Below are 57,390 nucleotides of genomic sequence, written 5' to 3'. Positions count from 1 at the left end.
GCAGCTACGAGGGCGGCACCCTGCTGACCGAGGGCGAGCTGGCCGAGGCGGTCGGGGTGTCCCGCACTCCGGTGCGCGAGGCGCTGCTGCGCCTGGAGGTCGAGGGGCTGCTCAAGCTGTACCCGAAGAAGGGAGCGCTGGTCCTGCCGGTGTCCGCCCAGGAGATCGCGGACGTCGTCGAGACCCGGCAGCTGGTCGAGGAGCACGCCGCGCGCAAGGCCGTCCCGGCCCCGCCCGCCCTCATCGCCCGGCTGGAGGAACTGCTGGAGCAGCAGAAGGAGCAGGCGGCGGCGGGCGACCTCGCGGCGGCCTCCGTCACCGACCGCTGCTTCCACGCGGAGATCGTCCGCAGCGGCGGCAACGAGATCCTCTCCCGCCTCTACGACCAGCTCCGCGACCGGCAGTTGCGCATGGGCGTGGCCGTCCTGCACTCGCACCCCGACCGGATCGCCAAGACGCTCGCCGAGCACGAGGAGATCCTGCGGGCGCTGCGCGACGGCGACGCCGAGGCGGCCGTCGGGGTCGTCCACCGGCACGTCAGCTGGTTCTCGCACCTGGCGCGGGGTGAGGTCCGATGAGCTCCACGGCCGGTACGACGGCCTCCGTCGCCCTCCCCGGCGATCCGCCGGGCGGCCGGCGGGCCGTCGCCGTGTGGTGCATAGGTGTCGCCGTCTACTTCGTCGCGGTCATCTTCCGCACCTCGCTGGGCGTCGCCGGACTCGACGCCGCCGACCGCTTCCACGTGGGCGCCTCCGCGCTGTCCACCTTCTCCATCCTCCAGCTGCTGGTCTACGCGGGCATGCAGATACCCGTCGGCCTGCTCGTCGACCGGCTCGGCACCAAGAAGGTGCTGGGCATCGGCGTGGTGCTGTTCACGGCCGGTCAGCTCGGCTTCGCCTTCTCGGCGTCGTACGGCACCGCGCTCGCCTCCCGGGCGCTGCTCGGCTGCGGCGACGCCATGACCTTCATCAGCGTGCTGCGGCTGGGCACCCGGTGGTTCCCGGCGCGGCGCGGGCCGATGGTCGCGCAGCTCGCCGGGCTCGTCGGCATGGCGGGCAACCTCGTCTCCACCCTGGTGCTGGCCCGGCTGCTGCATGGGGTGGGCTGGACGGCGGCCTTCGCGGGCAGCTCGCTGGCCGGTGCGGTGGTGCTGGTGCTGCTGGTCCTCTTCCTGAAGGACCACCCCGAGGGCCACGAGCCGGAGCCGGTGCCGCATCAGGGTGCCGCCTATGTGCGCCGGCAGATCGCCGCGTCCTGGCGCGAGCCGGGGACCCGGCTGGGCATGTGGGTGCACTTCACCACGCAGTTCCCGGCGATGGTGTTCCTGCTGCTGTGGGGCCTGCCCTTCCTGGTGGAGGCGCAGGGCCTGTCGCGCGGCACGGCCGGTGAACTGCTCACGCTCGTCGTCCTGTCGAACATGGCCGTCGGCCTGGTCTACGGCCAGATCGTCGCCCGGCACCACGCGGCCCGGCTGCCGCTGGCGCTCGGCACGGTCGCGGTGACCGCCGCGATGTGGGCGGCGACCCTGCTCTACCCGGGCGAACGCGCGCCGATGTGGCTGCTGGTGACGCTGTGCGCGGTGCTCGGGGCGTGCGGCCCGGCCTCGATGATCGGGTTCGACTTCGCCCGGCCCGCCAACCCGGCGGAGCGGCAGGGCACCGCCTCCGGCATCACCAACATGGGCGGTTTCATCGCCTCGATGACGACGCTGTTCGCGATCGGTGTGCTGCTGGACGCGACGGACGACGACTACACGGTCGCCTTCTGCGCCGTGTTCGTCCTCCAGGCGCTCGGGGTCAGCCAGATCCTCCGGCTGCGCGGGCGGGCGGCGCGCCGGGAGCGGGAGCGGCTGGTGGCGAGCCGGGTGGAGTCGGTGCACGTCCCCGCCTGAGCCCGCCCACCGGACGCCGGTCCGGTCCGGTCCGCGGCGGGGACCGGCGTCACGCCGTGGGCCCGAGCGCCGGTTCCTGCTGCTCCTACTGCGTGACCGTGAAGTTCCGCAGGATCGCCGCCGTCAGCTCCGGGTCGCCCTCCGTCTTCACCCGGTCCGCCACCGCCTCCGGGGTGGTCCGGCCGCAGGCCAGCCGGACGTACGTCTCCCAGTCCAGGGAGAGGGCCGCCGCCGGGCCCAGCGCGGGCGCCGTCTCCAGGGTGCCGCGGCCCTGGATGTCGACGCGGATCGTGCGCAGGAACTCCACCGGGCCGTGCACGTCGAAGACGATCGCCGAACTGCGCGGCGCGTCCGCCCGCACCGCCACGACCTCCGGCAGCGCGTCGAGCAGATGGTCCCGGGCGACGTACGCGCCGGGCGAGTCGAGGTCGCCGGGGCGGCCGAGGGCGGCGCGCAGGTCCTGTTCGTGCACCCAGATGTCGAAGGCGCGGTAGCGCATCGACTCCTCCAGGGTGATGTCCGCGCCGAGCGGGCCGCGCACCTTGGTGCCCGGGTCGCGGGACTCGTTGCGCAGCTGCCGGTTGCGGCGGATGACCGTGTACTCCAGCTCGGAGGTCATCTCCGGCGCCGTGTGGTGACGGCGGACGTCGACCTGCATCTCCATGTAGCGCTGGTGCTCGTTGGTGACGTGGAACAGGTCGCGCGGCAGCGCGTGGATGGGGCGCGGGTCGCCCAGCGCCTCGCAGTCCATGCCGATGACATGCGAGACGATGTCGCGGACGGACCATCCCGGGCAGGGGGTCCGCCGGTTCCACTCGCCCTCCACGAGCGGCTGCACCAGCTCGGATATCGCCTCGACGGAGTGGGTCCAGGCATCGGCGTAGGGCTGGAGGGTGGGATGCAGACTCACGGAACGGGACCCCTCGGCGGTCGGTACACGGTCAGGTTGTGGCGGCATTGCCAGTGGGGAGTGGTGGCGGTCGGCGGGCGGCTTGGGCATCCCCCGGGCTCTCGCTCCGCTTCGAGACAGGGGGGATCCCCAAGTTACGCTGCTGTGAGGCACCCCGGCAGTGCTTTCGTGTGACGATCGTAGGCCCGTCGGGACAACTCGATTGCCAGGACGGTGGTAGTGTGCGCGCCTCTCTGATCCAGATCGCCGTGGACGAGGGCGAATCGGTCGCCGTACGACGGCGGCGCGCGGCCTCGCTGGTACGCGCGGAGTCCGCGGCCGACCTGGTCGTGCTGCCGGAGCTGTGGACCACGGGGGCCTTCGCCTTCGACGAGTTCGACGGCGCGGCGGAGCCGCTGCGGGGGCCGACGTACGAGGCGATGGGCGCGGCCGCGGCCGACGCGGGCGTGTGGCTGCACGCCGGCTCGGTGCCGGAACGGGACATCGACGGCACCCTCTACAACACCTCCCTCGTCTTCACTCCGTCCGGAGACCTGGCCGCCTCCTACCGCAAGATCCACCGCTTCGGCTTCGACCAGGGCGAGGCGGTGCTGATGGGGGCCGGCCGGGACCTGGTCGCGGTCCGGCTGCCGGAGACGGTCGTCGGTGTGGCGACCTGCTACGACCTCCGTTTCCCCGAGCTGTTCCGCGGCCTCGTCGACGCGGGCGCCGAGACCCTGGTCGTCCCGGCGGGCTGGCCGGAGCGCCGCCGGGCGCACTGGACGCTGCTGGCCCGCGCGCGGGCGGTGGAGAACCAGGCGTTCGTGCTCGCCTGCGGAACGGCCGGGACCCACGCCGGGGTTCCCCAGGCCGGTCACTCGATCGTGGTGGATCCCTGGGGCGAGGTGCTGGCGGAGGCCGGAGCGGACGAGGAGGTCCTGCGCGCCGAGTTCGACCCCGCGAAGGTGGCACGCACCCGCGAGCAGTTCCCGGCCCTCAAGGACCGGGTCCTCTGACCCGGCGACCGAGCGGTCGTCCCGGTCCGGCGCCCCGCGCCTGGCGCCCGGCCCGGCGCCCCGGCCCTGCACCCGGGCCGGGGCCAGGGCCCGCGTGCTCCCGGCACCCCCGCGCGCCCCGCGTACCCGGGACCGCCCTGCGCGGGCAGCCGGTGGGCGAGCCGCGCCCCACGCACCCGGCCCGCCCCATGCACCCGGCCCGCCCCATGCACCCGGCCCGCCCGTCCGGCCGCCGGATCAGCCCTCGTCCCGTTCCTTCTCCGCCAGGTGGATCACGCACACCGCCACCGAGATCAGCAGCGCCGGGTCCGCGTCGTCGCGCACGATGTCGACGCCGTAGGTCTCGACGACGCTCAGCCACCGCCGGGAGATCACGGCCAGCAGCTCCCCGTCGTACTCGACGGCGAACTCCCGGTCGAGGATCTTGCCGCTGACGTCCAGCTCGGTGCCGTCGGCCAGGGACACCCGGTAGTGGTTGCGCAGCAGCGACAGCCGCTTGCGGCGGATCTTCGCCAGCGCCTCCCCGTCCCGCTCGATCACCATCGTGTCCCGCAGCGCGAACATCTTCTGGTGGATGTCGATCAGGACCCGGCCGCGGGCGTCCTTCAGCTCGAAGGTGTCCCGCAGCCGCATCGCCTTGCCGTCGACGAGGAAGACCTTGTCTCCGTGCTCGTCCTCGATCCAGTAGTCGTCACCGATGCCGAGGATCCGGTCGCGTACGAGGAATCTCATGCCTCACGGCTTCCCCGGCCGGGCCCGCCCGACGCCGCCGGTAGGCCGACGGGCTGAGCGCGGCCGGCCGGTGGCACCCTTGACACATGAGCGAACCGGCCCCGACCCCGACCCCGCGACGCGCCCGTGTCCGCGCCCCCGAGCTGACCGGCGAGGGCGGCTGGCTGAACACCGGCGGACGGCAGTACAGCCTCGCCGACCTGCGCGGACGCATCGTCCTGCTGGACTTCTGGACCTTCTGCTGCATCAACTGCCTGCACGTCCTGGACGAGCTGCGCGAGCTGGAGGAGAAACACCGCGACACGGTGGTCGTGGTCGGCGTGCACTCCCCGAAGTTCGCGCACGAGGCCGAGCACCGGGCCGTCGTCGACGCCGTGGAGCGGTACGGCGTGGAGCACCCCGTGCTCGACGACCCGCAGCTGGCCACCTGGAAGCAGTACGCGGTACGGGCCTGGCCGACGCTGGTCGTGATCGACCCGGAGGGCTATGTCGTCGCCCAGCACGCGGGCGAGGGCCATGCGCACGCCATCGAACGGCTGGTCGAGGAGCTGGAGGCCGAGCACACCGCCAAGGGCACCCTGCGGCGCGGCGACGGGCCCTACGTACCGCCGGAGCCCGAGCCCACCACCCTGCGCTTCCCCGGCAAGGCGCTGCGCCTGCCCGCCGGGACCTTCCTGGTCAGCGACACCACCCGGCACCAGATCGTGGAGCTGGCCGGGGACGGGGAGAGCGAGCTGCGCCGGATCGGCTCCGGGACGCGCGGATTCACCGACGGCGACGCCGCCACGGCCTGCTTCAGCGAGCCGCAGGGGCTGGCCCTGCTCGACGACGGCTCGGTCGTCGTCGCCGACACCGTCAACCACGCGCTGCGCCGCCTGGACCCGGCCACCGGCGAGGTCACCACCCTCGCCGGGACCGGCCGCCAGTGGTGGCAGGGCTCACCGACCGCCGGGCCGGCCCGCGAGACCGACCTCTCCTCGCCCTGGGACGTGGCCTGGTGGCAGGGCCGGGTGTGGATCGCCATGTCGGGCGTGCACCAGCTGTGGACGTACGACCCGGCCGGGCACACCGTGTCCGTCGCCGCCGGCACGACCAACGAGGGCCTGGTCGACGGCCCCGCCGACCAGGCGTGGTTCGCGCAGCCGTCGGGTCTCGCGGCCACGCCCGAGCGGCTGTGGCTGGCCGACTCCGAGACCTCCGCGCTGCGCTGGGTGGAGGCGGACGGCTCGGTGCACACGGCCGTGGGCACCGGCCTGTTCGACTTCGGCCACCGCGACGGCGCCGCCGGACAGGCCCTGTTCCAGCACCCGCTCGGGGTCACCGCCCTGCCGGACGGCTCGGTGGCCGTCGCCGACACCTACAACCACGCCCTGCGCCGCTACGACCCCGCCACCGGCGAGGTCACCACGCTCGCCACGGATCTGCGCGAGCCCAGCGACGCGGTGCTCGACGGCGACGACATCGTGGTGGTGGAGTCGGCCCGGCACCGGCTGACCCGGCTGCGTCTGCCCGAGGAGGCGGTACGGGTGCAGGCCGTCGCCCACCGCACCCGCCGCGCCGCCACCGAGGTCGCCCCCGGCCGGCTCCGGCTGGACGTGATCTTCCAGGCGCCGAAGGGCCAGAAGCTGGACACCCGTTACGGTCCCTCCACCCGCCTGCTGGTCTCCGCCACCCCGCCCGAGCTGCTGCTCGACGGCGAGGGCGCGGGCACCGACCTGGCCCGCGCCCTGGAGCTGAACCCCGCTGTCGGGGAAGGCGTCCTGCACGTCTCCGCGATGGCCGCCTCCTGCGACGACGATCCGGACAACCCGTACCCGGCCTGCCATGTGCACCAGCAGGACTGGGGCGTCCCGGTCCGGCTGGCCGGGGACGGCGCCGACCGGCTGCCGCTCGTGCTGGCCGGTCTGGACGCCTGACGGGCCGGGCCCCCGCCCGGCCCGGACACCGGCCGGAGCCCGTGTGGGCTCCGGCCCGCGGCGGCGCGGTCAGAGACCGTAGCCGTCGCTGTAACCGTCACGTGTGGTGTGGTGCCGCTCCTCCTCGACGACGGTCGTCGCGGGCGGCACCATGACGCGGCGGCGCCGCGCGATGCTGCTGAACGTCGTGACGCCGATCAGTCCGACGATCATCAGGATGACGCCGACCAGGTGCAGGTTGACCCCCTGCATGTGCCAGTCGGTCGCGAACGTGAGGATGGCTCCCACGGCGATGAGGATGATGCACCCGCCGAGGCCCATGAGTGTCGCCTCCTAGCCCGGTTCCAGGTCCGGTTCGGATCCGGTGGTTCCGGCCGTTCCGGTCCCCTCCGGTCAACTCCGGGTACCCCGGGGCCGGATGGACATGCGGGGGGCGGCGCCCATGGGCCGCGCCCTCAGCCCTCCAGGAACGCCACCAGCGCGTTGGCCAGCAGGAACGGGTCGTCGGCCGCGCACAGTTCGCGGGCGCTGTGCATGGAGAGGATCGCGACACCGATGTCGACGGTCCTGATGCCGTGCCGGGCCGCGGTGATCGGGCCGATCGTGGTGCCGCACGGCATGGAGTTGTTGGAGACGAACGACTGGAACGGCACGCCCGCCTTCTCGCAGGCCGCCGCGAACAGCGCCCGGCCCGAACCGTCGGTGGCGTAGCGGTTGTTGACGTTCACCTTGAGGATGGGGCCGCCGCCCGCGCGCGGGTGGTGCGTCGGGTCGTGCCGCTCGGCGTAGTTGGGGTGCACCGCGTGGCCGGTGTCGGAGGACAGGCAGACGGTGCCCGCGAAGGCGCGCGCCCGGTCCTCGTACGCACCGCCGCGCGCGAACACCGAACGCTCCAGGACGCCGCCGAGCAGCGGGCCGTCCGCGCCGGTGTCGGACTGGGAGCCGTTCTCCTCGTGGTCGAAGGCGGCCAGGACCGGGATGTACGGCAGGTCCGCCGCGCCGGACCCGGTCGCCACGGCGGCCAGCGCGGCCGTCCCGGCGTGCACGGAGAGCAGGTTGTCCATGCGCGGGCCCGCCACCAGCTCGCGGTCGCGGCCCAGGTAGGCGGGCGCCTCCACGGAGTGCGTCATCAGGTCCCAGCCGGTGACCTCGCCGGCCGCCAGGCCCGCCTCCTGCTCCAGGAAGGCGACGAGGTCGCCGTCGCGGACGTCGTCGCCGAGGCCCCACACCGGCTGGAGGTGGCGCTGCTTGTCCAGCTTCAGTCCCTCGGTGGAGACCGTGCGGTCCAGGTGGATGGCGAGCTGCGGGACGCGCAGCAGCGGACGGGCGACGTTCACCAGGCGGGTGGAGCCGTCGCGCAGCGTCAGCCGCCCGGCCAGGCCCAGGTCGCGGTCGAGCCAGGAGTTCATCAGCGGGCCGCCGTAGATCTCCACGGCGATCTGGCGCCAGCCGTGCGCCCCGGAGTCGGGCAGCGGCTTGACGCGCAGGTTCGGCGAGTCGGTGTGCGCGCCGACGATGCGGAAGGGGGTGTGCGCGGCGGCGCCCTCGGGGACGTACCAGGCGACGATCGCGCCGCCGCGCAGCACGAACTTCCCGCCGCTGGTGCCGTCCCACTCGTCCGTCTCGGCGACCTGCCGGAAGCCGGCCTTCTCCAGCCGCTGCGCGGCGCTCGCCACGGCGTGGTACGGCGACGGGGCGGCCGCCAGGAAGGACATCAGGTCGTCGGTGTGGCCACGGTCGAAGGGCCGGTTCGTGCGCATGACCTCACCTTAACGACGACGGGGTCCGCTCCCTCCTCCGGGAGCGGACCCCGTACGGCCCGGTCGGGACCCCGCGCGGTCCGCGCGGGGCGGACGACGGGAATCTGACGACAGGCCCTAGAACGCGGCCTCGTCCAGCTCCATCAGGTCCAGGTCGACGTTCTGGGCCAGCTTGCGGGCCAGCGTGACGCCGGGCAGGACGTTGGCCGCGAAGAACTTCGCCGCCGCGATCTTGCCGGTGTAGAAGGCGCGGTCCTTGGCGGAGGCGGTCTGGAGCTTCTCCGCCGCGATCGCCGCGCCCTTGAGCAGCAGATAGCCGACGACCACGTCACCGCAGGCCAGCAGCAGGCGGGTGGTGTTCAGGCCCACCTTGTAGATGTTCTTGACGTCCTGCTCGGTGGCGGCCAGGTCGGTCAGCAGCAGACCGACGACGGCCTCCAGCTCGACGGCGGCCTTGGCCAGGTGCTCGCGGGCCCCGGACAGCTCCTCGCCGCCGGTGGCCAGCGCCAGGAACTTCTTGATGTCCTCGGCGAGCGAGTTCAGCGCGGCGCCCTGGTTGCGGACGATCTTCCGGAAGAAGAAGTCCTGGCCCTGGATCGCGGTCGTGCCCTCGTAGAGGGTGTCGATCTTCGCGTCGCGGATGTACTGCTCGATCGGGTACTCCTGGAGGAAGCCCGAGCCGCCGAAGGTCTGGAGGGACTGGGCGAGCTGCTCGTAGCCCTTCTCGGAGCCGTAGCCCTTGACGATGGGCAGCAGCAGGTCGTTCAGCGCGTGCTCGGCCTTGGCGTCCTCGCCGTTCGCCTCCTTGACCGCGATGGTGTCCTGGACGGAGGCGGTGTACAGCACCAGGGCGCGCATGCCTTCCGCGTACGCCTTCTGCGTCATCAGCGAGCGGCGCACGTCGGGGTGGTGCGTGATGGTGACCTTGGGCGCGGTCTTGTCCATGAAGTTCGCCAGGTCGGGACCCTGGACGCGCTCCTTGGCGTACTCCAGCGCGTTGAGGTAGCCGGTGGAGAGGGTGGAGATCGCCTTCGTGCCGACCATCATGCGGGCGAACTCGATGATGCGGAACATCTGGCGGATGCCGTCGTGCTTGTCGCCGATCAGCCAGCCCTTGGCGGGGTGGCGGTCGCCGAAGGTCATCTCGCAGGTGTTGGACGCCTTGAGGCCCATCTTGTGCTCGACGTTGGTGGCGTAGACGCCGTTGCGCTCGCCCAGCTCGCCGGTCTCGAAGTCGAACAGGTACTTCGGCACCAGGAAGAGGGACAGGCCCTTGGTGCCCGGACCGGCGCCCTCGGGGCGGGCGAGGACGTAGTGGAGGATGTTCTCCTCCATGTCGTGCTCACCGGAGGTGATGAAGCGCTTCACGCCCTCGATGTGCCAGGAGCCGTCCTCCTGCTGGACGGCCCTGGTGCGGCCGGCGCCCACGTCGGAGCCCGCGTCGGGCTCGGTGAGGACCATGGTGGAGCCCCAGGTCTTCTCGACCGCGATCCGGGCCCACTTCTTCTGCTCCTCGGTGCCCTCCTCGAAGAGGATGCGGGCGAACGCCGGGCCGGAGGAGTACATCCAGATGGCCGGGTTGGCGCCGAGGATCAGCTCCGCGTACGCCCAGATCAGGGACGGCGGGGCGGTGGTGCCGCCGATCTCCTCGGGCAGGCCGAGCCGCCAGTACTCCGAGTCCATGAAGGCCCGGTAGCTCTTCTTGAAGCTCGCCGGAACCGGCGCGGTGCTGGTCTCGGGGTCGAACACCGGCGGGTTGCGGTCGGCGTCCGCGAAGGACTCCGCCAGATCGTTCTCGGCCAGGCGGGTCAGCTCCTCCAGGACGCTGCGCGCGGTCTCGGTGTCCATCTCCTCGAACGGCCCGGTGCCGTAGAGCTTGTCGCGCCCGAGCACTTCGAAGAGGTTGAACTCGATGTCACGGAGATTCGACTTGTAGTGCCCCATGGCGACGGCTCCCGTTGAGGACTCGGCGAGGCACTGACTCCTCGCATTCACGTACCAACTAGTAACTCCGATGATGCTACCCGTCGGTAATAAGAAGCAACCCCGAGCGGGCCATCTGTGACTCAGTAGTCTTTGGTCCATGTACGGCTACGACCAGAGCGCGGGCGCGGGCGCACAGCAGGGTTACGTTCCGCCGCAGCAGCAGATGCCCGGGGGCGGATACGGGCAGCAGCCGCCGCTGTACCCGGAGCCGTCGCCGCCGTCGCTGGCCGACGCGGTGCGCGCCTTCACCACCGGACAGCTGGCCGCCGAGGACTTCCAGCAGGTCTTCGCCACCTCCAAGGTGTACTGCCCGCGCGGCGACACCCCGGGCTTCCTGGCGCTGCACAACACGCAGCAGCCGGTGATCCCGATGTTCACCTCCCTCAAGGAACTGCGCCGGTACGCGGGCAAGGAGTCGAAGTACTTCGTGATCACCGGTGCCGAGGTCATCGACCTCCTGCCCACGGGGTACGGCTTCGTCCTCGACATGGAGGGCGAGCACCGGATGGTCTTCGACGCCAAGGCGGTCGAACAGATGGTCGACTTCGCCATGCGCCGCATGTACGGCTGAGCACGCTTCTTCCGGTACACGGCCCGGGAGTGCGCCAGGGGCGCCCCCGGGCCTCGTCGTGTCCGCTCCCGCGCCCCCGTCGCTCCATCGCCCCGGCCTCCTCGGACCCCTCCGCGGGGAATGCCTCCCGGCCCGTCTCCGTTGTGGCTGGCAGAAAGTTGAATGCTCAACTAGAGTGAGCGCACAAGGAGGTACCGACATGCCTGCAGTGACCGTCGAGAACCCGTTGACGCTGCCCCGCGTGACCGCTCCCGCCGACGCCGTGGCACGGCCCGTGCTCGCCGTCACGACCGCGCCCAGCGGTTTCGAGGGCGAGGGCTTCCCGGTGCGCCGGGCGTTCGCCGGGATCAACTACCGCCATCTCGACCCGTTCATCATGATGGACCAGATGGGCGAGGTGGAGTACGCGCCCGGTGAGCCCAAGGGCACCCCCTGGCACCCGCACCGCGGCTTCGAGACCGTCACCTACATCATCGACGGGACCTTCGACCACCAGGACTCCCACGGCGGTGGCGGCACCATCACCAACGGCGACACCCAGTGGATGACCGCGGGCAGCGGCCTGCTGCACATCGAGGCGCCCCCGGAGTCCCTCGTCCTGTCCGGCGGCCTCTTCCACGGCCTCCAGCTGTGGGTGAACCTGCCCGCCGAGGACAAGATGATGGCCCCGCGCTACCAGGACATCCGCGGCGGCCAGGTCCAGCTGCTCACCTCTCCCGACGGCGGCGCGCTGCTGCGGGTCATCGCCGGTGAGCTGGACGGGCACGCCGGGCCCGGCATCACCCACACCCCGATCACCATGATCCACGCGACGCTCGCCCCGGGCGCCGAGGTCACGCTCCCCTGGCGCGAGGACTTCAACGGCCTCGCCTACGTCCTCGCGGGCCAGGGCTTCGCCGGCACCGACCGGCGCCCGGTCCGCACCGGGCAGACGGCGGTCTTCGGCGCGGGCTCCTCGCTGACCGTCCGCGCGGACGAGCAGCAGGACTCCCGCACCCCGGACCTGGAGGTCGTCCTGCTGGGCGGCCGGCCGATCCGGGAGCCCATGGTCCACTACGGCCCGTTCGTCATGAACACCCAGGACGAGCTGAAGCAGGCCTTCGAGGACTTCCAGAAGGGCCGCCTCGGCACGGTCCCGGCCGTGCACGGCATGACCGCGGACGGTCCGCGGGACTGACGCGGGCGGTCCGCGGTACGGGCACGGGCGGTCCGCGGTACGGGCGGGGTGTCCCCGGGGCGCGCTGCGCGCCCCGCGTACGCCCCGCCGCACCGGTCACCCGGGCGGGCCGTCCGTGCAGGACAGCGCGCCCGGCGCGTGGTCCGCTGGTGGGGTGCGACTGCTGCCCGAACCCGTGAGGCGCCTTGCCGCCTGGTGCGCCGTCGCGCTGCTCGTCTCCGGCGTGGTGTGGGTCGTGGTGCGGCTGTGCGTGACCTTCCGTACGACGGTCACGCCGGTACTCCTCGCGCTGCTCGGGACCGCGCTGCTGCGGCCCTTGTTCCGGCGGCTGGTGCGGGCCGGGCTGAACCGCTCGCTCGCGGCCGGGATCACCTGCGCCGCCGTGCTGGTGGTCGTCGGCGGCGTCGGCTACATCGTGGCCCTCGCCCTGATCGACAGCGGACCGCAGATCGCCTCCTCGCTGGAGAACGCGGCCCGGTCGCTCGCCGACCACTTCGGGGCGGCCGGCACCTCCCTCAAGGACCTCGCCGCACACGGCCGCGACCTGTTGTCGAAGTTCGGCGGGACGGCCGTCTCCAACGTCATCAGCGGGGTCAGCATGATCGCCGAGTATCTGGCGATGGCGGTGCTGGCGCTGCTGCTCGTCTTCTTCTTCCTGCGCGACTCGGGCCGGGCGCTGCGCGCGCTGCGCTCGCTGTCCCCCGGGCAGAGCGCCGACACGGCGGAGGCCATGGCGCGCCGCGCCTTCGCCGCCGTCGAGGGCTTCATGCGCGGGACCACCCTGATCGCGTTCATCGACGCCGTGTGCATCACCCTCGGCCTGGTCCTGCTGGACGTGCCGGGCGCGCTGGGGCTGGGCGCGCTGGTCTTCGTGGGCGCGTACATCCCCTATCTGGGGGCCTTCATCTCCGGGGCGGTGTCCGTGCTGGTGGCGCTCGCCGACCGGGGGTTCGTCGTCGCGCTCTGGGCGCTCGGCGTGGTGCTCGCCGTACAGGTCCTGGAGGGGCATGTGCTCCAGCCGGTGATCCAGAGCCGGACCGTGCAGCTGCATCCCGCGGCCGTGCTGCTGGCGATCACCGCGGGGGCGGCGGTCGCCGGGATCGTCGGCATGCTGCTGGCGGTGCCGCTGACGGCGGCGGCCTCCGGGATCGTCCACGAACTGCGGCAGCGGTACGCGTAGCCTCCCCCTGCCCGGTCGTCCGCCGGGCTGCTCAGGGCTTGTCGCGCGGCGGCTCGTACAGCTCGTACCAGATGCTCTTGCCCTCGCCGCGCGGCTCGACCCCCCAGGCGTCCGCCAGCAGCTCGGTCAGCACCAGGCCGCGCCCCGAGGAGGCCAGCTCGCCCGGCCGGCGCTTGTGCGGCAGGTCGTCGCCCGCGTCGCTGACCTCCACCCGCATCCGCCGCTCGCCGCGCTCCCCGCTCACCTCGGCCAGCACCAGAGCGTCGGTGTCGGTGTGCACGAGCACGTTGGTCAGCATCTCGGACAGCAGCAGGACGGCCGAGTCCACCTGGTCGGCGGACGACCAGTCGTGCAGCAGCTCCCGCAGCTGCTGCCGGGCCACCGCGACCCGCTCCGGCTCGGCCTGCGCGACGGTCAGCAGGGTGCGCCGGACCTCCGGGCGGACGGCGGCCGCGTCCCGGCCGTCCGGGTGCCGGCTCAGCAGCAGTACGGCGATGTCGTCCTCGCGGCGGTCGGCCAGCGGACCCGTGGTGTGGTGCGAGGAGGGTCCGTGCACCGCCTGCACGAGCGCGTCGGCCAGTTCCTCGGCGTCGCCCTCGTGCTGCTCCAGGATGGTGCGGATCCGCTGCCAGCCGGTGTCCAGGTCATGGCCGCCGGTCTCGATCAGACCGTCCGTGCAGATCATCATGGTCTCGCCGGGCTCCAGCACGAACCGGGTGGTGGGGTAGTCGGCGTCCGGGTCGACACCCAGGGGCAGCCCGCCGGCCGTCGGCCGCTGCAGGACGGTGCCGTCCGCCATGCGGATCACCGGGTCCGGGTGCCCGGCGCGGGCGACCTCCAGGACCCCGGTGCGCGGGTCGACCTCGGCGTACAGGCAGGTCGCGAAGCGCAGGTCGTTGATGGCGATGTCGGCGTCGTCGGCACTGCCGGCGCTGTCGGCGCTTTCATCGATGATGCCGTGCAGGAACCGCGAGGCGCGCGTGAGCACCGCGTCCGGGCGGTGGCCCTCGGAGGCGTAGGCGCGCAGGGCGATGCGCAGCTGCCCCATCAGACCGGCGGCGCGCACGTCATGGCCCTGGACATCGCCGATGACCAGGGCGAACCTGCCCGCGCCGTCCTTCGCGCGGTTCCGGGCGGGCCCGCCGGGCAGCGGGATCACGTCGTACCAGTCGCCGCCGACCTGGAGGCCGCCGCCGGTGGGGACGTAGCGGGCCGCCACCTCCATGCCGGGGACGGCGGGGCCCGTCGTGGGCATCATCGAGCGCTGGAGGCCCTCGCTCAGCTCCCGCTCGGTCTCGGCGGTCCCGGCCCGCGAGAGCGCCTGGGCGAGCATGCGGGCGACCGTGGTCAGCACCGAGCGCTCGTCGGGGGTGAAGGCGACCGGATAGGTGAAGGCCGCCATCCAGGCGCCCATGGTGTGGCCCGAGGCGGTCAGCGGCAGGAACGCCCAGGAGCGGCGGCCGAAGCGCTGGGCCAGCTTCCAGGTGAGCGGATAGCGGGCCCGGTACTCCTCGGGGGAGGACAGATAGACGGCCCGGCCGGTGCGGATCACTTCGGCGGCCGGATAGTCCGTGTCCAGGGTCATGTGCACGAAGGGGACCTCGTCGCCCTGCTGCTGCCCGTGGTGGCCGATGATCGTCAGATGGTCGGCCTCGACGCCGAAGACGGCCAGCCCGTCGGGGGAGAAGCCGGGCATCGCCAGCCCCGCCGCGACCCGCAGCACCTCGGCGGTGGAGCGCGCCTCGGCCAGCGCGCGGCCGGCGTCCAGCAGGAACGCCTCCCGGGAGCGCCGCCAGTCCCCGGTGACCGCGCTGCGCCCCGCGGGGGAACCGGGGGTCGGCTCGGTGACCTCCTGGAGGGTGCCGATCAGCTCGTACGCCTTCTTGCGGGAGTCGTAGGCGGGGCGGGAGCGGCTGCGGACCACCCGGATGATCCGGCCCCGCTCGTCCATGATCCGGACGCGCACCTCGGCGAGGGTGCCCTCGGCGGCGGCGAGCTGCACCACACCGGTGATCTCGTTCCAGTCGACGGGGTGCAGGCGGGCGCGCACCTGGGCCTCGGTGAGGGTGACGTCCTCGGCGGGCAGCCCGAGCAGCCGTGCCGCCTCGGCGTCGACCGCGACCAGCCCGGTGGAGGTGTCCCAGTGCCACGTCCCGGTGGCGAGGGCGGCCAGGACGTCCCCCACGGCGGGCAGGGGCTCACCAGTGCGCATTGCCCCACTGTAAGAAGAGCCTCTCGCACACTGCCACCGAAGACGTACGGACGTACGGGCGCCCGTACGGGCACGGACGGGGCCGGACCGCCCTGATATGGGGGGAGCCGATCTCCGCTCGGCCGGTAGGCTGGGTGGGTCCGGGCCGTGCCCGCCCGGTGATCCCCGATCCGCGAAGACTGGATGAACGACGATGCATCGGTACAGGTCCCACACCTGCGGCGAGCTCCGCGCCTCTGACGTCGGCACCGACGTCCGGCTGAGTGGCTGGCTGCACAATCGGCGCGACCTGGGCGGCATCCTCTTCATCGATCTGCGCGACCACTACGGCATCACGCAGCTCGTCGCCCGCCCCGGCACGCCCGCGTACGAGGCGCTGGACAAGCTCTCCAAGGAGACGGTCGTCCGGGTCGACGGCAGCGTTGTTTCACGTGGAACCGAGAACGTGAACACGGAGCTGCCCACCGGCGAGGTCGAGATCGAGGTCGGGACGGTCGAGGTGCTCGGCGCCGCGGCTCCGCTGCCGTTCACGATCAACGCCGAGGACGGGGTCAACGAGGAGCGGCGCCTGGAGTACCGCTTCCTGGACCTGCGCCGCGAGCGCATGCACCGCAACATCATGCTGCGCACCGCCGTGGTCTCCGCGATCCGGCACAAGATGGTCGCCCTCGGCTTCAACGAGATGGCCACGCCCATCCTGACGGCGACCTCCCCCGAGGGTGCCCGCGACTTCGTCGTGCCCTCCCGGCTGCACGCCGGCCGCTTCTACGCGCTGCCGCAGGCGCCGCAGCAGTTCAAGCAGCTGCTGATGATCTCCGGCTTCGACCGCTACTTCCAGATCGCGCCCTGCTTCCGCGACGAGGACGCCCGCGCGGACCGCTCGCCGGGCGAGTTCTACCAGCTCGACGTGGAGATGAGCTTCGTCGAGCAGGAGGACGTGTTCCGGCCCATCGAGCAGCTGATGACGGAGCTGTTCGAGGAGTTCGGCGGCGGCCGCCATGTCACCTCGCCCTTCCCGCGCATCCCGTTCCGCGAGGCGATGCTCAAGTACGGCTCCGACAAGCCGGACCTGCGCGCCCAGCTGGAGCTGGTGGACCTCACCGATGTCTTCGCGGACTCGGAGTTCAAGGCGTTCGCCGGCAAGCATGTGCGCGCGCTGCCGGTCCCGGCGGTCCAGGACCAGCCGCGCAAGTTCTTCGACCAGCTGGGTGACTACGCGGTCTCGCTGGGCGCCAAGGGCCTGGCCTGGGTGCGGGTGGCCGAGGACGGTTCGCTGACCGGCCCCATCGCGAAGTTCCTCACCGAGGAGAACGTCGCCGAGCTGACCAAGCGCCTCTCCCTGGCCGCCGGTCACGCGGTGTTCTTCGGCGCGGGCGAGTTCGACGAGGTCTCGAAGATCATGGGCGCGGTGCGGGTCGAGGCCGCCAAGCGCGCCGGGCACTTCGAGGAGGGCGTCTTCCGCTTCTGCTGGATCGTCGACTTCCCGATGTACGAGAAGGACGAGGAGACCGGGAAGATCGACTTCTCGCACAACCCCTTCTCGATGCCGCAGGGCGGTCTGGAGGCCCTGGAGAACAAGGACCCGCTGGACATCCTGGCCTGGCAGTACGACATCGTCTGCAACGGCGTCGAGCTGTCCAGCGGTGCCATCCGGAACCATGAGCCGGACATCATGCTCAAGGCCTTCGAGATCGCGGGCTATGACAACGAGACGGTGGAGCGCGAGTTCGCGGGCATGCTCCGCGCCCTCCGCTTCGGCGCCCCGCCGCACGGTGGCATCGCCCCCGGCGTCGACCGCATCGTCATGCTTCTCGCCGACGAGCCCAACATCCGCGAGACGATCGCCTTCCCGCTCAACGGCAACGCCCAGGACCTCATGATGGGCGCCCCCACCGAGCTCGACGAGTCCCGCCTCCGCGAACTCCACCTCAAGATCCAGAAGCCCCAGCCGAAGTAGCCGTCCCGGCACAGCGACATCGCAGAAGCGGTCCGGAACCCCGACCCAGGGGTTCCGGACCGCTTTCGCGCTCAGGGCGGAGTTCTGTTTTCAGCCGGCGGGTTCCGCGAAGAGGTCGTCGGCCGCTTCGGCCGTCAGGGCTCGGTCGAACCAGGTGGTGAGCTGGTCGAGGTCGGTGCAGGAGGTGATGCGTCTGCGGACCGGGTGGGGAACGTCGATCCCGCGCTTGTCCAGGATGCGCAGGGTCAGCGCGGCCAGCTCGGAGTCCTCGGGGTTCCTGATGAAGAGGTCCGCCGCTGATTCGGCGGTCAGGGACCGGTCGAACCAGATGGTGAGCTGGGCCAGGTCGGTGCAGGAGACGACTCGGTCGCGGACCTTGCTGGAGACCTCGATCCCGCGCTTCTCCAACGCACGCAGGATCAGAGTGGTGCGTCCCTCGGCCTCGCCCTCGGCTTTGCCCTCCAGGTACGTCTCTTCGAAGAGTGTGCCCCGGCCGGGGAAGTAGGTGCCGACCATTATCCGCAGGCTCCCTTGTCGCGTGGGCCGTCGTCGGGGACCTCCGGGAAGAGGTCGTCGGCCGCTTCGGCTGTCAGGGCCCGGTCGAACCAGGTGGTGAGCTGGTCGAGGTCGGTGCAGGAGGTGATCCGCTCGCGGGCCTCGTCAGGGACCTTGATCCCGCGCTTCTCCAGCGTGCGCAGGATCAGGGCGGCATGTCCCTTGGCCTCGCCCTGGAGGTACGTCTCCTCGATGAGCGTTCCCCGGCCGGGGAAGAAAGTGGCGACCATTTTCTGCAATCCTCTCCATGACTCCCGGGCCGGAGTGTTCTCCAGCCCGACTTCCAGGAACTGGCACCAGTACATGGCCGTCTGCAAGTCGAAGGACCGCATGCCGCGGGCCAGCATGTCCAGTATGGCGTCGATGTTCGGGCTCTCGCTGTGCACGATGGCGGTGAAGGTCGCCAGTGCGGGTTTTTGCGCCATCATCGACTCGTCCGTGATCTCCGGGACCGTGTCCGGGCCGAGGACGAAGGGGCGCGTGGCCTGGGTGATCCACGGGCCGACACGGCACTCGAAGGGACCGATCGCCCAGGAGGCGGTCGAGCGGTTCTTGCAGACGGCGACGAGCAGGACCGGCAGGTCGAACTTCGCGCGCAGATACGCCACGTAGTACGCCCAGTTGGCTTCCTTGTCCGGGGCGCGTCGCGTCTGCGTCTCGACGGCGACGATGAAGTCGTCGCCCGCGGAGGACGCGATGCGCAGCACGGTGTCCACCCGGCGTTCCATGGGCCGGAGTTCGGTGACATCGGGGGAGAGCACCTCGATGTCGGCTTTCACGGGCGGTGGCAGACCCAGCGCCTCGAAGGCGGGTGCGAGAACCTCCGGATGCTCCTGGAAGATCCGGTGCGCGGTCTCGTGTGTTGCGGTGACCATGAGCGCAAACTAGGCCGGAAGAGTGGTGGGATATCCGTTTATCTGGGGGCGTTCACTCTTTCGAGTTCCGCAAAAACGTTCCGTTCATCGGAGAAGCGGCATGCGAAAGGCCCGGAAAGCGGATCCGGGCGGATGCTTTCCGGGCCTTCGAGAGGCGTGTCACTGCTCGGTGCCGCCGAAGCGCTCCTTGTAGGTGGCCAGGTCGTCCTCGGTGAGCTTGGCGAAGAGGACCGGGGGGACCGTGAAGGGGGTCCCGGTGGGCAGGGCGGTGAGGGCCCTGGCCTGGTCGGGGCTGACCCAGGGGGCCGTGTCGCCGGAGAGGGCGAAGGCGGCGCGCATGGCCTTGGCGGTGGTGGGGATGAAGGGCTCCGAGACCACCGCGTAGAGGTGGATCAGGTTCATCGCCGTGCGCAGGGTCAGGGCCGCGCCGTCCTGGTCGGTCTTGATCTCCAGCCAGGGGGCCTTCTCCTCCAGGTAGGAGTTGCCGGCCGACCACAGGGCGCGCAGCGCGGCGCTCGCCTTGCGGAACTGGAGCGCCTCCATCTGCTCCTCGTACTCGGCGAGCAGCCGGGCGATCTCCTCGCCCAGCCGCTCCTCGGCCGCGCCCGGCGCACCGCCGGCCGGGACCTCGGCGCCGAAGCGCTTCTTGGAGAAGGACAGCACCCGGTTGACGAAGTTGCCCAGGGTGTCGGCCAGGTCCTTGTTCACCGTCGCCGTGAAGTGCTCCCAGGTGAAGGAGGAGTCGTCCGACTCGGGCGCGTTGGCCATGAGGAAGTAGCGCCAGTAGTCCGCCGGGAGGATCTCCAGGGCCTGGTCGGTGAAGACGCCCCGCTTCTGCGAGGTGGAGAACTTCCCGCCGTAGTACGTCAGCCAGTTGAACGCCTTGACGTAGTCGACCTTCTTCCACGGCTCGCGCACGCCCAGCTCGGTCGCCGGGAACATCACCGTGTGGAAGGGGACGTTGTCCTTCGCCATGAACTCCGTGTAGTGCACGGTGTCGTCGGCCTCGTACCACCACGACTTCCAGTCGCGGTTCTCCGGGTCCTGGTCCGCCCACTCCTTCGTCGCGCCGATGTACTCGATGGGCGCGTCGAACCAGACGTAGAAGACCTTGCCCTCGGCCGCCAGTTCCGGCCAGGTGTCCGCCGGGACCGGGACGCCCCAGTCCAGGTCGCGGGTGATCGCCCGGTCGTGCAGGCCCTCGGTCAGCCACTTGCGGGCGATGGAGGAGGCGAGCTGCGGCCACCGGTCCTCGTGCCGGGCCACCCACTCCTCGACCTCGTGCTGGAGCTTGGACTGGAGGAGGAAGAGGTGCTTGGTCTCGCGCACCTCCAGATCCGTCGAACCGGAGATCGCGCTGCGCGGGTTGATCAGGTCGGTCGGGTCCAGGACCCGGGTGCAGTTCTCGCACTGGTCGCCGCGCGCCTTGTCGTAGCCGCAGTGCGGGCAGGTGCCCTCCACATAGCGGTCCGGCAGGAAGCGTCCGTCGGCCGGGCTGTACACCTGGCGGATCGCGCGCTCCTCGATGAAGCCGTTCTCGTGCAGGCGGCGGGCGAAGTGCTGGGTGATCTCCACGTTCTCCGGGGAGGAACTCCGGCCGAAGTAGTCGAAGGCCAGCGAGAATCCGTCGTAGACCGCTTTCTGCGCGTCGTGCGCCTGCGCGCAGAACTCCGCGACCGGGATGCCCCGTTCCTTGGCGGCCAGCTCGGCGGGCGTGCCGTGCTCGTCCGTGGCGCAGATGTACAGCACCTCGTGGCCGCGCAGCCGCATATAGCGCGCGTACACGTCCGCCGGGAGCATGGACCCCACCATGTTGCCCAGGTGCTTGATCCCGTTGATGTACGGAAGGGCGCTGGTGATGAGGTGTCGAGCCATCGCGGGCTGCTCCCAAGTCGCTACGTGGGGTGACGGTCGGCGGCTTTCGTGGCCGTCCGACACTGTCTACGAACCTTGAAATCGTAGCCGACACGGCCGCGCCGCCCGCCTCCCGTTCTACGAGGTGGGAGGCGGGCGGCGCGGTGGGTGGTGCGTCGGGCGCGGTGCGTCACGGGCGCCAGGACGCGAGGACCCCCTCGTAGAGCGCCTTGTCCGTCAGCTCGCGGGGCGCCGGGCCGGCGTGGAAGAACGACGCGTTGCCGGTCTTCAGCCTGCGGAGGTAGTCGAACGCCTTGTTGTCGTGCTCGCCGAAGGCGACGAAGGAGAAGAACACCTCCGGGTGGCTCGTCCCGGCGTCGGCCAGGGCGCGGGTGGCGGGCGTCTTGGCGTCGGGGGCGCCGTCCGTCTGGAAGACCACCAGGGTGGGGACGGGGGGCTGGTCCGCCGTCCCTTCCGCCGTCCCCTGCGCGGTCTTCTGTGCGGCCTTCTGCTCGTCGAGGTGGGCGAGGACCGCCTCGACCGCGGCGTGGTAGCTCGTACGGCCCATGCGGCCCAGCGTGCCGTGCACCTCGTCGATCGTGTTCTCGTGGTCGGCGAGGGTGAGGTCGGCGGTGCCGTCCACCTCCGTGGAGAAGAACGTGACGTGGACCGTGGCCTCCGGGTCGAGGTGCGCGGCGAGGGCGAGGCACTGCTCGGCGAGGGCCTGGGCGGAGCCGTCCTTGTAGTACGGGCGCATGGAGGCGGAGCGGTCGAGGACGAGGTGGACCCGGGCGCGGGCGCCGGTGAGGTCGTTCTTCCTGAGAGCGGCGGTGGCGGCCTTGTAGGCCGTGGTGAGGCCGGGGGCGCGGGACTTCAGGCGGGGGAGGGGGATGGCGGGCTTGGTCTCGGCGGGGGGTTCCGCCTCGGAGGCGGGGGGCTGCGGGGTGTCCTCCGCCTGGGCTTCCTGGGCTTCCTGGGCTTCCTGGGCGTCCTGGGCGTCCTGGGATTCGTGGGCTTCCTGGGACTCCTGGGGCTCCTGCGTTTCCTCCGTCCGCGGCTCGTGCGCTTCCTGCGCCTGCGGCTCGTGCGGCTCCTGTGCCGCCTGTGCCTGCGGCTTGTGCGGCTCGTGCGGCTCCTGTGCCACCTGTGCCGCCTGTGTCTCCGGCTCCTGCGGCTTCTCCGCTTCCTGTGCCTGCGGCTGGGCGGGTTCCACCTCGGCTTCCGGTTCGGCTTCCGGCTCGGGGGCGGGTTCCGGTTCCGCCGCCGGTTCCGGTTCGGCGACCTGCTGCGGCTCTGCCGCGGCGTCCGGTTCCGGCGCGGGCTGCGGTTCCGGTTCGGCTTCCTGCTCCGGCTCCGGTTCGGGTTCCGGCTCCGGGGCCGCCTCCCGGGGTTCCGGCTGCTTCGGGACCGTGACGTTGTCGAAGGCCGCGGCCACCAGTTCGTGTTCGTCGGCGGCGGGCGTGCGCGGGTCGGGGATGCGGGCCGCGGGAGCGGGTTCCGGTTCCGGTTCCGGGGCGGGAGACGTCACGGCGGCGGGAGCCGGGTCCGCTTCCGGCTCCCGCGCGGGCTCCGCGGCGGGCTCGGCCGCCGGGGCCGGGACCTTCGGCGCCGCCGCCGGCTGCTCCTCGGCGGCGGGGGCCGGTTCCGTGGCCGGCACCTGCTCCGCACCCTCTGCTTCGGCCGCACGCCCCTTGCGTGACCGGCCGAACGCGTTCCGCAGGCGAGTGAGAATGCCCATGTGCGCAACCCTTCGCGTGAGTTGATCCCGTCGATCCCTGGCCAGGACGGACACGTAAGGTTAGCGGCCCCCGATGACGATCCCGGTCACGGGAGAGTGACGGGCCCCGGACGCTGTCAAGACCGCCCGGATCAGGCCTCGACGCGGGTCGGCTCCTGCTGCTGGGGCGGGGTGGGTGTCCCGGGCGTCCGGCGGCGCAGTCCGAGGCGGAACCGGGCGCGGGGGCGCGGACCGGTTCTGGTCCCAGTCCCGGTCCCGGTGCGGCGTGCGCGGCGGCGGGTGAGCCAGGTCAGGGCGGCCACGATCAGGCCCAGGGCCACCAGCAGCCAGGACGCCGTGCGCAGGGTGGCGGTGAGGGCGTCGTAGACGGCACCGGCCGCGGGCTGGGAGACCTCCTGCGGCAGGTCGGCCAGGGTCAGGCTGCGGCCCACCGCGAGGGCCAGGCCGAGCAGCGCGCCGCCGAGGGCGGTGCCGAGCGCGGTCGCGGTCACCGCGCGGCGCCGCCGGGCGGCCAGGGCGATGCCGGCGACGGCGAACACGACGGCCGCGACGGGCAGCCAGAAGCCGGCGACTTCGAGCACGTGGAATTCCTTCCGCATGCGGCCCAGGTCCTGGGCCGGGAGCAGGGCGACCTCGGTGTGCGCGACGGGGATGCGGCCCGCGAGCGGCACGTGGTCCTGGGCGAGCTGGGCCTTGACGTGGGCGGTGACCGGTGCCAGGTCGACGGTGACCGGGCGGTCGTGGCCGTCGCGGCCGTCCCGCAGGGCCCGCAGGACGGCGTCGTGGGCGACCCGGTTGCCCTCGTTCCAGGCGGTGCGGAAGGCTGCGGTCTGGGTGAACGAGCGGACCGCGTCGTGCACGAACGGCGTCACGGCCGCCCGCGCGGGCCCGGCGTCCGTCACCCGGCCGATCTCGGCCACGATGCCGTTCCCGACGGTGTCCGCGATGGCGTCGCGGACGTCCGGGTCGGCGGCGAGCGGCGCCATCGTGGTGACGTAGCGGCCGGTGTCGGCGAGCCCGTACGCCGCCCAGGCCGACAGCGCGCCGAACGGCACGAGCAGGCACGAGAGGGCGATCAGTACGGCCGACAGGCCGCTGCGCAGGCGTCGGGTCACGCTCCCAGCGAAGTCTTCCACCGGGCCGGCCGCGAGCGGGCGTATGGCAATCGGGTGACGACGCAGAGTACGCGGGACACGGTGGGCATGGGGAAGGCCCCGGCCCAGAACGGCACCGCGCCCCCCTGGACGGCACCGGGGCCGCGGTCCGCTCGGCCGGGGCGTCAGCCGATGCGGCGCCCCCTGGCGTCCTCGTGCGTGTAGACCCAGTAGAAGCAGATCAGCCCCACGGCCACGCCGAAGGCCAGGGAGAGGCCGATGGTCAGCAGGACCGAGCGGCCGGACTGGCCGAAGAGGAACCCGAAGGCCGCGCCGGTGAACAGGAACCACAGGAAGGCGTGCAGTTCGCGCGGCAGGCGCGAGGCCAGGGTCAGCACGCCCGCCATGAGCAGCGTGAACACGATCGCCGTCACGAAGCCGAAGGCCACGTTCCCGGCGGTGATCGGACCGCCGGAGCGCCGGTTGGCGGCGGCCCAGTAGCCGTAGACGAGCCCGATGGCGAACGGGCCCGCCCAGCGGGCGATCAGATGGGCGCGGTCGCTGAAGACGTCGGGCGTCCGGGGATGCCGGGCACGGGCCCCTGCGGTGCGGCCGGACACGGGTGCGGCGTGAACCATGAGAGCGCTCCTCTCGCTGTGCCTCCCCGGCTCCTCTGCTCCTCGCCCCCGCCTACCAGAGCACACCTGCCGGGCGGCTGCGGCAAGTCGGCGCGGGGGAGGGATGTTCCCGGTCCGGCATCCGCCCGCGCACCAGCAGCGGTTACGGTGCTGACGTACGCGACCGACGAACGGAACACCGCGGGGGGACCATGCCCGGAACCGTGCTGCTGCTCGCGGCCTCGCCCGTGGGGAAGGGCCGTCTGGTGGACGCGGCGTCCGTGCTGCCCGTGCTGGCCGCCGTCGAGCCCGCCGTCCTGTCCGGCACGCCCACCGCGAGCGTCGTCGAACTCGCCGACCCGCTGGAGCCGCAGGCCGTCCTCACCCGGCTGCGGGCCGCCGCCGCCTCCCCGGGGCCGCTGACCGTCTTCCTCACCGGACAGCTCCAGCTCGACCGCCGCCAGCACCTGCCGCACCTGGCGCTGGCCCGCACCGCCCCGGCCACCGTGCGCTACACCGCGCTGCCCTGGCACTGGCTGCGCGAGGAGCTGCGGCTGCGCCCGGACGGCACCACCACGCTGGTCGCCGACCTGTACGCGGACCAGGAGAGCTGGCGCCATCTGCACGAACGTCCGCTGGACACGGGCGGCAACATCGCCGTGTACGGCCGGGTCGCACCGCCGCCGTCCCGGCGCGGGGTGGCCCAGCCCGCGTACATGAAGGCGGTGGCGACGATCCTGCGCAGCGGGCACCGGCCGCCGGTGGCCCACCTGCACGAACAGGCGCTGGCGCGGCTGGCCGTGGAGGAGGGCGCCGGGTCGCGCGGGGCCCCGGCCGGGCCGGGGCTGGTGCTCGCCGCGGGGCGCCCGGCGGCGGCCGACCCGCACGCGGCCATCGCGGCCCGGGTGGAGTCGGGGCGGCACGGCGACGCCGACGCGCTCGCCGCCCGCTGGGAGCAGGACGCCGTACGGGAGCACGGGGCGGCCTCCGAGGAGGCGTTGCACTGGAGCGAGGTCCGCGCCGACCTCGCGATGTTCGCCGGGGACGCGGCCCGCAGCTGCCGTACCTGGCTGGCGGTGGCCGCCACCCGGCTGGCCATGGGGCAGAGCGCCGACGCGCCGCAGGTGGAGGCCGCCGTGGACCGGGCGCACCACCAGTGGGGGCAGATCCGCGATGCGGAGCGCGCCCGTGAACTGGGGCCGCTGCTGGCCGAGTTGCGCGACCGGGTGCCGGGCCGGCAGCAGGGTGCGCTGGACCATGTGCGAAGGCAGCTAAGGCAGTTGCAGACGCAGGACTGACGGGGGCGACGGCGCCCGCGCACGCCCTCTCCCCAGGGCGCGTGCGCGGTGCCAGAATGGTGAGTCATGGCTGAGGGGGAGGGCGTGGCCGGCCGAGCGATCCGGGTCCGGCTGGACGGAAGCGCGAGCAACCGCGACATCGACGCGCTGAAGGCGTGGCTGGAGCGGGAGAATCCGCTGGAGGAACTGGTCGCCGACGGGCGCCTGCACATCCTGGAGCAGCCGCGCTCGGACGCGCCGCCCGGTCATATGGGCGCCGGGATGGAGATCCTGCTGGTCCTGGCCGGTGCGGGCGCCGAAGTGGTCTTCGGCGAGCTGCTGGAGCAGACGAGACGAGCCGTGGCCGCCTGGCGGGAGAACCGCCGCCGGGTGGAGCCCGGACCCCCGCCCGAGCAGCGCGTCGATCCGGTGAACTCCGGCGAGGAGTAGGGCCGTGGGCCGCTTCGACCCGAGGGGGCGGGTGAACCGGGCGCTGCTGGTCGGCGTGTCGGAGTACGAGCACACGAAGCCGGTCGCGTGGGACGGGGTGGCCGGGCAGTTGCCCGCCGTGCGGCACAACGTCAGCAGACTGCGGCAGGCCCTGCGGGGCGGGGTGTTCGCGGACCGGGAGATCACCGACTGCCGTTCGCCCTCCCACGACGACTTCGGCGAGGATCTGCGCCGCGCCGCGCACGAGGCCGAGGGGCTGCTGCTGTGCTACTTCGCCGGGCACGGCGCGGTACCGAGCGCGGGCAACGAGCTGTTCCTCCAGATGCGCAACGCGCGCGTGGTCGCGGGCGCGCAGGCCGTCTTCCCGAACGCGACCTCGTTCACCGAGGTGCTCACGGTGCTCGCGGGCAGCGGCGCCGAGCGGATCGTGGTGATCCTCGACTGCTGCTACGCGGGCAACGCCGCCAAGGTGTGGCACGACTTCCCCGGCCGGCACAAGATCCTGCTGCTGATGAGCGTGCAGGCCAACCGGCTCATCGACGCGGGCGACGGCACCGGCCCGACCCCGTTCACCGACGAGCTGGTACGGCTGCTGGAGGCGGGCGGGGACCGGTCGCTGCTGGAGGTCTACGGGCGGGTGCGCGCGCGGATGCTCGGGGCGGGCCGTACGACCACGCAGAACGATCCCTGGGAGCCGCAGCTCGCCGCCGCGCCGGACACGGACGTCCTGCTGCGGTCGGGGCCCCGCCCGCACCCGGAGCCGCCGCCCGCGCCCGCGCCGTCTCCGCCGCCTCCGTCACCGCCCCCGTCCCCGTCCCCGCCTGTGCCGGAGTCTCCGCCGCCTCCGCCGGGGCCCCGCGAGCCCCGGTCCGGGCCGGGGGCGGTCCGCGTCCGGCGGGTGCTCGCGGGGCTGCTGGGGACGGTGGGGGCGGCCGGGGCGCTGACCGGCGCCGGGGTGCGGTGGCTCGGCCGGCTCGGGCAGTCGGGGCGGCTCGGACGGCTCGGTCGGCTCGGGTGGTGGGGCAGGGCCGGGGTGGCCGTCGCGCTGGTGCTGGTCCTGGCGGGGGGCGGCTACGTCATCGCGTCCCGGTTCATCGGTGCCGGGGCCGCCCCCGCCTGCCGTCCGCCCCTCGAACTGCGGGTGCTGACCGACCCCGACCTGGAGCCGGTGGTCCGCACCGCCGCGGACGCCTATCTCGCCTCGGGCGCCGACGACGCCGGACACGGCTGCCGCCGTACCGGCATCACCGTCTACAGCGCGGGCGCCGGAGCGGCGGTCACCGCGCTGCGCCGGCAGACCGACGCCTGGCAGGAGCCGCGCGAGGAGGACACCAACCCGCAGCGGGACATCGGCCCGCAGCCGGACGTCTGGATCCCGGCCTCGGGCACCGACGTGGCCCGGGTCGGCACCGACCGCTCCGAGCGCAGCTTCGCCGAACTGCGGCCCGACGCAGGCCCGTTCGCGTACTCGCCGGTGGTGCTGGCCGTGCCGCGCAAGCTCGCCGGGAGCCGGGCGGAGGAGCGGACCGGGCTGCCGCTGGCCCGGCTGGTCGCCCAGCTGCGCGCGCGGGACGCGGCGGCCGGTGTGCTGCGCGCCGACCCGGAGGTCACCGACTCCGCGCTGCTGGCGACGGTCGGCCTCTACGGCGGCGGCGCCGACCCGCGCGCCGCCGAACAGGGGGTGCGCACCGCGGGCCCGCCCGCCCCGACCGCCGCCGACCTGCTGTGCGCGCTGCCCGCCGACCGCGCGGCGGACGCCCGCACCGCCGCCCTGGTCCCCGAGTTCCTGCTGGTCAGCGGGGTGGGCTGTGCCAAGAACACCCGGGTGCCGCGGAGCGCCGAGTACCCGTCCGACGTACCGGCGCTCACGCCCACGTTCGTCCGGGTCGCCTGGGACGGCGGGGACCGGGACGCCGCCGTCCGGGCAGACGCGGTGGACCGCTTCCACGCGTGGCTCACCGGCCGGGACGGGCTCGCCGCCTTCGCCGCCGCCGGATTCCGCTCCGCTACGGGCACCGGGCATCCGCTGCTCGGCGGCGGGCCCGCCGACACCGGGGTGCTGCGCGCCGCGGAGCCGCTGCCGGGCGCCGCCGCGCGGACGGCGGTGGACACCGCGCTCAGCCGCTACCGCAGCGCGAACGGCCCCGGCCGGGTCCTCTACCTGCTGGACAGCTCCGGCTCGATGCACACGCGATGGCCGGGTCCCAGCGGCGGCCCCGGCATCCTGAAGCAGTCCCTGGGCGGGCTCGGTGACGAGGACGAGTACGGGGTGTGGGGCGTGTACGACGGTCCCGGGGGCCGCCACCACGACGAGGTGCTGGCCTTCGGGCATCACCGGCGCGCCGACGCCGAGCGCGGCGTGGACGCGGCGGCGCGGGTGCGCGACGCCGAGTCCGATCCGCACGCGGCGCTGCTCGACGCGCTCGACACGATGGCGGAGCGCGGCGCCGACGACAAGCGGCCCCAGCTGATCGTCTACATCACCGACGACGAGGACGACGACCGGCTGACCGGCCGGAACCTCGCCCAGGTGCTGGAGCGGGCCCGGCAGCGGAAGGTCCCGGTGGACATGGTGTCCCTGGTCGCCGGCTCCTGCGACCGGGGCCGCCCGGCGGCCGCCGTCGCCGAGGCGAGCCACGGCCGCTGCCTGGACACGGCCGACGACCTCGGCACCGGTCTGCACGACGAGGTGGCGCGGGTGGGGACGGGGGAGGACTGATGAGACGGCGCGGGACCGGGCACCGGCGCGGGGGGCGGACCCGGCGCGGCGGGCGGCTGCCGCGGGCCCTGTCACCGGTGGCGCCCGTGCCGGTCGCGGCGGCCGTGCTGCTGGTGCTGGCCGCGGTCGCGGGCTGCACCGGCGGGGGCGGGCCGGAGGCGGAGCGGTCGCCCTCCGCCGATGTGCCCGGCGAGATCGTGGTGGCCAGCGGCCGGGACGTGACCGGGAAGAACGGCGTCCGGGAGCAGCTCATCGACGCCTGGAACCGGGAGCAGGACAAGGAGAACACGGGCTACCACGCGCGGCTGGTCGAGCTGCCGGGCTCGGCCGACGAGCAGCGCAGCCAGCTGCTGGGCGCGCTCCAGTCGGGCAGCGCCGACTACGACGTGGTCAACCTGGACGTGACCTGGGTGCCGGAGTTCGCCGAGGCCGCGCTGGTCGATCCGCTGCCGGACGGCGCGCTCGACGGCGACGTCATCGCCTCGGTCGCCGCCACGGCGTACTGGAAGAAGCGGGTCTACGCGGTGCCGTTCAACACCGACGTGGGGCTGCTGTACTACCGGCTCGACCAGCTGCGGGAGGCCGGGGTCCGCGATCCCGTGCTCGGGCCCGGCACGTCCTGGCAGCGGCTGCGCGATCTCGCCGACGTCCTGGACACGCATCCGCCCAAGGGCTTCGAGAAGGCGTGGACGACGCAGCTCGCCGCCTACGAGGGCCGCACGGTCAACGCCATCGAGGCGTTCGCCTCCGCCACGAAGGACTTCGCCCTGACCGACGAGTCGGGCCGCTACACCGCGACCCGCCAGGAGCTCGCCGACGGCATCGCGGAGCTGCGCCGGCGCACGGAGAAGCCGTACACCCTGGACCACGCCCTCGCCTCCGACGAGGCCGCCTCGCTCAGTGACTTCGCGAGCGGCCGCACGGCCTTCCTGCGGCAGTGGCCCTACGCCTACGGCACGCTGCACCAGACCTTCTCGTCCCGGCAGCTCGGCGTGGCGCCGCTGCCCGGCCGGGCGGTGCTCGGTGGGCAGAACCTGGCGGTGGCCCGGTCCTCGGAGCGGCCCCGCAAGGCCGCGCAGCTCATCGCCTACCTCACCAGCGCGCAGAGCGAACGCTGCCTGCTGGACGCGGGGTTCGCCGCGACCCGTACGTCGGCGTACACCGACGACCGGGTGCGGTGCGCGGTGGAGGCGGTCCCCTCACCGGCCCCCACCGGGGAGAGCACCGACCGGATGCCGCGCGACGCGGCCGGCCGCCCCGACTACGCCCGCCGCATCCTGCTGCCCGCCCTCACCCGCGCGGTGCCCCGCCCCCGCACCCCGCTCTACGGCGCCTTCACCCAGACCTTCACCACCGAACTGGGCCGCCTGTTCACCGACGACCCCCCGACCGACGCGGCCCTGGCCGCCGAACTGGACGAGGCGCTGAGGAAGGTGCTGCCGGACGGGTCCTAGCCCCAATGCCGGTGACTTAAGTTCTGTCCTGCCGTGTGATGGTGACGGTGTCCGGCGCGGGGGGTGTCCAGTTGGAATGCTCGGCCCGTTTGAGCGGCCAGTTGGACATCTTGCGTTTGATCACTCGGGGGCAGGTGCGGTGGCGGCGTGGGGGCAGGAGGCGTTCGGCGATCTCAGCGAGGGTGCGGGCCAGTGCCCGGGCGAGTCGGCCGGGGGGAAAACGCCGCCTGGGCCGGGACCTGGCGGCGCACGATCCGCAGGGACCGGGTGAAGGACAGGCGGTCAGGGTCCAGACCCTCGCGCAGGGCGCTCTGGTGCATCAGCTGCCGGACGGCGTGGTGCACCAGGAGGAAGCCGTAGATCTCCTGCTCCACACCCCACGGGTATTTCGAGCGCAGGACGAGCTTCGGGCCGCGTTGGTGAGTCTTGATCTCGTCCAGCGTGGTCTCGATTTCCCACCGCTGGGCGTAGAGCGCGGCCAGCTCCCGCGCGGGTGCTTCCTCTGGATCGAGCAGGCTGGTGATCAGGCGGTAGACGGTGGCGTCGCCGGTGCGGGCGAGGGTGTACTCGATCACCCGGACCACCACCGGGTTGCGGCGGCTCCTGCGGTCCTTTTCGGCATGGACCGTGCTGAGGCAGGAGCCGTCGCCGAGGACCTGGGTGACGGGCAGGACCGCGCTCTTGCGCACCCGCCACAGCAGGTCCGCGCCGCTGTCCCGGGCGGCCTGCCACAACTCGAATCCGTAAAAGCCCCGGTCGGCGAGCAGGAGCATCCCTTCCCGGAGCCGGGAAAACAGCTGCCGGGAGAGTCTCTGCTCGCTCGCCGACTGCGGACCGATGACGGCCCCGAACACCGTGTGGGTGCCGCATTCCGCCAGCGCGACCAGCCGTGCCTGCGGGAACGCGGCTGCTCCGCGCGTCGAGGCATGGCGGCCGAAGAACTCGGCGTTGGCCGCCGTGTCCGCCACGTCCAGGGACGTGCCGTCCACCGCGACCAGACGCCGGTGCCGGTACCAGGCACCCGCCGTCCCGGGCACGGCCACCGGTCGGCAGACCCGGGCGAACAACGCCCTCAACGGCTCCACACCAAGACGCCGGCGTGCCCGGCCGATCGCGGCGGTCGTCGGCACCCGCCACGACCGCCGCCCATCACCCAGCCCCTCGCCCAGCAGCCGGGCGACCTCCTCGTATCCCTGCCCGAAGAACAGGCACATCGCGAGAACGAAGTAGACCACCACCCGCGCCGGCAGCAGACGGCTGCGCTGCTCGGTCCGGCCGCTCTCGGCGATCACCTCATCGACCAGACGAGACGGAAACGCCTGCGTCAGCACCCCGATCGCGATCCGGTCCGACAACCGCTCATCCGCAGGCACCCTGACCTGCCCCACCCTCGCCACACGAAAGACAACGAGGCACAGCCGTCTAAGTCACCGGCATTGGTCCTAGCCCGCCGGCAGCCTCCGCGGACCGGCCCTAACGCCCCTGGACCACGACCTGCTGCCCGGGATCGGGTTCGGTCGTGGGGGCGGGGCCCGCGTTGGCGGCCGCGACCAGGGCGGCCACGGCGACGAGGGCCGCGCCGAGTCCTCGTACATGGCGTGCGGAGATGCGACCAGGGCGGGCGACAGGGCGTCCGGACACGGCGACCGACCTCACAGCGGCAGGGAACGACAGTGGGGGGTTAAGCAGGCTTAACGTACTTCCCAACCTAGGGTGTGGGAGCGCTCGGCCGGAAGGGCAAACCGGAGGGAAACAAGGGGAGTTGGACCGGCGTGGGTGAGATGTCCCCGCGGGTCGCCGCCGGGGGGCGGCGGGCCGGGCACGCGGGGGCCGGGGGGTGCGCGTACTGGCATGATGAGGCGCATGGCGAAGCGGGACGACCCGGAGACCATCGGGCGCAGGGTGCAGCGGCTGCGGCGCGAACGGGGCCTCACCCAGAAGCAGTTGGCCGAACCGGCGTACACACCCGCGTATGTCTCCACCCTGGAGGCGGGGCGGGTGCGGCCCTCCGACGCCGCGCTGCGCCACCTCGCCGAACGGCTCGGTGTCGCCTACGAGGAGCTGGCCACCGGCCGCCCCGCCCATCTCGCCACCGATCTGCGGCTGCGGCTGACCGAGGCGCAGCGGACGCTGGCCACCGGGGAGACCGGCCGGGCCGCCGAGCTGTACGGGGAGCTGCTGGCCGAGGCCGAGCAGCTCGACCTCGCCGACATCCGGGCCGACGCGCTGCTCGGGCTCGGGGAATGCGCCCTGGAGACCGGTGAACTGGAGAGCGGGCGGCGCTACTTCGAGCAGTCCGAGCAGGCCCTGGCCGACGCGCCGCTGCCCGCCCGCGTCCCCGCGCTGCGCGGCCGGGCCGTCGCCCACTACCTCACCGGCGAACTGCGGTACGCCGTCTACCTCTTCGAGTCCACCCTCGACGAACTCAACCGCTCCGGACTGCACGACCCGGACGCCCTGCTCCTCCTCTACGCCGGTGTCATCGGCCCGTACATGGACATGGGCGCGCACGCGCGGGCGGCGCAGGCGGCCGAGTTCGCCCTCGCGCTCGCCCCGCAGGCGGGCGACCCGGCGCTGGTGGCCCGGATGCACCGGTCGGTGGCCCGCACCCTGCTCGCCGAGGGCCGGATCGCCGAGGCGGACGCCTCGCTCGCCAAGGCCGCCGAGCTCTACCGCCACCTCCAGCTGCGTACCGAACTCGCCAACTGCCACTGGATGCGCGGCTATGTCTGCGCGCAGAACGGCGAACTGGAGCGCGCCGAGCAGGAGTTGCGGTCCGCGCTGGACATGCTGACCGCCAAGCGGGCCGCCCTCTACACCCGGCAGGTCGCGGTCGAACTGGCCGACGTGCTGCACCGGCGCGGCAAGTCCGGGCAGGCCGCCGACCTGCTGCGGGACGTGCTCGGCGACCTCTCCTCCGAGCGGGGCGCGATGCACGCCGCCGCCGCGCACCGGCTGCTCGGCATCATCGCCGAGGACGCCCGGGACACGGAGGCCGCCGAGGAGCACTACGTCCGCGCGCTGAGCCTCCTGGAGCGGGCCGGTGCCGCCGGTGACCTGGCCGACCTGTGCCGCCTCCTCGGTGATCTGCTGCGCCGCACCGGCCGGGTGGAGGCGGCCCTCGACGCCTACCGCACCGGGCTCGGCCACCGCACCGCCCCGGGCACCACCACGCTGGGCCCGGCCCCCGCGCAGCCTCCGCTGTGACACCGGGCGCCGTCCGGGGCGTGTCCACGCCGGGCGCACAGGGCGCGCTTTCCTAGGATCACCGTATGGACATACTCGTCTTCGTCATCGTCTTCGCGGCTCTGCTCACCGGGTTCGCCACGATCGAGATCCGGATCGCCCGCACCGACCGGCGCACCGCCCGCGTCGAGCACAAGCTGGACCTGATCCTGGACCACCTGGGGCTGCGCGAGGAGCAGCCGTGGCGGGGCGAGGTGGCCGAACTGGCGCGGACCGGACGGAAGATCCAGGCGGTCAAGCTGTACCGGGAGGCCACGGACGCCGGTCTGAAGGAGGCCAAGGAGGCCGTGGACCGGATCGCCGCCGGCTGAACCGGGCCGGCTCGGCGTCGTCGTCGCTCATGCCTGGGCGCGGGTTCCGTCCCGGGCCGCCGTCAGGCGCTCCACGCCCAGCTGGGCCGCCGTCAGGGTGGCGTCGGACGGGAGGTCCCCGGGGGCGCCGTCGGTCAGGGTGAGCGCGTCGCCGCCGACGCGCACGGCCACGACGTCGAGCGTGAGCGCGGTGGTGTCCGTGCCGTCCCCGTCGTCCTCCCGGCCGCCGAAGTCCGGCTCGTCCGCGCCGTTCGCGCCGTCCGCGCTGTCGCGCGGCCCGGTGAAGGTGATCCGCAGGCCCTGCCGGGCGTCGCCGAGCGCGGGCAGCGCGAGGTCGCTGACCCGCACCGTCTGCTCCCCGGCCCGGGTGGTCGCCGCCGTGAACCGGGCGCAGGTGCGCGGCAGCGTCCGCAGCCAGGCCAGGGTGCGGTCCACGTCCGCCGGGCGCAGGGTGAGGACCTGGTGGCGCAGTTGGGCCCGGTCGTCGCCGTCGTCGAAACCGGTCACCGCGTACGTCCCCGTGGGGGCGCCGAGCGGCTGGTCGGCGTAGAGCGCGTCGATGAGCCGCTGGCAGTCGGGCGCGGTCCCGGCGCCGGTGCGCGCCTTGAGGATGCCGTCCCGCCAGGTCGCCGCCCCCTCGGTCGGTTCCCAGGGCACCCCGAGGTCGTCCTCGGTGAGCAGCGCGGCCTGCGCCTGCGCCGCGGTGAGCCCGGCGGGGGCGGCCGGTGCCGTGGGGGCGGCCGGTGTCCGCGGGGCGGCCGGCCGGGAGGCCGCGGCGGCGGACGGCGAGGCGGCGGCGGGCCGGGCCTCCTGCCCGGAGCCGCAGGCGGTCAGCACCGGCGGACCGGCCGCGCAGAGCACGGCGAGGGCAAGGACACGGACAGCCGGGAGCCGGGGCATGGGCGGGTCCTCCACAACGACGGTCGGACGACGGTCACGGCCGGGGCGGCCACGGCGGCAGCGGCGCCGGGGCACCGACGCCCGCGACGCGCACGACGCCCGCGACGCGCACCGGACGGTCATCCCACCGCACCACCGACTCCCGCCCCGCACCACCGCGCCGGTCCGTCCGGGTGAGCGGCACGGACGGCGCCGCGCGCGGGGGCGCGGGCGGCACGGCGGTGGCCGTCCGGACCAGCGCCGCCGGACCAGCGCCGCCGGACCAGCGGCGGCCGGGTGACGCGGTGCCGGGGCGCACCGGGCCGGGAGGCGGGGCGCATAGGGTCGGGAGCGGAGTGCGAGTACAAGCGAGTCTTCGAGGGAGCCCGCCGTGACCGGTCCGTCCAACTCCGACGCCACGCCCGTGATCATCGACTGCGACACCGGTGTCGACGACGCGCTCGCCCTGCTGTTCGCCGTCCGGCACCCGGGGCTCGACCTGCGCGCGGTGACCTGTGTGGCCGGGAACACGGACGTGGACCAGGTGGTGCGCAACACGCTCACCGTGCTGGAGCAGGCGGGCGCACCCGAGATCCCGGTGGCGCGCGGCGCCGAGCGCCCGCTGATCGAGCCCGTGCGCACCGCGCTCCATGTGCACGGCCGCGACGGCATGGGCGACCTCGGCCTGCCCGCCCCGGCCCGGCGGCCCACCGACGCGGACGCGGTGGCGCTGCTGCGCCGCACGGTCCTGGACTCGCCCCGGCCGGTCACCCTGATCCCCACCGCGCCCCTGACCAACATCGCCCTGCTGCTGCGCACCCACCCGGAGGTGACGCGGAACATCGAGCGGATCGTGTTCATGGGCGGCGCGGTGGCCACCGGGAACGCCACGGCGGTCGCCGAGTTCAACGTGTGGCACGACCCGGAGGCCGCCGCGATCCTGCTGAGCGCCGGGGTGCCGACCACGATGTACGGGCTGGACGTGTTCGAGCGGGTCGTCGTCCCGGCCGGTGACGTGCGCCGGCTGGGGGAGAGCACCGAGCCGGGCGCGCGGCTGGCCGGGCGGCTGCTGTCCCACCGCGACCCGGTGACCAGTGAGGAGGACCCGGCGGGCGGCCTCGGGGACGCGGGAGCGGTCTGCGCGGTCGCCGACCCGGCGGGGCTGACCACGCACCGGCTGCCCGTCGAGGTGACCCTCGCGCCGGGACCGGGGCGCGGCCAGACGGTCGTCGACCGCCGCCGGCGCCCCGGCGAGGCGGAACTGCACGGCGAGGCCCGTGAGCAGCCGCTGGTGGACGTGGCGCTCGACGTCGACGTGGAGCGGTACGTGAAGCTGTACCTGGCCACCGTCGAGGGCGCGGGCGCGCGGGCCTGACCGCGCGGCGGACGGGACCGCCCCACGACTGGCCCGAGCACGGCCGAGCACGGCCGAGCACGGTCGGGCGGGGCCCGGAGGGGGCGGTCGGGGGTGCGCCGCGGGGCGCGACACCGGCGCGGTCCGGGTACGGGGTTCGCCTCCCCGGCGGGCGGGACAGGATTCCCTGAGCCGTTCCGGCGACACCCGGAGGCCCCCGGGCCCGCGCCCGCGGGCTCCGTGCCCGCGTGCCCACAGCTCCCCGTCCGAAGAGGAGACCGCGTGACTGACCGCACCGACGACGCGCCGCCCGACCTGTCCTCCCGCGACCCCGACTGGTGGCGGCAGGCCGTCGTCTACCAGGTCTACCCCCGCAGCTTCGCCGACGCCGACGGTGACGGACTCGGCGACATCCGGGGCATCACCCGGCGGCTGACGCATCTGGCCGGGCTCGGTGTCGACGCCGTGTGGCTCAGCCCGTTCTACCCCTCCGAACTGGCCGACGGCGGCTACGACGTCGCCGACCACCGGGACGTCGACCCCCGCCTGGGCACCCTCGACGACTTCGACGCGCTGGTCGCCGAGGCGCACCGCCTCGGCCTGAAGGTGATCGCGGACATCGTCCCCAACCACAGCTCGCACCGGCACCCCTGGTTCCAGGAGGCGCTGCGGGCCGGACCCGGCTCCGCCGCCCGCGCCCGGTACGTCTTCCGGGACGGCCGCGGCGACAGCGGCGAACTGCCGCCCACCGACTGGCAGTCCGTGTTCGGCGGCAGCGCCTGGCGGCGGGTGCCGGACGGCCAGTGGTACCTGCATCTGTTCGCCCCCGAGCAGCCGGACTTCGACTGGAGCAACGAGGAGGTGCGCGCCGACTTCCGCACCACCCTGCGGTTCTGGTCCGACCGGGGCGTGGACGGCTTCCGCGTCGACGTGGCGCACGCCCTGGTCAAGGACCTCGACGAGCCGCTGCGCGACGTCGGGGACATCGGCGTCACCGGCGAGGACGCGCTGCCGCGTCTGGAGCCGGGCAGCCACCCGTACTGGGACCGGGACGGTGTGCACGAGATCTACCGGGACTGGCGCAAGATCTTCGACGCCTACTCCCCGCCCCGCACCGCCGTCGCCGAGGCCTGGGTGCCGGACGCGCGGCGCGCGCTGTACGCCCGGCCCGACGAGCTGGGCCAGGCCTTCAACTTCGAGTACCTCCAGACCGGCTGGGACGCGGACGAGCTGCGCGCCGCCATCGCCGCCTCCCTGGCCACCGCGCGGGCCGCCGGTGCCTCCGCCACCTGGGTGCTCTCCAACCACGACGTGGTCCGGCACGCCTCCCGGCTGGTGCTCCCGCCGGGCACGGACGAGAACGCCTGGCTGCTGGCCGGCGGCCGGGCGCCCGCCGTGGACCCGGCGGCCGGACTGCGCCGGGCCCGCGCGGCGACCCTGCTGATGCTGGCCCTGCCCGGCTCGGCCTACCTCTACCAGGGCGAGGAACTGGGCCTGCCCGAGGTGGCCGACCTGCCCACCGAGGTGCTCCAGGACCCCGTCTGGGAGCAGACGGGCCATGTCCGCAAGGGCAGGGACGGCTGCCGGGTGCCGCTGCCGTGGACGACGACCGGGCCCTCGTACGGCTTCGGGCCCGGCGGGTCCTGGCTGCCGCAGCCGCCCGCCTTCGCCGCGTACGCCGTCCAGGCGCAGGACGGGGTGGAGGGCTCGACCCTGGAGCTGTACCGCACGGCGCTGCGGCTGCGCCGCAAGCTGCTCGCGGACGAGTCGCTGACCTGGACGCAGGACACCCCGGCGGGCGTGCTGGCGTTCGCCCGCTCCGCGGGCTGGCGGTGTGTCACCAACCTGTCCGACGGCCCCGTACCGCTGCCGCCGGGCGAGGTGCTGCTGAGCAGCGGAGCGCCGACGGGCGACCGGCTGGAGCCGGACACCACCGTGTGGCTGGCATAGGCCCCCGGCTCTCGGGCCCCGCCCCCGCCTCCCCCCGCCCCGCCCGCGCGCGGCGGACCCCGGCTCCGGGGCGTCGGCCGCGGCGAGGACAATGATCGTCGACGGACGCAGAGGCGCCGGAGCGGGCGGGAGGGGTGGGCGGATGCCGGACCGGCGTACGTACGCGGCGGTGATCGCGGCCTGCGCGCTGCTCGCGGGGTGCTCGTCCACCGCCCAGGTCGGCGACACCAGCCCCCAGGACGCGCTGACCCGCACCCTGGAGCCCGGCGAGCGCCCCGCCGTGCCGGACCTCGGCGGGACGTCCCTGGACGGCCGGAAGATCCAGCTGTCCGACTACCGGGGCAAGGTCGTCGTGCTCAACGTCTGGGCGCACTGGTGCGGCCCGTGCCGGCTGGAGGCCCCGGAGCTGGAGAAGATCCAGAAGGAGTGGTCGCCCCGCGGGGTGCAGGTGCTCGGGATCGCCAACGACAGCAGCCGCGCCGAGGCGCTCACCTTCCAGCGGGACCACCATCTGGGCTATCCGTCCCTGCACGATCCGGCGGGCAGGCAGGTGCTGCGCCTGCCCCGCGGACTGGTGAGCACCCAGACGCTTCCCCTCACCGTGGTCATAGACCGGGAGGGCCGGGCCGCGGCCGTCCGGATCGGGATGACGTCGGAGAGCCGGATGGCGAAGGTGCTCGAACCGCTGCTCCCCGCCGCGGCGGCGTCCGGCGGGCCGGGGCGCTGAACCGGGCGTCCGGACGGACAATGGCCGGGCGCAGGGCGCACCGGTCCCGCCCGCAGTCCTCGCCGAAAGGAACGAGATGACCGCCTCCACCCGTACCGTCGCCGTGCTGGGCACCGGCATCATGGGCGCCGCGATGGCCCGCAACCTCCTGCGGGCCGGGCACACCGTCCGCGTCTGGAACCGCACCCTCGCCAAGGCCGAGCCGCTGGCCGCCGAGGGCGCCGAGGTCGCGGCCACCGCCGCCGACGCGGTCCGGGACGCCGACGCCGTGCTGACCATGCTCTACGACGGCACCACCGTCCTCGATGTCATGCGCGAGGCCGCTCCCGAGGCCCGCGCGGGCGCCGTCTGGGCGCAGTCGACCACCTCCGGCCTGGAGGCGGTCGGCGAACTGGCGGACCTCGCCCGCGCCCACGGCCTGGTCTTCTACGACGCCCCGGTCCTCGGCACCCGGCAGCCCGCCGAGGCGGGGCAGCTCACCGTGCTGGCCGCCGGGCCCGCGGACGGCCGCGCGGCGGTGCAGCCGCTGTTCGACGCGGTGGGCGCGCGCACGGTGTGGACCGGCGAGGACGGCGCCGCGGCCACCGCGACCCGGCTGAAGCTGGTCGCCAACAGCTGGGTCATCGCGGCCACCGCCGCCACCGGCGAGACCCTGTCCCTGGCCGAGGGGCTGGGCGTGGACCCGGCGGCCTTCTTCGACCTGATCGCGGGCGGCCCGCTCGACATGGGCTATCTGCGCGCCAAGGCCGGGCTCGTCCTCGACGGCGCTCTGCTGCCGCCGAGCTTCGCGGTGACCACGGCGGAGAAGGACGCCCGGCTGATCGTCGAGGCCGGCGCGCGGCACGGCGTACGCCTGGACGTGGCCGCCGCGAGCGCCGACCGCTTCGCCCGCGCCGCCGCCCAGGGGCACGGCGGCGAGGACATGGCCGCGGCCTACTTCGCCAGCTTCGACGAGCCTCCGGCGCCGGGAGCCTGACCGACCGGCGCCCGGCCGACCGGCGCCCGACGGCCGGTCAGCCAAGGCAGAGGACCAGCAGGCAGAGCCGCGGGGACGACGGGTCCGCGGCGGGCGGCGAGGACGGGTCCGTGCTGCCGTGTCCGGGCGGGGTGCCCTGGGGAGCGGTGGGCCCGGTCGACGGGGGCTGCGCCGGTGTGTCCGGGGAATCGTGCGCGGCCGGGGCGCCGCCGGTCCCGGAGGTACCGCCCGCGGCCGAGGTCCCGGACGTGTCCGCCGGACGCGCCGCCGGAGCCGGGCGCGTGGCGGGCGCGGAGGGCGCCACCGGCGCGGGCGGGGCGGCGGCATCGGGGCGTACGCCCTGTCCGGCCAGGGTGGAGGGGTGGTGCGCGGGCGCGGCCGGAGGCGAGGAGTGCCGCACACCGGAGGAGCCGGTCCCGGGAGTCTTCCCGGGGGCGGATCCGGTCCCGGCCGCGGGTGCGGAGCCGTGGCCCGCGGGCCGCCTGCCGACGCTGTCCGGGTGCGGGCCGTCCTGCGCCGGGACCGCCGCCTGGGCGCGGTCACCGCCGCCGCGTTCCATCGAGGCGACCGTCAGACCGCCGCCGACCAGGGCCACCGCCGTGGCGACCAGGGCCCGGCGCTGGGTCTTCTTCCAGCGGGCCAGCTGCCGCCGCCGCGCCGCCCGCCCCGGCCGCTGCCGGACCTGCGGCAGATCCGGCAGATCCGGCAGATCCGCTAGGCCCGACAGGTCCGTCCCGTCCGGCGCCTGCGGCACCTCTGCGGTGTCCGGGGCGTCCGGGGCGTCCGGTACGGCGGTCTCCCGGGCACCGGCCGCCGCCGGGCCGGGAGCGTAGGAGTGCGCGGAGTCCGTGGTGGCGTTCGGTGCTATGTCCGGCGCGTACGCACCGCAACCGGGGCATACCAGGGCACCGTTGAGGTGCCGTCGGCACGTGGAGCAGTAGTCCATCCGGATCTTCCTGGGTCGGCTGCCGGGCGGCCAGTCACGCTAACAACCGGGCCGCCGCGCTGTGTGGAGCCTGTGTGACGCTCTCGCACGGATTCGGCACCGGACCTCGTCCGCCGGAAGGATGCGGCGGCCCCTCAAGATCGCCGAGGATGGCGGGGACATGCACGGACCCGAGGGAAGGGAAGTCCCTTGCGCATCCGCAGGATCGCCGCAGCCACCGTCGTCGCCACCGCCTTGTCACTGACCACCGCCGCCGCCCCCGCGGCCTTCGCCGGCCCCGGACCGGCCTCCGCCCCGGCCACCGTCCCGGCCACCGCCCGGCCGGGCACCGCCTTGGACCCGGCCGCCCTCGGCGGCGCGCTGCGCGCCGTGCACGAGGCGGGCATGTACGGCCTGTACTCCTCGGTCCGCGACGGCGACCGCGCCTGGAGCGGCGCGTCCGGCGTCGCGGACGTGGCCACCGGCCGCCCGGTCCGGCCGGACATGCGCCACCGGGTGGGCAGCATCAGCAAGTCCTTCGCCGCCGTCGCCGTGCTCCAGCAGGTGGAGGCGGGCCGGATCCGCCTGGACGCCCCCATCGCCACGTATCTGCCCGGCCTGGTCCCGGGCGAGCGCGGGGACCGGATCACCGTCCGCATGCTGCTCGACCACACCAGCGGCATCGGCGACTACGTGGTGCCCGCCTTCCCGTCCCTGGCCGAGGGCTCGACGGCCAGCCTCGACGAGGAGCGGTTCCGCTCGATCCGCCCGGCGGAACTGGTCCGCCTCGGCCTGGCCGCCCCCGCCACCGGCGCACCCGGCGCGCTGCCCGGCCACTACTCCAACACCAACTACGTCATCGCCGGACTCCTGCTGGCCAAGGTCACCGGCCAGGACCCGGAGGCGTACATCACCCGCCATGTCATCGGCCGGGCCGGGCTGCGCCACACCTCCTACCCGCGCACCGCCGCCCTCCAGGGCCCGCACGCGCGGATGTACGAGAGCTTCTACGGGCTGATCGACCCGCCCCGCGACTACAGCGTCTACGACATGTCCTGGGCGTACACGGCGGGCGCGGTGGTCTCCACCACCGACGACCTGAACCGTTTCTACCGGGCACTGCTGACGGGCCGGCTGATCGGCCCGGCCGCGCTGAAGGAGATGCAGCGGACCGTCCCCGTGGACGGCCTGAACTACGGACTGGGCCTGTACGCCGTCGACATACCCGGCTGCGGCCGCTTCTGGGGCCACGACGGCGCCGTTTTCGGCGCCGGGACGATCGCGCTGTCCAGCCCGGACGGGAAGCGCCAGGTCGCCGTCGGCTGGAACCTGATGAAGTACGAGCGCCTGAAGGAGGACGGCACCGGTTTCGAGCCGAGCCCGATCGACGACGCCCTCAACGCCTACGTGGTCACCGCGCTCTGCCCGGCCACCGCGTCGGCCGCCGCCACCCCCGCGCCGTCCGTGTCCGCACCCCGCACCGCTACCGTGCTCCGGGGCGCCGATCTCTCCCCGGACGCCTGGGCCGGGATCCCGCGCTGAACCGTTCCCGGCCGATCCCCGTCTGAGGGGGCGGACCTGTGACGGAAGGACGGAACGTGCGCAACGGCGAGAAGGCGGCGGCCGGTGCCGGGGACGGCACGCGGCTCGGCCGTATCGGCCGGTCGCCCGTGCGGTGGCACACCGCCCTGCTGACCGGGTGGACGGTCCTGTGGTTCCTGGTGGCCGAACGGCACGGGGCCGTGTCCTGGCACTATCTGCGCAGCGGTGAGGAACTGCTGTTCAGCCAGGTGCCGGGCGGCGGCCTCGCGCTGTACGCCAACCACCCGGAACTCCAGATCGGCCCGGTCTCCTTCGTCGTCGCCGCGCTGTTCGGGCCCTTCCCGGCCGCCCTGGGCGAGAATCTGGCCGAGGCGTTCATGTCCGGCCTGGGCCTGTACATGCTGGTCCTGATCGGCCGGACCGCCGCCGAGTGGGGGCGCGGCACCGGGATGAACCACAAGCGCCTCCAGCAGCGCGTCCTGGTCGCCGGTGCCGCGTTCATCCCCATGTGGGTGGAGGTCTCGGTGCGGTTCGCGCACCTGGACGACGTCCTGGCGCTGTTCTTCACCACGCTGGCGGTGCGCGCCCTGGTGCGCGGCGACGCCACCGCCGTCGGGGTCTTCCTCGCGCTGGCGGTGGACTCCAAGCCGTGGGCGGTGGGCTTCCTGCCGCTGCTGCTGGCGCTGCCCAGGGCCGACCGGCTGCGCGCGGCGGCCTGGACGGTCGGCCTGGTGGCGGCGGCCTGGCTGCCGTTCTACCTGACCCATCTGGAGACGTTCGCCGCCGCCCGTTTCACCATCCCGAACCAGCCCGCCTCCTCGCTGCGCTGGTTCGGGGTGAGCGACCCGGCGACCCCCTGGTGGGACCGGCCCGCGCAGATGGCCCTCGGGATCGCGCTCGGCGCGCTCGCGGTGCGCCGGGGCCGCTGGGCGGCCGTGGTGGTGCTGGCCGCCGACGCGCGGATCGTGCTGGACCCGAGCGTGTACACGTACTACAACGCGTCGGTGCTGCTCGGCACGCTCATCTGGGACTCGGTGGGGCAGCGGCGGCTGGTGCCCTGGGTGAGCTGGATAGCGCTGATCTCCCTGTACGGCAGCGCGCTGCTGGTGCCCTCGGACTCGGCGCAGGGCCTGATCCGGCTGGCGTTCGCCGTCGGTTCGGCGCTGTACGTGCTGTTCTGGCCGCAGCGGCCGCCGCGCGGCTCACGGGAGGCCGCCGCGCCCGCGGTGCGGCTGCCGGGGCAGCGGCGCGCGCCGGACGGCTCTCAGGCCCGGTCGGTCAGTTCCTCCGCGTAGACCTGGGACAGCGGCTGCGGGCCCACATAGCGCTGGCAGTTGCACCGGCCCGGCTCGTAGCGCAGCGGCTTCTTGTTCTCCTCCCAGGCGACGGGCACCTCGACGCGTTCGTGGCAGCGGCCGTCGCGGTCGTGCTTGGCGAGGTGGTGCGTGCAGCCGCAGACGGGCTCGGGCGGCTGGTGGGCGGCCTCCACGGCGAGCCGCTCCGCCTTCTGCGCCTCCAGGAGCTCCAGCCGGCGCTGGTGCCGGTTGCGCAGCGCGGTGCGCGCGGTGTCCGCGAGCCACGCGAAGCCACCGGTCCAGAACAGGATGAGCACCCACCAGATCCAGTTCATCTCTCCCCCGTCCCGCTCCCCGCGCAGCCGCCCGGCACGCGCTCGCGCCGCAGTGCGGGCTCGGGCTCCGCGCGCCGCGGCACGGGTTCAGGATAGACAACGGCGGGCCGTACGGGAGGGGGCGCGGCGGGCCGGGCGGCGCGGGCGCGGCGCGGCAGGCGCAGCCGCCGCCAGGGCCGCTCGTGGAGGACGGCCAGGACGAGGGCGGCGGCCACCGCGATCAGGTGCTCGCGGCCGGCCAGGTTGGGTTTCACCACCGACTCGGCGACCATCGAGCCGCCGGTGAGGAAGAAGACGACCGGGGCGCGGCGCACCACGGAGAGATAGGTGAACAGGCCGACCACGGCCGCGGACGGGCCGGTGTCCAGGACGTGGCCGATCTCCGGCGGCAGGCCGATCCCGCCGTGGCCGGGGCCGACGGCGAGCATCCCCCGCACGGTGAGGGTGCCGGCCAGCGTGGTGACGTAGGAGATGTAGAGGGTGCGGGCGCGGCCCAGGGTGAGTTCGGCGAGGGCGAAGGCCAGGAAGAGCTGGGTGATGCCCGCCCACACCGGCAGGTCAAGGGCGGGGACGTAGAGCGAGACGGGGGTGCGGGCCAGGGCCAGCCACAGCGGCAGGTCGGCCTGGACGCCGCCGACCAGGCGCACCGCCGTCTCGCCCCGGGGGTGCTGGGCGACCGCGTGGAAGAAGATCACGCCGAAGGCGGCCACGAAGGCGAGCAGCAGCCCGGACAGGCCCCGGCGCAGCAGCAGGCGCACCGGGTCGACGACCATGGCGTGCCATTCACCGCGCAGGGTGCGGACGGCGAACAGCGCGAGCCGGGGCACCAGGTCCCGCCCGCGCTGCCGGACCCGCGGTCCGCCGGGTCTCACTCCCTCGTCCTGTCCGGCTTCACCGGTCCTCTGTTCCGTCGCACCGCCGCTCGGCTCCTCGAAGCAGTTCCCGCCCAAACATACGCACAACCGTATGGACCGGAAACCGGCCCGGCACGTTGCTCCGCGCCGGGCGATGTGCCTCAGCGCACGGACGCCCTGCGGGGTGTGCGCCCGGACAGTCTGCCCCGGGCGGCGCCGCCGCGGGAGCGGTAGACGACGTAGGGACGGGCCAGATAGCCGACCGGGGCGGTGAAGGCGTGCACCAGGCGGCCGAAGGGCCACAGGGCGAACAGGGCCATGGCCAGCAGAGCATGGCACTGGTAGACGAGCGGGGCGTGGGCCATGGCGGAGACGTCGGGGTCGAGGGTGAACAGGCTGCGGAACCAGACGGCGACGCCGAGCCGGTAGTCGTAGGGGTTGGTGACGGAGGTGGCGGTGGCGGTCAGCCCGGCCAGCAGGACCAGGGCGAGCAGCGGGTAGGTCAGCCTGTCGCTGCGGCTGGTGGCCCGGCGCACGGCGGGCACGCGCAGCCGCCGGTACAGCAGCAGGCCGAGCCCGGCGGCCGCGGCGAGTCCGGCGGTGCCGCCCATGGCCAGGGCGACCGCGTGGTACTGCTCCTCGCTGACGCGCAGCCACCGGGTCAGGGCCTCCGGGACCAGCAGGCCCATGACGTGGCCGCCGATGACCAGGAACAGGGCGTAGTGGAAGAGCGGCCCGCCGATGCCGAGCAGCCGGGACTCGTGGAGCTGGCTGGAGCGGGTGGTGAAGCCGAACCGGTCGTAGCGGTAGCGCCAGGCGGTGCCGGCGACGAGCACGGCCAGCGCGAGGTAGGGCAGGACCCCCCACAGGGCGATGTCCAGGTGCGCGGCGCGCAGGTGCGGCGGGGTCATCAGCGGCGGACTCCTTCGTCGTCCGGCGCGTGCCGGAGGGGGAACGGCAGGGGGAGGGGCCGTGGCTCCGGTACGGCCGCGGGCCGCGGATTCGGGGGCGGGGTGTCGGGCACGGTGGTCAGGACCGCGCGCACCACGTCGGCGTAGGGGCTGTGGTGGGTCTCCAGGCCGTGGGCGAGCAGGGCGAGCGCCGGGCGGTGCTCGTGCAGCAGGTCGGTGCCGGGCCCGGGGCAGCGGGCGGCGAACTCCAGCAGGCAGGGCAGGTGGTCGGGGAGTTCGCCGGGCGGCGGTGCCCAGCCGTGCTCGCGGTAGCGGGCCTTCAGCGCGGCCAGGGTGGCGCCGCGGCGGCGGGTGTCGCCGTCGGTGTAGTGGGTCAGGTGCAGGGTGCGGCGGCGGCTGCGGTCGAAGGTGGTGACGTAGCCGGTGGCGAGGTCGAGCGGGCTGGTGCCCTGCGCCCACCGGCAGAAGCGCAGCAGCAGTCCGGGGGCCTCGCCGGGCAGCGGGGCGAGTGCCTCGGCCACGGTCCGGAGCCGGTCGGGCCAGTCGGGGCCCGGGTGGTCCAGGAGCAGGGCGGCGGCCTGGTGGAGTGCCCGGTGCAGGTTCACGCGTCGGCGCTCCCCGCCTCGGACCGGTCGGGGAACAGGCCGCCGGGCCGGCCGCGGCCGTTCCAGTTGAGCAGGTTGATCCGGCCGCGCAGCGCGGAGCGGCCGGCTCCGGCGGGGGCCGGGACCGGGGGCGTGTGGAAGGCGCCCGCGGCGTCGGTGCCGTACATGCCGGGGCCGCCGTCGCCCTCCAGGCTGCATCCGGCGCCGTCCGGGCCGCTGCCGCCGCCCGCGACGTACGTGGTGGGGATGACGTAGCGCTCCTCGTACTTGGCGAGGGCGAGCAGCCGGTACATGGCCTCCAGGCCGGTCTCGTCCATGCCGACACCGCGGGCGATGGCCGGGTCGCGGTCCTCGCCGAGGTTGACGCGGCGCATGTGGGCGCGCATCGCGGCCAGCCGGCACAGCGCGGCCTCCACGGGTGCGGTGTCCCCCGCGGTGAAGAGACCGGCCAGGTACTCGACCGGGATGCGCAGCGAGTCGATGGCGCCGAACAGGGGCGCCGGGTGCTCGCCGTCGTGGCCGCTGCGGGTGAGCGCGTCGACCACCGGGGACAGCGGCGGGACGTACCAGACCATGGGCAGGGTGCGGTACTCCGGGTGCAGGGGCAGGGCGACGCGGTAGGTGCTGATGAGGTCGCGCACGGGGGAGCGGCGGGCCGCGGTGATCCAGTCGTGCGGGACGCCGGACGCCTCGGCGGCGCGCACCACCTCGGGGTCGTGCGGGTCGAGGAAGCAGCCGAGCTGGGCCTCGTAGAGGTCCTTCTCGTCGGGGACGGCGGCGGCCTCGCCCACCTTGTCGGCGTCGTAGAGCAGCACGCCGAGGTAGCGCAGCCGGCCCACGCAGGTCTCCGAGCAGACGGTCGGCTCGCCCGCCTCGATACGCGGGTAGCAGAAGGTGCACTTCTCGGCCTTGCCGGTGGAGTGGTTGAAGTAGACCTTCTTGTACGGGCAGCCGGAGACGCACATCCGCCAGCCGCGGCAGCGGTCCTGGTCGACGAGGACGATGCCGTCCTCGATGCGCTTGTAGAGCGCCCCGGAGGGGCAGACCGCCACACAGCTCGGGTTGAGGCAGTGCTCGCAGATGCGCGGCAGATGGAACATGAACGCCTGCTCGTACTCCAGCCTGACCTGCTCGTTCATCGCCTTGAGCACGGGGTCGCCGGCCAGGTGTCCGGGGCCGCCGCCGAGGTCGTCGTCCCAGTTGGGCCCGGAGGTGACGGAGACGGGGCGGCCGTCGATCAGGGAGCGGGGGCGGGCGGTGGGCAGGTCGTCGCCGAGCGGGGCGGCGATCAGGGTGTCGTAGTCGTAGGTCCAGGGTTCGTAGTAGTCGGCCAGGGCGGGCAGGTCGGGGTTGGCGAAGAGGCGGGCGAGGCGGCGGGCGCGGCCGCCGGAGCGCGGCACCAGCCGGCCGCGCGCGTCCAGCCGCCAGCCGCCCTTCCACTTCGCCTGGTCCTCGTGGCCGCGCGGATAGCCCAGGCCGGGGCGGGTCTCGACGTTGTTGAACCAGGCGTACTCGGTGCCGGTGCGGTTGGTCCAGGTCTGCTTGCAGGTGACCGAGCAGGTGTGGCAGCCGATGCACTTGTCGAGGTTCATGACCATGGCGACCTGACTCAAGACGCGCATGTCAGTACTGCACCTCCTGGGCGCGGCGCCGCACGACGGTGCGGGCGTCACGCTGGTTGCCGGTGGGGCCGTAGTAGTTGGGGGCGAAGGAGAGCTGGGCGTAGCCGCCGATGAGGTGGGTGGGTTTGAGGAGGATGCGGGTGAGAGCGTTGTGCACACCGCCGCGCCGTCCGGTGGCCTCCGAGCGCGGCACGTTCACCAGGCGTTCCTGCACGTGGTACATGAACACCGTGCCGGGCGGCATGCGGTGCGAGACGATCGCGCGGGCGACGACGACGCCGTTGGGGTTGACCGCCTCCACCCAGTCGTTGTCGGCGGCGCCGATGGCCTCGGCGTCGGGGACGCTCATCCAGATGACCGGGCCGCCGCGGGCCAGGGTCTGCATGAGCAGGTTCTCCTGGTACTCGGAGTGGATGGACCACTTGGAGTGCGGGGTGAGGTAGCGCACGGAGACCTCGCGCTCGCCGGGGACGCTGTCGGCGGTGAGGTCCAGCGGCGGCCGGTAGACGGGCAGTTGCTCGCCGAGCTCGGCCATCCAGTCGTGGTCCAGGTAGAAGTGCTGGCGGCCGGTGAGGGTGTGCCAGGGCTTGTTGTGCTCGGTGTTGACGGTGAAGGGCGAGTAGCGCCGGTCGGGGGCCTCCTTGCCGGACCACTCGTAGCTGGTGCCGACCTGGACGGGCCGCTGCTGGGTGTCGGAGAAGACGATCCGGCGTTCGCGCACGGACTCGGCGAGGGTGTCGAACCCGGCGCCGGGGCCGCAGCGTTCGCCGAGCCGCTCGAAGCCCTCGGCGGCCAGCCGCCCGTTGGTGGTGCCGGACAGGGCGAGGATCGCCTCGCACAGCTTGACGTCGGTGTCGAGCAGCGGACGGCCGCGGACGGGCCCGGACCCGTCGGCGGTGCCGCAGCGGGCGGCCAGACGGCGCACCTCGGGCCCCGGCCGGACGGTGACGCCCTTGACGGTCATGCCCTGCTGCTCGCACAGCGGGCCGAGCGCGGCCAGCCGGTCGGCGACGGCGGTGTAGTCGCGTTCGACGAGGGTGAACTGCGGCAGGTCACGGCCGGGCACGGGGGTGCGGCCCTCCGCGCGCCAGTCCCGGACGGTGCCGCCGGGCTGCGCCGTCTCGCCCGGGGTGTCGTGCTGGAGCGGGGTGGCCACCAGGTCGTGGGCCACGCCGAGCCGTCCGGCGGCCAGTTCGCCGAAGCGGCGGGCCAGCGCGTGGAAGATCTCGAAGTCGGTGCGGGCCTGCCAGGGCGGGCTGATCGCGGGCGAGAAGGCGTGCACATAGGGGTGCATGTCGGTGCTGGACAGGTCGTGCTTCTCGTACCAGGTGGCGGCGGGCAGCACGAGGTCGGCCATCAGCGTGGTCGAGGTCATCCGGAAGTCCAGGGCGAGCAGCAGGTCGAGCTTGCCGCGCGGGGCCTCCTCGCGCCAGGTGACGTCCCGGGGGCGGGCCTCGGGCGGGGCCTCGGCGGCGTGCGCGTTGTCGCTCGCGCCCAGCAGATGGCGCAGGAAGAACTCGTTGCCCTTGGCGGAGGAGCCGATCAGATTGGCCCGCCACACGGTGAGCACCCGCGGCCAGTTCTCCGGTGCGTCCGGGTCCTCGCAGGCGAACGACAGCTTTCCCTCGGCCAGTCGGGAGGCGACCCACTCGCCGGGCTCGCGTCCGCTCTCGCGCACCGCGCGGCCCAGGTCGAGCGGGTTGGCGGAGAAGGCGGGCGCGGACGGCATCCAGCCCAGGCGCACCGACTGGGCGACCAGGTCGGCGGTGTGCCGTCCGCGGAACAGACCGGGACCGGTGGGCGCGGCGAGCGCGTCCGCGCCGTGGCCGTCGTAGCGCCACTGGCCGGTGTGCAGGTACCAGTACGGGGTGCCGGCGACCTGCCGGGAGGGCCGCACCCAGTCGGCGGCCGACTGGAGCTGCTGCCAGCCCGCGTAGGGCCGCACCTTCTCCTGGCCGACGTAGTGCGCCCAGCCGCCGCCGTTGACGCCCTGGCAGCCGGTGAGCAGCAGCAGGGTGAGGAAGGAGCGGTAGATGGTGTCGGAGTGGAACCAGTGGTTGGTGCCCGCGCCCATGACGATGGTGCACCGGCCCCGGGACTGCTCGGCGGTGCGCGCGAACTCCCGCGCCACCCGCACCACGGCGGCGGTCGGCACCGAGGTGATCGCCTCCTGCCAGGCGGGGGTGTGCGGCTGGGCGGCGTCCTCGTAGCCGTCCGGCCACTCGCCCTCCAGTCCGTCGCGGGCCACCCCGTACTGGGCGAGCAGCAGGTCGAAGACGGTCGTCACGCGGCGTCCGCCCACCTCGCGCACCGGCACGCCGCGGGTGACGCAGCCGCTCGCCGCCTCCCCGGTGCCGGAACCGTCGAAGCGGGGCAGCCGGACGGGGACGCTGCCGCCGGGCCCGCCGTCCGCCCGGTGGAAGGTCAGCTGGGGCTCCACGTCCCCGAGGTCCAGGTTCCAGCGGCCCTCGCCGCGCTTGGACCAGCGGTCGCCGAGGGTGCCGTTGGGGACGACCGGGCGCCCGGAGACCGCGTCGAGCAGCACCGGCTTCCAGTGGGCGTCCTCGCCCGCCTCCTCGTCCAGGCCGAGCGCCGCCGCCGTGACGAACTTGCCGGGCACGAACGCGCCCGCATGGCGCGGGTGTTCGGTCAGTTCCACGAGGAAGGGCAGGTCGGTGAAGCGCCGGACGTAGTCGGTGAAGTACGGCACCTGGCGGCGCACGAAGAACTCGGTGAGGATCACGTGCCCCATGGCCATCGCCAGCGCCCCGTCGGTGCCGGGGTGCGGGTGCAGCCACTCGTCGGCGAACTTGGTGGCGTCCGCGTAGTCCGGGGAGACCACCACGACCTTCTGGCCGCGGTAGCGGGCCTCGGTCATCCAGTGCGCGTCCGGGGTGCGGGTCACCGGCACGTTGGAGCCCCACAGCATCAGATACGCCGCGTCCCACCAGTCCCCGGACTCCGGTACGTCCGTCTGGTCGCCGAAGACCTGCGGGGAGGCGATCGGCAGATCGGCGTACCAGTCGTAGAACGACACCATCGGCGCGCCGATCAGTGACATGAAGCGGGCGCCCACCGCGTGCGAGGCCATGGACATCGCCGGGATCGGGGAGAACCCGGCGACCCGGTCGGGGCCGTGCTCGGCGATGGTGTGCACATGGGCGGCGGCGGCGATCTCCAGCGCCTCGTCCCAGCCGATCCGCACCAGGCCGCCCTTGCCGCGCGCCGCCTGGTAGCGGCGCCGCCGGTCCGGGTCGGAGACGATCTCCGCCCAGGCGGCGACCGGGTCGCCGAGCCGGGCGCGGGCCTCGCGGTACATCTCCACGAGGACCCCGCGGGCGTGCGGGTAGCGCACCCGGGTCGGCGAGTACGTGTACCAGGAGAACGAGGCGCCGCGCGGGCAGCCGCGCGGCTCGTACTCGGGCCGGTCGGGGCCGGTCGTGGGGTAGTCGGTCTCCTGGGTCTCCCAGGTGATCAGCCCGTCCTTGACGTACACCTTCCACGAGCAGGAACCGGTGCAGTTGACGCCGTGCGTGGAGCGCACCACCTTGTCGTGCGCCCAACGCTCCCGGTACGGGCTGTCGTTGACGTCCTGGTCGGTGCGGAAGACCGCCCGCAGGTCCGGAGTGGTCACGGAGCGTCGCAGCGTGCCCCCCGCCCGCAGCAACCGGTCGGCGGCCAGGGCCGCCATCCGCTCCGCTTCCTTTCGTGCCGCTCGCCGTCCCACTCGCAGCTCACATCCCCTATGAAGTCGGCGGACACCGGCCGGGGGGTGCGGGTGGTCGGTCCGCCCCTGCCCGGCCGGCGTGGGCGTGGCCAGCGTGGCGCATCGGAACGGTCGGTTCCCATGGGACTACGCAGAGTTGAGCAGAGCTATACGGGGGCTTTCTTTGCCCTTTGCAATAGTTGCACCGAGCAAGGGAATGGAAAGCTATGTTTGGGCACGGGTCGTGACGGGTAGTCAGCCTCTTCTGTTGCTTCTACGCCTCCGTGGTTTCGGCAGGGTCCGGAGTTCGAGCGCGACCGGGACCGCGGTGAACACCGACGAGTACGTGCCGACCACGATGCCGATGAGCAGCGCCAGCGCGAAGTCGGTCAGCGAGTCCCCGCCGAGCACGGCCAGCGAGGCCAGGATCAGCACCGCGCCCATACCGGTGTTCACGGTCCGCGGCAGCGTCTGCACGATCGCCCGGTCGGCGATGTGGGCCGCCCGCGCCCCGCGTTCGCGCCGCGTCAGCTCCCGGATCCGGTCGAAGACGACGACCGAGTCGTTGACCGAGTACCCGATCACGGTCAGCAGCGCGGCCAGGAACACCCCGTCCAGCGGCTTGCCCAGCCAGGCGAAGACCCCGACCAGGATCACCACGTCGTGCGCGAGTGCGGCCACCGCCGCCGTCCCCAGCAGCCAGCGGAAACGGGCCGCGAGATAGAGCAACTGGGCGCCCAGGGCCACCGCGAGCGCGATCAGCGCGCCCCGGCGCAGCTCCGCGCCCATGCTCGGACCGATCAGCTCGTCGCGGACCTTGTCCGCCCTGCCGCCCAGCGCGCCCACCGTCCGTGTCACGCGCTCCGCCTGCGCGTCCGTCAGCTCCCTGGTGCGCACGGTCAGGCCCTTGTCCCCGGAGGACTGCACGACCGCGCGCGGGAACCCCGCGTCGGCGAGCGCGGTGCGCGCCCGGTCGGGATCGACCACCCGCGCGGTGCCGTACTCGATCAGCCGGCCGCCGGTGAACTCCACACCCAGGTCCGCGCCGCGCACCAGCAGCCCCGACCCGGCGAGCACCAGCGCCACGGCCGACACCGCGAGCCAGCGGCGCGGCCTGCGCATCAGCCGCGGCCCGCGCCGCTCCAGCGCGTCCCGCACCCGGCCGGTGGTGGCGAGTCCGGTGACGCGCGGCCGGCGGTGCACCCACCGGCGCGTGACGGCGAAGTCGGCGAGCACCCGCGTCACCACCAGCGCGCTGACCATGGACGCCAGGACGCCGATGCCCAGCGTGACACCGAAGCCGCGCACCGGCCCCGAGGCCAGGAAGAACAGCAGCCCGGCCGCGATCAGCGTGGTCACGTTGGAGTCGGCGATGGCGCTGAAGGCGTTGCGGAACCCGGCGGTCAGCGCCGAGCGGGCGGTGGGCCGGTGCCGGGCGGCGTACTCCTCGCGGGCCCGCTCGAAGACGAGCACGTTGGCGTCCACCGCCATGCCGATCGCCAGCACGAAACCGGCCAGGCCCGGCAGGGTGAGCGTGGCGCCCAGCGCGGCCAGGGCGGCGTAGGAGATCAGACCGTAGGAGAGCAGCGCCACGGCGGCGAGCACGCCCATCAGCCGGTACATCACGACGATGAACAGCGCGGTCAGCGCGGTGCCCACGGCCGCGGCCCAGGCGCTCGCCGCGATGGCCCGCGCGCCCAGCGTCGGGCCCACGGTGTGCTGCTCGACCGTCTCGACCGGCACGGGCAGCGCCCCGCCGCTGATCAGCAGGGCCAGCTCGCGGGCCTCGCGGTCGTCGAAGGAGCCGGTGATCTGGGTGGAGCCGCCCGTGATGCCGCTGCCGCAGCCCACCGCGGGGTCGACCTGCGGCGCGGAGATGATCCGGCCGTCCAGCACGATGGCGATCCGGCGCGCGGGATCGCCCGCCGGGCTGCACGCGGCCTGCCCGGTCAGCTTCGCCCACCGGTCGCGGCCCGCGCGGTCGAAGTCCACGGTGACGTGCCAGCCGGCGCCGGACTGCGCGTCGAACCGGGCGTCGGCGCCCTTGACGTCCTTGCCGGTCAGCGCGGACGCGGCCAGCCGCAGCCGCTGCCCGGACTCGTCGGCCAGCACCTGCTCGCCGTTCCCGGCCGGTGCTTCCTTCCCGTCCGGTGCGCCGTCCCCGCCCGGTGTGCCGTCCCCGCCCGGTGCTCCGTTCCCGGCCGGGCCGAGCACCGGGTGCACGGTGAGCTGGGCGGTGCGGCCCAGCACACCGGCCGCCTCCTTCGGGTCCTGGACGCCGGGCAGTTCGACGACGATGCGGTGCGCGCCCGAGCGGACGAGGGTCGGTTCGGCGACGCCGAGCGCGTCGACCCGGCCGCGCAGCACCTCCAGGGTGCGGTCGGTGGCGGCGCGGTCGGCCCGCGCGGTCGGGGTGGACCGGGTCTCCAGCACGATCTGGGTGCCGCCGCGCAGATCGAGACCCAGACGGACGGGCACGGTCACGGCGATGTACAGGGACAGGGCGAGGACGGTGAGGGCGAACAGCGCCCTCACCCGGGCGGAACGGATCAACGGATGCCTCCGGCGGCTCCGGCGGCACACCTGTGGGCGCAGGCGTGCGGAAGGGGTGCGCCGTCACGGGGATGACCGGGATGACGGCGAGGTCAGGGGTGTCGGGTGCCGGAGGGTGCGGGCGGGGCCCGGTCCCGGTCGGGGACCGGGCGGGCGGACGCGGCGGGTGCGGTGCCGCCGGGCGGCGGGGCGCGTCCGGGCCCGGGGGCGGGGACGGCGGCGGCCGGCACGGTGGCGGCGGCGGGGTGGCCGGGTGCGGCCGGGCGGTCGCGGTGCGGCTCGGAGCGGGGGCCCGCCTGGAGGACGCAGGCGGCGGGGGAGACGTGGTCGCGGTGGTCGGCGGCTCGGGGCGCGGTCCGCCCGGCCCTCTCGGTCTCTTGATGGAGGGCGGTGACGGGCAGGTGCGCGGGGGCGGCGCCGGCCGCGAGAACACCGAGGACGGGCGACAGGAGCAGCAGCAGGGCCGCCGTCAGCAGGGCGGCGGTGCACGGTGCGCGGCGCATGCGCCGTCCCCCTTTCTGGCTTCCTGGCTTCCTGGCTGCCTGGCTTTCCGGCTTCCTGGCGGCTCTCGTACGTGGTGGCTCTCGGGCGTTCGTACCCGGGGCCCCGGCCGGGGAGTTGGCGGCCGGGGCCCCGGGTGGTCGGGGGTACGCGCGGGCGCGCACGTCAGGGGTGCCGGGGCGTCAGGGTTCGACGAGGCCGGCGCGGATGGCGTACCGGGTGAGTTCCAGGCGGTCGCGCAGGCCGAGCTTGTGCAGCAGGTTGGCGCGGTGCCGCTGGACCGTCTTGACGCTGATGAAGAGGATCTCGCCGATCTCCTTGGAGGAGTGCCCCTCGGCGACCAGCTTCAGGACCTCCTCCTCGCGGGGCGTCAGCACCTGGTCGGGCGTCTCCTCGCCGTGCCGGACCCGGTCCAGGTAGTTGCGGATCAGCGCGGTCACCGCGCCCGGGTACAGGAACGGCTCGTCCCGCATCGCGGCCCGGCAGGCGGCGACCAGATCGCGGTCGGCGACCGACTTCAGCACGTAACCGCAGGCGCCGGCCTTCAGCGCCTGGAAGAAGTACTGCTCGTTGTCGTGCATCGTGAGCATGAGGATCCGCAGGTCCGGCTTGAGCGAGACCAGTTCGCGGGTGGCCTGGAGCCCGGTCAGCCGGGGCATGGCGATGTCCAGCACCGCGAGATCCACGTCGTGGGCGCGGGCCATCTCGATGGCTTCCGCCCCGTCACCGGCCTCGGCGACCACCTCCAGGTCGGGTTCCTGGTCGAGGATGAGCCGTACGCCCCGCCGGACCAGCGCGTGGTCGTCGGCGAGGAGGATGCGGATCGGGCGGGCCGCGGCGGGCGCGGGGGCGTCGGGCATGGGGCGGCCGTTCGGGACGGGGGCGTGCACGGGCTGGGACTCGGACGGGGGCGGGCCGGGCGGCGCGGTCACGGCCGCCTCCCGGGGACGGGCGCGGTGAGCCGTACGCGGGTGCCGGGCGCGTCGCCCGGACCGGCCGCGTCGGTGATGTCCAGGGCGGCCCCGATGAGCAGGGCCCGCTCGCGCATCCCGCGGATCCCGGCCCCCTCGCAGGCGGCGCCCCGGATGCCGAGGCCGTCGTCGGTGATGGCGAGCACCACCGCGCCCTCGGTGCGGGCGAGGCTCACCTCGATCCGCTCGGCCTCCGCGTGGCGGGCCGCGTTGGTCAGGCTCTCCTGGGCGACCCGGTACAGGACCAGCTCGGTCTCCGGTTCCAGGGCGGGCAGATCGGGGGCGAAGCGGCGGACCACCTTCAGGCCGGTGTGGGTGGCGAAGTCCGAGGTGAGCGAGGTCAGCGCGCTGACCAGGCCGAGGTCGTCGAGGACGCCGGGGCGCAGCCTGCGCACCAGCCGGCGCACCTCGTCCAGGCTGCCCCGGGTGATCTCCTGCGCCTGGTGCAGCTCGTCGCGCAGCGGCGGCCCGGCCTCGTCCGCGGCCCGCTTGAGGGCCAGCAGGGTCGCGGTCATGCTCTGTCCCACCTCGTCGTGGAGTTCCTGCGCGATCCGGCGCCGCTCGGCCTCCTGGGCGAGCAGCACCCGGGCGCTGCTGGTGGCGCGCTCCTGCTCCAGCCGGTCGAGCATGGCGTTGAAGGTGCGGATCAGCTCGGCGACCTCGCCGCCGCCCGCGGCCGGCAGCCGCTGGCCGGGCCGCAGCAGGTCCACCGTGGTCATCAGCCTCGTCAGCCGGTCCAGCGGGGCCAGGCCCCAGCGCAGCAGCGCCGCGTTGGCGACGAGCATGACGACCAGGCCGCCGACGAGGATGACCGCCTCGGTCAGCACCACCGGCACGGAGACGGTCACCGGCGCCCACAGCAGCAGCGCGGTGGCCGAACCCAGCACCACGGCGTTGAGCCCGAAGATCCGCCAGAACAGGGACACCGGGTCGCTCCTCCTCACCTGACGCGGCCGCCCGCGCGAGTCTGCGCACGCCTGCGCAAGGCCGTGCATGGCTGTGCAGGTCTGCGTACGTCTGTGTTCCTCTACGTGTCCACTGTCGGCCATCGCGCGGGGCGGACGGGCGGCGGGCCCGGTTCCCGGTGCTCCGCCGTCGAGCCTGCCCGCCCGGGGCGGGCGCGTCGATGGGTCCCGGCCCCCATTTCGCGGGGCACGGCCCACCCATGTCCGCTCGGTGTGCATCCCGCTACCCCCGGCAAATGGGTGCTGGGACCGATGGGCCGCGGGCCGTGCCGCGGGCCACTCTGGAGGAGCGATCACCCCCGTCCCCACGGCAGCCGAGCGCACCGCCGTACAGATCCGCCGCAGACCCGCTGTACCGGCTCCGCAGAAGAGCCGCGGACCCGCTGTACCGGCTCCGCCGAAGAGCCGCAGACCCGCTGTACCGCTCCGCCGAAGAAAGGATCCGCCGTGTCCCGCGACGCAGCCGCCCGGACCGCTCCCCGCCTCGAACGCCAGGCCGCCGAGGAGGCCCGCGGGCGGCTCGAACACGCCCGGGGCACGCGGCTGGTCCAGCTGCGGGCCCTCACCGAGACCGGGCAGAGCGCGGACGACCACCTGATGTCCGCCCAGCGGGACGCCATCGAGCGGGTGCTCAAGGAGATCGACGACGCCTTCGCCCGGATCGAGGCCGGCACCTACGGCCTCTGCCTGGCCTGCGCCAAGCCGGTCCCGGCCGAGCGCCTGGAGATCCTGCCCTACACCCGCCACTGCGTCGCCTGCCGCGGCGGCCAGGCCGGCTGACCGGCCGTCCGCCGCTCCACGTCCGCCCTGCCCGAGGGGTGAACCGGTGCACCACCAGACCATCGCCGACCACGGCGCCCGCCGTCCGGCGCCCGAGCCCGTGTCCTCGAGCCCGCTGACCGCCGAGGACCTCGCAGCGCTGCGCGCGAACCTGACCGAGCAGCGGCTGTTCCGCCAGGAGCAGGTGGCCCAGCTCGCGGCCGCCGCCACCTCCCGCGAGGACGCCCTGCTCCGCCACCGGACCCCCGGCCAGCTGGAGGTCAGTGTGCAGCTCGCCGCCTCCGCGCGGATGGTGCTCGCCGATGTCGAGGCGGCCCTCGCGCGCATGGACGAGGGCCGGTACGGGGCCTGCCACCTGTGCCGGGGGCCCATCGCGCGGGAACGGCTGGAGATAGTGCCGCAGGCCCGCTACTGCGCCCGCTGCCAGCAGGTCAGGGAGGCCGGCCGGTGAGCGCGGCCCGC

At 73.9% G+C, this 57,390-nt stretch carries 47 protein-coding genes and 1 pseudogene (1 of these 48 cut by a window edge); 22 read left to right on the top strand and 26 right to left on the bottom strand.

The features are described 5' to 3' along the window. On the top strand, positions 1-578 hold the 3' portion of the coding sequence (locus tag R4Z62_RS15965; protein WP_064534190.1) for a GntR family transcriptional regulator. Its footprint begins 73 nt before the window's first position; 578 of the gene's 651 nt are visible here — the last part of the coding sequence; its start codon lies beyond the left edge, outside the window; it ends in the stop codon at positions 576-578. Beyond that, complete coding sequence (locus R4Z62_RS15960) at positions 575-1,891, top strand: MFS transporter (protein WP_064534192.1); 1,317 nt, start codon at positions 575-577, stop codon at positions 1,889-1,891. The genes R4Z62_RS15965 and R4Z62_RS15960 overlap by 4 nt, the downstream gene beginning before the upstream one ends. Before the next feature lie 85 nt (positions 1,892-1,976). On the opposite strand, the gene R4Z62_RS15955 is transcribed toward R4Z62_RS15960, so the two are convergent. Next, a complete protein-coding gene (locus R4Z62_RS15955; RefSeq protein WP_355476552.1) occupies positions 1,977-2,801 on the bottom strand; it encodes a maleylpyruvate isomerase family mycothiol-dependent enzyme in 825 nt (274 codons plus the stop codon). A 221-nt stretch (positions 2,802-3,022) separates the two neighbouring features. Between R4Z62_RS15955 and R4Z62_RS15950 the strand changes: the two genes are divergently transcribed. After that, complete coding sequence (locus R4Z62_RS15950; protein WP_355476550.1) at positions 3,023-3,796, top strand: carbon-nitrogen family hydrolase; 774 nt, start codon at positions 3,023-3,025, stop codon at positions 3,794-3,796. 237 nt (positions 3,797-4,033) lie between these two features. On the opposite strand, the gene R4Z62_RS15945 is transcribed toward R4Z62_RS15950, so the two are convergent. Then, on the bottom strand, positions 4,034-4,528 hold the full coding sequence (locus R4Z62_RS15945) for an LURP-one-related/scramblase family protein (RefSeq protein WP_018569118.1): 495 nt from the start codon (positions 4,526-4,528) through the stop codon (positions 4,034-4,036). Between the two features lie 86 nt (positions 4,529-4,614). Here R4Z62_RS15945 and R4Z62_RS15940 point away from each other — a divergent pair, with 86 nt between their 5' ends. Beyond that, positions 4,615-6,444 carry an NHL domain-containing thioredoxin family protein gene (locus R4Z62_RS15940; RefSeq protein WP_382848279.1) on the top strand — a complete coding sequence of 610 codons (1,830 nt, stop codon included), beginning with the start codon at positions 4,615-4,617 and terminating at the stop codon, positions 6,442-6,444. Between the two features lie 69 nt (positions 6,445-6,513). Here R4Z62_RS15940 and R4Z62_RS15935 read toward each other — a convergent pair whose 3' ends face one another. From R4Z62_RS15935 to R4Z62_RS15925, 3 genes are all read right to left on the bottom strand, one after another. Beyond that, the gene (locus R4Z62_RS15935; protein WP_018569116.1) at positions 6,514-6,765 is read right to left on the bottom strand and encodes a DUF6458 family protein; all 252 of its coding nucleotides are present in this window, start codon (positions 6,763-6,765) and stop codon (positions 6,514-6,516) included. Positions 6,766-6,899: 134 nt separating this feature from the next. Further along, on the bottom strand, positions 6,900-8,204 hold the full coding sequence (locus R4Z62_RS15930) for a M18 family aminopeptidase (protein ID WP_064534200.1): 1,305 nt from the start codon (positions 8,202-8,204) through the stop codon (positions 6,900-6,902). Positions 8,205-8,321: 117 nt separating this feature from the next. After that, positions 8,322-10,148 (bottom strand): acyl-CoA dehydrogenase, encoded by a 1,827-nt coding sequence (locus tag R4Z62_RS15925; RefSeq protein WP_491520120.1) that lies wholly within the window; start codon positions 10,146-10,148, stop codon positions 8,322-8,324. 139 nt (positions 10,149-10,287) lie between these two features. Here R4Z62_RS15925 and R4Z62_RS15920 point away from each other — a divergent pair, with 139 nt between their 5' ends. The 3 genes from R4Z62_RS15920 to R4Z62_RS15910 all read left to right on the top strand — a co-directional run bounded on the left by R4Z62_RS15920 (position 10,288) and on the right by R4Z62_RS15910 (position 13,118). Next, positions 10,288-10,761, top strand: a complete 474-nt coding sequence (locus R4Z62_RS15920) for an SseB family protein (RefSeq protein ID WP_018569113.1) — start codon at positions 10,288-10,290, stop codon at positions 10,759-10,761. A gap of 199 nt (positions 10,762-10,960) precedes the next feature. Then, the gene (locus tag R4Z62_RS15915) at positions 10,961-11,938 is read left to right on the top strand and encodes a pirin family protein (protein WP_355476544.1); all 978 of its coding nucleotides are present in this window, start codon (positions 10,961-10,963) and stop codon (positions 11,936-11,938) included. A gap of 154 nt (positions 11,939-12,092) precedes the next feature. Further along, positions 12,093-13,118 (top strand): AI-2E family transporter, encoded by a 1,026-nt coding sequence (locus tag R4Z62_RS15910; RefSeq protein WP_064534203.1) that lies wholly within the window; start codon positions 12,093-12,095, stop codon positions 13,116-13,118. A 31-nt stretch (positions 13,119-13,149) separates the two neighbouring features. Here R4Z62_RS15910 and R4Z62_RS15905 read toward each other — a convergent pair whose 3' ends face one another. Next, entirely contained in the window at positions 13,150-15,330 is a 2,181-nt protein-coding gene (locus R4Z62_RS15905; protein WP_064534205.1) for a SpoIIE family protein phosphatase, read from the bottom strand. A 193-nt stretch (positions 15,331-15,523) separates the two neighbouring features. On the opposite strand from R4Z62_RS15905, the gene aspS reads away from it, so the two are divergent. Continuing rightward, entirely contained in the window at positions 15,524-17,287 is a 1,764-nt protein-coding gene (gene aspS / locus R4Z62_RS15900; protein WP_064534207.1) for an aspartate--tRNA ligase, read from the top strand. A 90-nt stretch (positions 17,288-17,377) separates the two neighbouring features. Here aspS and R4Z62_RS15895 read toward each other — a convergent pair whose 3' ends face one another. The 6 genes from R4Z62_RS15895 to R4Z62_RS15870 all read right to left on the bottom strand — a co-directional run bounded on the left by R4Z62_RS15895 (position 17,378) and on the right by R4Z62_RS15870 (position 24,041). Continuing rightward, the gene (locus R4Z62_RS15895) at positions 17,378-17,803 is read right to left on the bottom strand and encodes a hypothetical protein (RefSeq protein WP_491520119.1); all 426 of its coding nucleotides are present in this window, start codon (positions 17,801-17,803) and stop codon (positions 17,378-17,380) included. Further along, entirely contained in the window at positions 17,803-18,717 is a 915-nt protein-coding gene (locus tag R4Z62_RS15890) for a hypothetical protein (RefSeq protein ID WP_491520118.1), read from the bottom strand. The genes R4Z62_RS15895 and R4Z62_RS15890 overlap by 1 nt, the downstream gene beginning before the upstream one ends. Before the next feature lie 159 nt (positions 18,718-18,876). Further along, entirely contained in the window at positions 18,877-20,592 is a 1,716-nt protein-coding gene (gene metG, locus R4Z62_RS15885; RefSeq protein ID WP_064534214.1) for a methionine--tRNA ligase, read from the bottom strand. Between the two features lie 169 nt (positions 20,593-20,761). Then, positions 20,762-22,309, bottom strand: a complete 1,548-nt coding sequence (locus R4Z62_RS15880; protein WP_491520117.1) for a VWA domain-containing protein — start codon at positions 22,307-22,309, stop codon at positions 20,762-20,764. 131 nt (positions 22,310-22,440) lie between these two features. Then, on the bottom strand, positions 22,441-23,424 hold the full coding sequence (locus R4Z62_RS15875) for a hypothetical protein (protein WP_491520116.1): 984 nt from the start codon (positions 23,422-23,424) through the stop codon (positions 22,441-22,443). A 164-nt stretch (positions 23,425-23,588) separates the two neighbouring features. Next, positions 23,589-24,041 (bottom strand): hypothetical protein, encoded by a 453-nt coding sequence (locus R4Z62_RS15870; protein WP_355476528.1) that lies wholly within the window; start codon positions 24,039-24,041, stop codon positions 23,589-23,591. Between the two features lie 191 nt (positions 24,042-24,232). Here R4Z62_RS15870 and R4Z62_RS15865 point away from each other — a divergent pair, with 191 nt between their 5' ends. From R4Z62_RS15865 to R4Z62_RS15850, 4 genes are all read left to right on the top strand, one after another. Next, a complete protein-coding gene (locus R4Z62_RS15865) occupies positions 24,233-25,318 on the top strand; it encodes a hypothetical protein (protein WP_491520115.1) in 1,086 nt (361 codons plus the stop codon). Between the two features lie 66 nt (positions 25,319-25,384). Continuing rightward, the gene (locus R4Z62_RS15860) at positions 25,385-25,747 is read left to right on the top strand and encodes an effector-associated constant component EACC1 (protein WP_355476524.1); all 363 of its coding nucleotides are present in this window, start codon (positions 25,385-25,387) and stop codon (positions 25,745-25,747) included. A gap of 4 nt (positions 25,748-25,751) precedes the next feature. Beyond that, entirely contained in the window at positions 25,752-28,466 is a 2,715-nt protein-coding gene (locus R4Z62_RS15855) for a caspase family protein (protein WP_491520114.1), read from the top strand. Beyond that, positions 28,466-29,920: an extracellular solute-binding protein gene (locus R4Z62_RS15850; RefSeq protein ID WP_491520113.1), complete on the top strand. Its 1,455-nt coding sequence runs from the start codon at positions 28,466-28,468 to the stop codon at positions 29,918-29,920. Before R4Z62_RS15855 ends, R4Z62_RS15850 begins: the two co-directional genes overlap by 1 nt. 173 nt (positions 29,921-30,093) lie before the next feature. Here the strand turns inward: R4Z62_RS15850 and R4Z62_RS15845 are convergent, their stop codons facing one another. Further along, positions 30,094-31,317: an IS4 family transposase gene (locus tag R4Z62_RS15845; protein ID WP_491519417.1), complete on the bottom strand. Its 1,224-nt coding sequence runs from the start codon at positions 31,315-31,317 to the stop codon at positions 30,094-30,096. A gap of 76 nt (positions 31,318-31,393) precedes the next feature. Further along, positions 31,394-31,561, bottom strand: a complete 168-nt coding sequence (locus R4Z62_RS15840) for a hypothetical protein (protein ID WP_159393104.1) — start codon at positions 31,559-31,561, stop codon at positions 31,394-31,396. A gap of 222 nt (positions 31,562-31,783) precedes the next feature. Here R4Z62_RS15840 and R4Z62_RS15835 point away from each other — a divergent pair, with 222 nt between their 5' ends. Beyond that, a complete protein-coding gene (locus R4Z62_RS15835) occupies positions 31,784-33,127 on the top strand; it encodes a helix-turn-helix domain-containing protein (RefSeq protein WP_064534238.1) in 1,344 nt (447 codons plus the stop codon). A gap of 65 nt (positions 33,128-33,192) precedes the next feature. Further along, on the top strand, positions 33,193-33,477 hold the full coding sequence (locus R4Z62_RS15830) for a ribosomal protein L7/L12 (protein ID WP_355476515.1): 285 nt from the start codon (positions 33,193-33,195) through the stop codon (positions 33,475-33,477). Positions 33,478-33,504: 27 nt separating this feature from the next. Here the strand turns inward: R4Z62_RS15830 and R4Z62_RS15825 are convergent, their stop codons facing one another. After that, positions 33,505-34,377: a hypothetical protein gene (locus R4Z62_RS15825; protein ID WP_491520112.1), complete on the bottom strand. Its 873-nt coding sequence runs from the start codon at positions 34,375-34,377 to the stop codon at positions 33,505-33,507. Between the two features lie 370 nt (positions 34,378-34,747). Between R4Z62_RS15825 and R4Z62_RS15820 the strand changes: the two genes are divergently transcribed. The 4 genes and pseudogenes from R4Z62_RS15820 to R4Z62_RS15805 form a co-directional block, all read left to right on the top strand. Beyond that, positions 34,748-35,731 (top strand): nucleoside hydrolase, encoded by a 984-nt coding sequence (locus R4Z62_RS15820; RefSeq protein WP_382848071.1) that lies wholly within the window; start codon positions 34,748-34,750, stop codon positions 35,729-35,731. A 261-nt stretch (positions 35,732-35,992) separates the two neighbouring features. After that, positions 35,993-37,660, top strand: a complete 1,668-nt coding sequence (locus tag R4Z62_RS15815) for a glycoside hydrolase family 13 protein (protein ID WP_355476511.1) — start codon at positions 35,993-35,995, stop codon at positions 37,658-37,660. Positions 37,661-37,802: 142 nt separating this feature from the next. Continuing rightward, on the top strand, positions 37,803-38,387 hold the full coding sequence (locus R4Z62_RS15810) for a TlpA disulfide reductase family protein (RefSeq protein WP_064534247.1): 585 nt from the start codon (positions 37,803-37,805) through the stop codon (positions 38,385-38,387). Positions 38,388-38,451: 64 nt separating this feature from the next. Continuing rightward, positions 38,452-39,363 (top strand): annotated as a pseudogene (locus tag R4Z62_RS15805) (NAD(P)-dependent oxidoreductase); the annotation flags it as partial. A 37-nt stretch (positions 39,364-39,400) separates the two neighbouring features. Here the strand turns inward: R4Z62_RS15805 and R4Z62_RS15800 are convergent. Next, on the bottom strand, positions 39,401-40,309 hold the full coding sequence (locus tag R4Z62_RS15800) for an SCO2400 family protein (RefSeq protein ID WP_491520111.1): 909 nt from the start codon (positions 40,307-40,309) through the stop codon (positions 39,401-39,403). Positions 40,310-40,498: 189 nt separating this feature from the next. Between R4Z62_RS15800 and R4Z62_RS15795 the strand changes: the two genes are divergently transcribed. Continuing rightward, positions 40,499-41,830: a serine hydrolase domain-containing protein gene (locus R4Z62_RS15795; RefSeq protein ID WP_491520110.1), complete on the top strand. Its 1,332-nt coding sequence runs from the start codon at positions 40,499-40,501 to the stop codon at positions 41,828-41,830. Positions 41,831-41,886: 56 nt separating this feature from the next. After that, positions 41,887-43,125: a hypothetical protein gene (locus R4Z62_RS15790; RefSeq protein WP_491520109.1), complete on the top strand. Its 1,239-nt coding sequence runs from the start codon at positions 41,887-41,889 to the stop codon at positions 43,123-43,125. On the opposite strand, the gene R4Z62_RS15785 is transcribed toward R4Z62_RS15790, so the two are convergent. The 10 genes from R4Z62_RS15785 to R4Z62_RS15740 all read right to left on the bottom strand — a co-directional run bounded on the left by R4Z62_RS15785 (position 43,095) and on the right by R4Z62_RS15740 (position 56,109). Next, entirely contained in the window at positions 43,095-43,460 is a 366-nt protein-coding gene (locus R4Z62_RS15785) for a hypothetical protein (protein WP_491520108.1), read from the bottom strand. The genes R4Z62_RS15790 and R4Z62_RS15785 overlap by 31 nt on opposite strands. Further along, positions 43,457-44,332, bottom strand: a complete 876-nt coding sequence (locus R4Z62_RS15780) for a hypothetical protein (protein WP_389596715.1) — start codon at positions 44,330-44,332, stop codon at positions 43,457-43,459. The genes R4Z62_RS15785 and R4Z62_RS15780 overlap by 4 nt, the downstream gene beginning before the upstream one ends. A 143-nt stretch (positions 44,333-44,475) precedes the next feature. After that, entirely contained in the window at positions 44,476-45,225 is a 750-nt protein-coding gene (gene narI, locus R4Z62_RS15775; RefSeq protein ID WP_355476500.1) for a respiratory nitrate reductase subunit gamma, read from the bottom strand. Next, positions 45,225-45,830: a nitrate reductase molybdenum cofactor assembly chaperone gene (gene narJ, locus R4Z62_RS15770; RefSeq protein WP_064534253.1), complete on the bottom strand. Its 606-nt coding sequence runs from the start codon at positions 45,828-45,830 to the stop codon at positions 45,225-45,227. Before narJ ends, narI begins: the two co-directional genes overlap by 1 nt. Next, positions 45,827-47,452, bottom strand: coding sequence for a nitrate reductase subunit beta (narH, locus tag R4Z62_RS15765; RefSeq protein ID WP_491520107.1), 1,626 nt, complete (start codon positions 47,450-47,452; stop codon positions 45,827-45,829). Before narH ends, narJ begins: the two co-directional genes overlap by 4 nt. Position 47,453: 1 nt before the next feature. Beyond that, complete coding sequence (locus R4Z62_RS15760) at positions 47,454-51,143, bottom strand: nitrate reductase subunit alpha (protein ID WP_491520106.1); 3,690 nt, start codon at positions 51,141-51,143, stop codon at positions 47,454-47,456. A gap of 270 nt (positions 51,144-51,413) precedes the next feature. Then, positions 51,414-53,711 carry a protein translocase subunit SecD gene (secD, locus tag R4Z62_RS15755; protein WP_491520105.1) on the bottom strand — a complete coding sequence of 766 codons (2,298 nt, stop codon included), beginning with the start codon at positions 53,709-53,711 and terminating at the stop codon, positions 51,414-51,416. A 92-nt stretch (positions 53,712-53,803) separates the two neighbouring features. Further along, positions 53,804-54,214: a hypothetical protein gene (locus tag R4Z62_RS15750; RefSeq protein ID WP_491520104.1), complete on the bottom strand. Its 411-nt coding sequence runs from the start codon at positions 54,212-54,214 to the stop codon at positions 53,804-53,806. A 180-nt stretch (positions 54,215-54,394) separates the two neighbouring features. Beyond that, positions 54,395-55,072 carry a response regulator gene (locus R4Z62_RS15745; protein WP_382848103.1) on the bottom strand — a complete coding sequence of 226 codons (678 nt, stop codon included), beginning with the start codon at positions 55,070-55,072 and terminating at the stop codon, positions 54,395-54,397. Between the two features lie 68 nt (positions 55,073-55,140). Continuing rightward, the gene (locus tag R4Z62_RS15740; RefSeq protein WP_064534258.1) at positions 55,141-56,109 is read right to left on the bottom strand and encodes a sensor histidine kinase; all 969 of its coding nucleotides are present in this window, start codon (positions 56,107-56,109) and stop codon (positions 55,141-55,143) included. Positions 56,110-56,595: 486 nt separating this feature from the next. Here R4Z62_RS15740 and R4Z62_RS15735 point away from each other — a divergent pair, with 486 nt between their 5' ends. Both R4Z62_RS15735 and R4Z62_RS15730 read left to right on the top strand, forming a co-directional pair. Then, entirely contained in the window at positions 56,596-56,928 is a 333-nt protein-coding gene (locus R4Z62_RS15735) for a TraR/DksA C4-type zinc finger protein (RefSeq protein ID WP_355476490.1), read from the top strand. A 46-nt stretch (positions 56,929-56,974) separates the two neighbouring features. Next, positions 56,975-57,379: a TraR/DksA family transcriptional regulator gene (locus tag R4Z62_RS15730; RefSeq protein WP_491520103.1), complete on the top strand. Its 405-nt coding sequence runs from the start codon at positions 56,975-56,977 to the stop codon at positions 57,377-57,379. Positions 57,380-57,390 lie beyond the last annotated feature (11 nt).

Source organism: Streptomyces sp. PL-25 (assembly GCF_058344915.1).
Note: the sequence above shows the minus strand (reverse complement) of the source record. Positions and strands in the feature narration are given on the sequence as shown.

Excerpts from the sequence above, each read along its gene's own strand:
- R4Z62_RS15800 (WP_491520111.1), bottom strand. The coding sequence starts at position 40,309 with ATGGACTACTGCTCCACGTGCCGACGGCACCTCAACGGTGCCCTGGTA.
- R4Z62_RS15830 (WP_355476515.1), top strand. The coding sequence starts at position 33,193 with ATGGACATACTCGTCTTCGTCATCGTCTTCGCGGCTCTGCTCACCGGG.
- R4Z62_RS15860 (WP_355476524.1), top strand. The coding sequence starts at position 25,385 with ATGGCTGAGGGGGAGGGCGTGGCCGGCCGAGCGATCCGGGTCCGGCTG.
- R4Z62_RS15850 (WP_491520113.1), top strand. The coding sequence starts at position 28,466 with ATGAGACGGCGCGGGACCGGGCACCGGCGCGGGGGGCGGACCCGGCGC.
- R4Z62_RS15750 (WP_491520104.1), bottom strand. The coding sequence starts at position 54,214 with ATGCGCCGCGCACCGTGCACCGCCGCCCTGCTGACGGCGGCCCTGCTG.
- R4Z62_RS15835 (WP_064534238.1), top strand. The coding sequence starts at position 31,784 with ATGGCGAAGCGGGACGACCCGGAGACCATCGGGCGCAGGGTGCAGCGG.
- narH (WP_491520107.1), bottom strand. The coding sequence starts at position 47,452 with ATGCGCGTCTTGAGTCAGGTCGCCATGGTCATGAACCTCGACAAGTGC.
- R4Z62_RS15890 (WP_491520118.1), bottom strand. The coding sequence starts at position 18,717 with ATGGTCACCGCAACACACGAGACCGCGCACCGGATCTTCCAGGAGCAT.
- R4Z62_RS15945 (WP_018569118.1), bottom strand. The coding sequence starts at position 4,528 with ATGAGATTCCTCGTACGCGACCGGATCCTCGGCATCGGTGACGACTAC.
- R4Z62_RS15940 (WP_382848279.1), top strand. The coding sequence starts at position 4,615 with ATGAGCGAACCGGCCCCGACCCCGACCCCGCGACGCGCCCGTGTCCGC.
- R4Z62_RS15960 (WP_064534192.1), top strand. The coding sequence starts at position 575 with ATGAGCTCCACGGCCGGTACGACGGCCTCCGTCGCCCTCCCCGGCGAT.
- R4Z62_RS15870 (WP_355476528.1), bottom strand. The coding sequence starts at position 24,041 with ATGGTTCACGCCGCACCCGTGTCCGGCCGCACCGCAGGGGCCCGTGCC.
- R4Z62_RS15760 (WP_491520106.1), bottom strand. The coding sequence starts at position 51,143 with ATGGCGGCCCTGGCCGCCGACCGGTTGCTGCGGGCGGGGGGCACGCTG.
- R4Z62_RS15905 (WP_064534205.1), bottom strand. The coding sequence starts at position 15,330 with ATGCGCACTGGTGAGCCCCTGCCCGCCGTGGGGGACGTCCTGGCCGCC.
- narI (WP_355476500.1), bottom strand. The coding sequence starts at position 45,225 with ATGACCCCGCCGCACCTGCGCGCCGCGCACCTGGACATCGCCCTGTGG.
- R4Z62_RS15745 (WP_382848103.1), bottom strand. The coding sequence starts at position 55,072 with ATGCCCGACGCCCCCGCGCCCGCCGCGGCCCGCCCGATCCGCATCCTC.
- R4Z62_RS15920 (WP_018569113.1), top strand. The coding sequence starts at position 10,288 with ATGTACGGCTACGACCAGAGCGCGGGCGCGGGCGCACAGCAGGGTTAC.
- R4Z62_RS15825 (WP_491520112.1), bottom strand. The coding sequence starts at position 34,377 with ATGCCCCGGCTCCCGGCTGTCCGTGTCCTTGCCCTCGCCGTGCTCTGC.
- R4Z62_RS15930 (WP_064534200.1), bottom strand. The coding sequence starts at position 8,204 with ATGCGCACGAACCGGCCCTTCGACCGTGGCCACACCGACGACCTGATG.
- R4Z62_RS15925 (WP_491520120.1), bottom strand. The coding sequence starts at position 10,148 with ATGGGGCACTACAAGTCGAATCTCCGTGACATCGAGTTCAACCTCTTC.
- R4Z62_RS15895 (WP_491520119.1), bottom strand. The coding sequence starts at position 17,803 with ATGGTCGGCACCTACTTCCCCGGCCGGGGCACACTCTTCGAAGAGACG.
- R4Z62_RS15935 (WP_018569116.1), bottom strand. The coding sequence starts at position 6,765 with ATGGGCCTCGGCGGGTGCATCATCCTCATCGCCGTGGGAGCCATCCTC.
- metG (WP_064534214.1), bottom strand. The coding sequence starts at position 20,592 with ATGGCTCGACACCTCATCACCAGCGCCCTTCCGTACATCAACGGGATC.
- aspS (WP_064534207.1), top strand. The coding sequence starts at position 15,524 with ATGCATCGGTACAGGTCCCACACCTGCGGCGAGCTCCGCGCCTCTGAC.
- R4Z62_RS15865 (WP_491520115.1), top strand. The coding sequence starts at position 24,233 with ATGCCCGGAACCGTGCTGCTGCTCGCGGCCTCGCCCGTGGGGAAGGGC.
- R4Z62_RS15785 (WP_491520108.1), bottom strand. The coding sequence starts at position 43,460 with ATGAACTGGATCTGGTGGGTGCTCATCCTGTTCTGGACCGGTGGCTTC.
- R4Z62_RS15915 (WP_355476544.1), top strand. The coding sequence starts at position 10,961 with ATGCCTGCAGTGACCGTCGAGAACCCGTTGACGCTGCCCCGCGTGACC.
- R4Z62_RS15880 (WP_491520117.1), bottom strand. The coding sequence starts at position 22,309 with ATGGGCATTCTCACTCGCCTGCGGAACGCGTTCGGCCGGTCACGCAAG.
- R4Z62_RS15810 (WP_064534247.1), top strand. The coding sequence starts at position 37,803 with ATGCCGGACCGGCGTACGTACGCGGCGGTGATCGCGGCCTGCGCGCTG.